At 64.0% G+C, this 57,671-nt stretch carries 47 protein-coding genes (2 of these 47 only partly in view); 30 read left to right on the forward strand and 17 right to left on the reverse strand.

Going from position 1 to position 57,671, the window contains the following annotated elements; all coding sequences use genetic code 11:
- The 6 genes from KF757_08080 to KF757_08105 form a co-directional block, all read left to right on the forward strand.
- On the forward strand, positions 1 to 1,616 hold the 3' portion of the coding sequence (locus KF757_08080; protein MBX3322933.1) for an aminotransferase class I/II-fold pyridoxal phosphate-dependent enzyme. Its footprint begins 1,183 nt before the window's first position; only the last 1,616 of its 2,799 coding nucleotides appear in the window; its start codon lies beyond the left edge, outside the window; it ends in the stop codon at positions 1,614 to 1,616.
- Positions 1,613 to 3,142, forward strand: a complete 1,530-nt coding sequence (locus KF757_08085) for a hypothetical protein (protein MBX3322934.1) — start codon at positions 1,613 to 1,615, stop codon at positions 3,140 to 3,142. The genes KF757_08080 and KF757_08085 overlap by 4 nt, the downstream gene beginning before the upstream one ends.
- Positions 3,143 to 3,152: 10 nt before the next feature.
- Positions 3,153 to 4,136: a hypothetical protein gene (locus KF757_08090; protein ID MBX3322935.1), complete on the forward strand. Its 984-nt coding sequence runs from the start codon at positions 3,153 to 3,155 to the stop codon at positions 4,134 to 4,136.
- 836 nt (positions 4,137 to 4,972) lie between these two features.
- On the forward strand, positions 4,973 to 5,818 hold the full coding sequence (locus tag KF757_08095) for a hypothetical protein (GenBank protein ID MBX3322936.1): 846 nt from the start codon (positions 4,973 to 4,975) through the stop codon (positions 5,816 to 5,818).
- Positions 5,819 to 5,887: 69 nt separating this feature from the next.
- Positions 5,888 to 7,375, forward strand: a complete 1,488-nt coding sequence (locus KF757_08100) for a PQQ-binding-like beta-propeller repeat protein (protein MBX3322937.1) — start codon at positions 5,888 to 5,890, stop codon at positions 7,373 to 7,375.
- Positions 7,376 to 8,152, forward strand: coding sequence for a prepilin-type N-terminal cleavage/methylation domain-containing protein (locus KF757_08105; GenBank protein ID MBX3322938.1), 777 nt, complete (start codon positions 7,376 to 7,378; stop codon positions 8,150 to 8,152). It abuts the gene before it with no gap.
- Between the two features lie 5 nt (positions 8,153 to 8,157).
- Here KF757_08105 and lpxB read toward each other — a convergent pair whose 3' ends face one another.
- Entirely contained in the window at positions 8,158 to 9,363 is a 1,206-nt protein-coding gene (gene lpxB / locus KF757_08110; GenBank protein ID MBX3322939.1) for a lipid-A-disaccharide synthase, read from the reverse strand.
- A 135-nt stretch (positions 9,364 to 9,498) separates the two neighbouring features.
- Between lpxB and KF757_08115 the strand changes: the two genes are divergently transcribed.
- Genes KF757_08115 through KF757_08125 form a run of 3 tightly spaced genes read left to right on the forward strand, consistent with a single transcriptional unit; the run spans position 9,499 to position 12,165 of the window.
- Entirely contained in the window at positions 9,499 to 10,842 is a 1,344-nt protein-coding gene (locus tag KF757_08115; GenBank protein MBX3322940.1) for a UDP-glucose/GDP-mannose dehydrogenase family protein, read from the forward strand.
- A 3-nt stretch (positions 10,843 to 10,845) separates the two neighbouring features.
- On the forward strand, positions 10,846 to 11,619 hold the full coding sequence (locus tag KF757_08120) for a site-specific DNA-methyltransferase (GenBank protein ID MBX3322941.1): 774 nt from the start codon (positions 10,846 to 10,848) through the stop codon (positions 11,617 to 11,619).
- Positions 11,620 to 11,652: 33 nt separating this feature from the next.
- Complete coding sequence (locus KF757_08125) at positions 11,653 to 12,165, forward strand: hypothetical protein (protein ID MBX3322942.1); 513 nt, start codon at positions 11,653 to 11,655, stop codon at positions 12,163 to 12,165.
- Between the two features lie 171 nt (positions 12,166 to 12,336).
- On the opposite strand, the gene KF757_08130 is transcribed toward KF757_08125, so the two are convergent.
- Together KF757_08130 and KF757_08135 are read right to left on the reverse strand one after the other, a co-directional pair.
- Complete coding sequence (locus KF757_08130) at positions 12,337 to 14,820, reverse strand: serine/threonine protein kinase (GenBank protein MBX3322943.1); 2,484 nt, start codon at positions 14,818 to 14,820, stop codon at positions 12,337 to 12,339.
- Positions 14,813 to 15,409, reverse strand: coding sequence for a sigma-70 family RNA polymerase sigma factor (locus KF757_08135; GenBank protein ID MBX3322944.1), 597 nt, complete (start codon positions 15,407 to 15,409; stop codon positions 14,813 to 14,815). The genes KF757_08130 and KF757_08135 overlap by 8 nt, the downstream gene beginning before the upstream one ends.
- A gap of 24 nt (positions 15,410 to 15,433) precedes the next feature.
- On the opposite strand from KF757_08135, the gene KF757_08140 reads away from it, so the two are divergent.
- From KF757_08140 to KF757_08150, 3 genes are read left to right on the forward strand one after another with little or no spacing between them, the layout of a single operon-like run.
- On the forward strand, positions 15,434 to 17,086 hold the full coding sequence (locus KF757_08140; GenBank protein MBX3322945.1) for a hypothetical protein: 1,653 nt from the start codon (positions 15,434 to 15,436) through the stop codon (positions 17,084 to 17,086).
- Positions 17,087 to 17,140: 54 nt separating this feature from the next.
- On the forward strand, positions 17,141 to 18,073 hold the full coding sequence (locus KF757_08145; protein MBX3322946.1) for a matrixin family metalloprotease: 933 nt from the start codon (positions 17,141 to 17,143) through the stop codon (positions 18,071 to 18,073).
- A 21-nt stretch (positions 18,074 to 18,094) separates the two neighbouring features.
- On the forward strand, positions 18,095 to 18,508 hold the full coding sequence (locus tag KF757_08150; GenBank protein ID MBX3322947.1) for a hypothetical protein: 414 nt from the start codon (positions 18,095 to 18,097) through the stop codon (positions 18,506 to 18,508).
- 162 nt (positions 18,509 to 18,670) lie between these two features.
- Here KF757_08150 and KF757_08155 read toward each other — a convergent pair whose 3' ends face one another.
- From KF757_08155 to KF757_08190, 8 genes are all read right to left on the reverse strand, one after another.
- A complete protein-coding gene (locus tag KF757_08155; GenBank protein MBX3322948.1) occupies positions 18,671 to 20,185 on the reverse strand; it encodes a hypothetical protein in 1,515 nt (504 codons plus the stop codon).
- Positions 20,186 to 20,267: 82 nt separating this feature from the next.
- Positions 20,268 to 21,725 carry a hypothetical protein gene (locus KF757_08160; protein MBX3322949.1) on the reverse strand — a complete coding sequence of 486 codons (1,458 nt, stop codon included), beginning with the start codon at positions 21,723 to 21,725 and terminating at the stop codon, positions 20,268 to 20,270.
- An 82-nt stretch (positions 21,726 to 21,807) separates the two neighbouring features.
- Entirely contained in the window at positions 21,808 to 23,298 is a 1,491-nt protein-coding gene (locus KF757_08165) for a hypothetical protein (GenBank protein MBX3322950.1), read from the reverse strand.
- Between the two features lie 247 nt (positions 23,299 to 23,545).
- Positions 23,546 to 27,028, reverse strand: coding sequence for a VCBS repeat-containing protein (locus tag KF757_08170; GenBank protein ID MBX3322951.1), 3,483 nt, complete (start codon positions 27,026 to 27,028; stop codon positions 23,546 to 23,548).
- 425 nt (positions 27,029 to 27,453) lie between these two features.
- Positions 27,454 to 29,862: a hypothetical protein gene (locus tag KF757_08175; GenBank protein MBX3322952.1), complete on the reverse strand. Its 2,409-nt coding sequence runs from the start codon at positions 29,860 to 29,862 to the stop codon at positions 27,454 to 27,456.
- 18 nt (positions 29,863 to 29,880) lie between these two features.
- Positions 29,881 to 30,468, reverse strand: coding sequence for a hypothetical protein (locus KF757_08180; GenBank protein ID MBX3322953.1), 588 nt, complete (start codon positions 30,466 to 30,468; stop codon positions 29,881 to 29,883).
- Positions 30,469 to 30,624: 156 nt separating this feature from the next.
- On the reverse strand, positions 30,625 to 31,797 hold the full coding sequence (gene xylA / locus KF757_08185; protein ID MBX3322954.1) for a xylose isomerase: 1,173 nt from the start codon (positions 31,795 to 31,797) through the stop codon (positions 30,625 to 30,627).
- A 30-nt stretch (positions 31,798 to 31,827) separates the two neighbouring features.
- A complete protein-coding gene (locus KF757_08190; GenBank protein ID MBX3322955.1) occupies positions 31,828 to 32,772 on the reverse strand; it encodes a DUF481 domain-containing protein in 945 nt (314 codons plus the stop codon).
- A gap of 72 nt (positions 32,773 to 32,844) precedes the next feature.
- Between KF757_08190 and asnB the strand changes: the two genes are divergently transcribed.
- Positions 32,845 to 34,878 carry an asparagine synthase (glutamine-hydrolyzing) gene (gene asnB, locus KF757_08195; GenBank protein ID MBX3322956.1) on the forward strand — a complete coding sequence of 678 codons (2,034 nt, stop codon included), beginning with the start codon at positions 32,845 to 32,847 and terminating at the stop codon, positions 34,876 to 34,878.
- A gap of 92 nt (positions 34,879 to 34,970) precedes the next feature.
- Here the strand turns inward: asnB and rpsP are convergent, their stop codons facing one another.
- Positions 34,971 to 35,576, reverse strand: a complete 606-nt coding sequence (gene rpsP / locus KF757_08200) for a 30S ribosomal protein S16 (GenBank protein ID MBX3322957.1) — start codon at positions 35,574 to 35,576, stop codon at positions 34,971 to 34,973.
- Between the two features lie 267 nt (positions 35,577 to 35,843).
- Between rpsP and KF757_08205 the strand changes: the two genes are divergently transcribed.
- The gene (locus tag KF757_08205; protein MBX3322958.1) at positions 35,844 to 36,521 is read left to right on the forward strand and encodes a hypothetical protein; all 678 of its coding nucleotides are present in this window, start codon (positions 35,844 to 35,846) and stop codon (positions 36,519 to 36,521) included.
- Between the two features lie 38 nt (positions 36,522 to 36,559).
- Here KF757_08205 and KF757_08210 read toward each other — a convergent pair whose 3' ends face one another.
- Together KF757_08210 and KF757_08215 are read right to left on the reverse strand one after the other, a co-directional pair.
- Entirely contained in the window at positions 36,560 to 36,985 is a 426-nt protein-coding gene (locus tag KF757_08210) for a YraN family protein (protein MBX3322959.1), read from the reverse strand.
- Positions 36,982 to 38,226 (reverse strand): hypothetical protein, encoded by a 1,245-nt coding sequence (locus tag KF757_08215; protein ID MBX3322960.1) that lies wholly within the window; start codon positions 38,224 to 38,226, stop codon positions 36,982 to 36,984. Before KF757_08215 ends, KF757_08210 begins: the two co-directional genes overlap by 4 nt.
- Positions 38,227 to 38,351: 125 nt before the next feature.
- Between KF757_08215 and KF757_08220 the strand changes: the two genes are divergently transcribed.
- The 4 genes from KF757_08220 (at position 38,352) to sdhB (ending at position 42,643) form a co-directional block, all read left to right on the forward strand.
- Positions 38,352 to 38,777 carry a DUF1844 domain-containing protein gene (locus tag KF757_08220; GenBank protein MBX3322961.1) on the forward strand — a complete coding sequence of 142 codons (426 nt, stop codon included), beginning with the start codon at positions 38,352 to 38,354 and terminating at the stop codon, positions 38,775 to 38,777.
- A 113-nt stretch (positions 38,778 to 38,890) separates the two neighbouring features.
- Positions 38,891 to 39,724: a hypothetical protein gene (locus KF757_08225; GenBank protein ID MBX3322962.1), complete on the forward strand. Its 834-nt coding sequence runs from the start codon at positions 38,891 to 38,893 to the stop codon at positions 39,722 to 39,724.
- A 51-nt stretch (positions 39,725 to 39,775) separates the two neighbouring features.
- A complete protein-coding gene (locus tag KF757_08230; protein MBX3322963.1) occupies positions 39,776 to 41,770 on the forward strand; it encodes an FAD-binding protein in 1,995 nt (664 codons plus the stop codon).
- Between the two features lie 42 nt (positions 41,771 to 41,812).
- Positions 41,813 to 42,643 carry a succinate dehydrogenase iron-sulfur subunit gene (sdhB, locus tag KF757_08235; GenBank protein ID MBX3322964.1) on the forward strand — a complete coding sequence of 277 codons (831 nt, stop codon included), beginning with the start codon at positions 41,813 to 41,815 and terminating at the stop codon, positions 42,641 to 42,643.
- 29 nt (positions 42,644 to 42,672) lie between these two features.
- On the opposite strand, the gene KF757_08240 is transcribed toward sdhB, so the two are convergent.
- Positions 42,673 to 43,986: a hypothetical protein gene (locus tag KF757_08240; protein MBX3322965.1), complete on the reverse strand. Its 1,314-nt coding sequence runs from the start codon at positions 43,984 to 43,986 to the stop codon at positions 42,673 to 42,675.
- A 212-nt stretch (positions 43,987 to 44,198) separates the two neighbouring features.
- Between KF757_08240 and KF757_08245 the strand changes: the two genes are divergently transcribed.
- From KF757_08245 to KF757_08255, 3 genes are all read left to right on the forward strand, one after another.
- Entirely contained in the window at positions 44,199 to 45,053 is an 855-nt protein-coding gene (locus tag KF757_08245; GenBank protein ID MBX3322966.1) for a hypothetical protein, read from the forward strand.
- A 48-nt stretch (positions 45,054 to 45,101) separates the two neighbouring features.
- Positions 45,102 to 45,965, forward strand: coding sequence for a hypothetical protein (locus tag KF757_08250; GenBank protein ID MBX3322967.1), 864 nt, complete (start codon positions 45,102 to 45,104; stop codon positions 45,963 to 45,965).
- A gap of 171 nt (positions 45,966 to 46,136) precedes the next feature.
- The gene (locus KF757_08255) at positions 46,137 to 47,762 is read left to right on the forward strand and encodes a gamma-glutamyltransferase family protein (protein MBX3322968.1); all 1,626 of its coding nucleotides are present in this window, start codon (positions 46,137 to 46,139) and stop codon (positions 47,760 to 47,762) included.
- An 11-nt stretch (positions 47,763 to 47,773) separates the two neighbouring features.
- Here KF757_08255 and mscL read toward each other — a convergent pair whose 3' ends face one another.
- A complete protein-coding gene (gene mscL, locus KF757_08260; GenBank protein ID MBX3322969.1) occupies positions 47,774 to 48,238 on the reverse strand; it encodes a large conductance mechanosensitive channel protein MscL in 465 nt (154 codons plus the stop codon).
- Positions 48,239 to 48,305: 67 nt separating this feature from the next.
- On the reverse strand, positions 48,306 to 49,082 hold the full coding sequence (locus KF757_08265; protein MBX3322970.1) for a hypothetical protein: 777 nt from the start codon (positions 49,080 to 49,082) through the stop codon (positions 48,306 to 48,308).
- Between the two features lie 84 nt (positions 49,083 to 49,166).
- Between KF757_08265 and KF757_08270 the strand changes: the two genes are divergently transcribed.
- The 9 genes from KF757_08270 to KF757_08310 form a co-directional block, all read left to right on the forward strand.
- A complete protein-coding gene (locus tag KF757_08270; protein MBX3322971.1) occupies positions 49,167 to 49,649 on the forward strand; it encodes a GNAT family N-acetyltransferase in 483 nt (160 codons plus the stop codon).
- 18 nt (positions 49,650 to 49,667) lie between these two features.
- The gene (gene hpt / locus KF757_08275; protein MBX3322972.1) at positions 49,668 to 50,252 is read left to right on the forward strand and encodes a hypoxanthine phosphoribosyltransferase; all 585 of its coding nucleotides are present in this window, start codon (positions 49,668 to 49,670) and stop codon (positions 50,250 to 50,252) included.
- Between the two features lie 12 nt (positions 50,253 to 50,264).
- Complete coding sequence (locus KF757_08280; GenBank protein ID MBX3322973.1) at positions 50,265 to 50,813, forward strand: PH domain-containing protein; 549 nt, start codon at positions 50,265 to 50,267, stop codon at positions 50,811 to 50,813.
- Positions 50,810 to 51,457: a dephospho-CoA kinase gene (gene coaE, locus KF757_08285; protein ID MBX3322974.1), complete on the forward strand. Its 648-nt coding sequence runs from the start codon at positions 50,810 to 50,812 to the stop codon at positions 51,455 to 51,457. Before KF757_08280 ends, coaE begins: the two co-directional genes overlap by 4 nt.
- 757 nt (positions 51,458 to 52,214) lie before the next feature.
- The gene (gene rho, locus KF757_08290; protein ID MBX3322975.1) at positions 52,215 to 53,471 is read left to right on the forward strand and encodes a transcription termination factor Rho; all 1,257 of its coding nucleotides are present in this window, start codon (positions 52,215 to 52,217) and stop codon (positions 53,469 to 53,471) included.
- A gap of 132 nt (positions 53,472 to 53,603) precedes the next feature.
- On the forward strand, positions 53,604 to 53,873 hold the full coding sequence (locus KF757_08295) for a hypothetical protein (GenBank protein ID MBX3322976.1): 270 nt from the start codon (positions 53,604 to 53,606) through the stop codon (positions 53,871 to 53,873).
- Complete coding sequence (locus KF757_08300; protein MBX3322977.1) at positions 53,846 to 56,374, forward strand: hypothetical protein; 2,529 nt, start codon at positions 53,846 to 53,848, stop codon at positions 56,372 to 56,374. The genes KF757_08295 and KF757_08300 overlap by 28 nt, the downstream gene beginning before the upstream one ends.
- 1 nt (position 56,375) lies before the next feature.
- Positions 56,376 to 57,380, forward strand: coding sequence for a hypothetical protein (locus tag KF757_08305; GenBank protein MBX3322978.1), 1,005 nt, complete (start codon positions 56,376 to 56,378; stop codon positions 57,378 to 57,380).
- A 12-nt stretch (positions 57,381 to 57,392) separates the two neighbouring features.
- On the forward strand, positions 57,393 to 57,671 hold the start of the coding sequence (locus KF757_08310) for a DUF444 family protein (GenBank protein MBX3322979.1). It continues 840 nt past the right edge of the window; 279 of the gene's 1,119 nt are visible here — the first part of the coding sequence; the start codon lies at positions 57,393 to 57,395; its stop codon lies off the right edge, out of view.

The raw sequence follows: 57,671 nt of genomic DNA on the forward strand, positions 1-57,671 counted from the left end.
TGCAGGCGCTGGTGCGCCCGGGCGATATCGTGCTCATTGACCGGGATTGCCACAAATCGCACCATTACGCGATGGTTCTGGCCGGCGCACAGCCTGTGTATCTCGATTCGTATCCGCTTACGCAATACTCGATGTACGGCGGCGTGACACTCGATACGATCGAGCGCAACCTGCTGGCCCTGCGCGATGCAGGAAAACTCGATCGCGTGCGCATGCTGCTTCTGACCAACTGCACATTCGACGGCCTGACCTATGACCCTCAGCGTGTCATGCGGCGAGTGCTTGCGATCAAGCCGGACATGATTTTCCTCTGGGATGAAGCGTGGTTTGCGTTTGCATCGGCCAGCCCAGTCCTGCGCCGCCGAACGGCGATGCCCGCGGCCAAGGCATTGCGAGATGAGTTTCGCAGCGCCGCTTATCGCGAAGCGTATATGAAGCGCCCGATCGAGAAGGAGACCGACTCTCTTCTGGACGCAAGCATTGACCCGATGCCCGACCCTGAACGCGTTCGTGTGCGTGTCTATGCGACGCAATCGACACACAAGACGCTTACATCGCTCCGGCAGGGGTCGATGATTCATATCCACGATGAGGATTTTGAGCAGAAGTCTGCAGACTCGTTTCACGAGGCGTTCATGACGCACACCTCGACTTCGCCGAACTATCAGATAGTCGCATCGCTCGACGTGGGGCGACGTCAGTTCGAGATCGAAGGCTATGAACTCGTCGAACGCAGCATCGGATTGGCGATGACGCTGCGCGAGCGCATCTACGAGCACCCCGCGATTCGCCGCTATTTCTCTGTGCTGCGTCCGGCCGACATGATCCCGCCGCAGTTCCGACCATCGGGGCTCGAGTTTTACTACAACGTCGAACGCGGATGGGGCCCGATGGAGCGGGCCTGGCTCGAAGACGAGTTCACGCTCGATCCGACGCGCGTCACGGTGCATGTCGGTGCCAGCGGCCTGGATGGCAACACGTTCCGCAACCTGCTGCTCGATCAGTACGACATCCAGATCAACAAGACCTCTCGCAACACTGCTCTGTTCCTGACCAATATCGGCACCACACGCGGTGATGTGGCGCATCTGGTCGATGTGCTTGCACGCATTGCGCGCGACATCGACGAAGGTCTGCTTCTTGAGAGCGCCTCGGGCCTGGCGCTGCACACCGATCGCGTCGAGTCACTGCTCAGCGCGCCCGCTCTGCCACACTTCAGCCGTTTTCACGACGCATTTCGCACTCCCGGCTCGACGACACCCGAAGGCGATCTGCGACGCGCGTTTTTTCTTGCGTACGACGACGCCTGCTGCGAATGGCTCAGGCTTCGACCGGGCGGGGCGGTTCCTGATCCGTCGCGCGAGTATGTTTCGGCCGCGTTCGTCACGCCGTACCCGCCGGGCTTCCCGATTCTCGTCCCCGGACAGGTCATCACGCCCGACATCCTCGGATATCTTGCTGCGGTGGATGTCAAGGAAGTTCACGGCCTGAGTCCGCGTTACGGTCTGCGCGTCTTCGCCGAAGCCGCCCTGCGTCACGCGGCACGAAATCCTGTTCAGGCCGCGTATCCTCAGATTCGCTCTGTCACCGCTCAACCCGGAGAGCCTTCGTCATGACGCCCGATACCACACTCGCCCCGCAAACCAATCGCTACAGCCGCCCGCTGACTTCGGACCAGCCGGTGTCGCGTCAGGCCCGCGTGCTCGATGGGCTCTCCGACATCCGCCGCTACTTTCATCGCAACACCAGACCGATCTACTTCGTCAGTGCCACCGCTTTCAATCTGCTTGGCATGGACGAATGGATCCGCAACTTCACGTTCATCAACTCGATCGACAGTTTCGACGGTCAGCACCCCAACGTCTTCGTTCCGCCTCCGATCGAGCACGAGCCGTTCACGTCGATCGAGGACATCAACAACTATCTTCTGTCGCACCCTGCGGTGGCCGAACTGGTGGGCGATCGTGGCGCGGGCGGCAAGGCCCTCTTTCTGATGTTTGACGAAATGACCGAGCACCTGTGCCGAAGTCTGGGGCTCGAGGTCGCCTTCCCGCCAGCCGCGCTGCGCTCGAAAGTCGATGACAAGATGGAAACCACGCGCATCGGCAACCGTGCCGGCGTGCAGTCAGTGCCCAATGTCCTTGGCCGTGTCGATTCGTACGCAGCCCTGCGCGAGCTGGCCCGGCCTCTGGGCGACGATCTGGTCATTCAGACCGCCTATGGCGATTCGGGCCAGACGACCTTCTTCGTCTCGAACGAAGCCGACTTCAAGAAATACGCCGATCAGATCATCAGTGCGCCCGAGGTCAAGGTGATGAAGCGCATCCGCTGCCGCGGCGCCGCGCTCGAAGCCTGCGCTACACGTCATGGCACGATCGTCGGCCCGCTCATGACCGAACTGGTCGGCTTTCCCGAACTCACGCCTTATCGCGGCGGGTGGTGCGGCAACGAGGTCTTCGCCGGTGCTTTCGACGCGGGGATCCGCGCGCGGGCCCGCGAGGCTGCGTTCTCATTTGGCGAAGAACTGCGCGCGATGGGCTACAAGGGATACTTCGAGCTCGACTTTCTGGTCGATCTCGACTCGGGCGAGGTGTATCTTGGTGAGTGCAATCCGCGCATCACGGGCGCCAGTTCGATGACCAATCTCGCGGCCTTTGCGCACGCCGACGCCCCTCTCGTGCTCTTTCACCTCCTCGAGTGGATGGGGGTCGAGTACAACCTCGACGTCGACAGTCTCAACGCGCGCTGGGCCGACCCTGACAACATCGATTCCTGGAGCCAGCTTGTCATCAAGTTCACCGACGATCAGATCGACCGCATCACGCACGCCCCGCCCAGCGGTCTGTGGGAGCTGGTCCCCGGCGGCGGTATCCGCTACGTCCGCCCGCAGACCCATCGCCGCACTGTGCAGTACGAGAACCGCGCGTTCTTCCTGCGCATCAGCGGCGCAGGCGACTATCGCTACAAAGGTGCCGAGCTGGGCATTCTTGTGAGTCCCGGCCGCTTCATGGATGACGAGTTCAACCTGACCGAGCGTGCCAAGGCCTGGATCGACGGCATCCGCAGCCAGTACGCGGGCGCCCCGCTGGTGCCGGAGGCTCCCGAGCCTTCGCTCGATCCGCACGACTTCAAACTGCTCTGACGCGGCCCGCATGATGCAGCTCGAAACCACCTTCCGCGCGATCGACGAGCCTCAGCCGGGCGAAGCGCTCGCGGCGATCTACAGCGAGTATGCTCCGGCGTATCGACGCTGGTTTATGCGCGAGGGCGAAGCGGCCCGCCCCGCGCTGGCTCAGTCGCGCCAGATGCTGCGCGACCACATGCCCGAGTTGGCCATCCTGCACGAGGATCTGTGCGATCTGGTGGGCGCCGGCCACCTCGACGCGCGCCTGCTCGCGCTGTACCGTCCGCCTCCCATGGTGCGAGGCTGCTCGCAGGCCGCGGTCGTGCGCGACGGACGCGCTGCGCTCGTGCGCAACTACGACCACGCCCCGCACCTGTGCGACGCGGTGATTCTTCGAGCCCGCTGGCTTGGCGTGGGAACGATCGTCTCGACCGATTGCCTCTGGGGGGCGCTCGATGGCGTGAGCGACGCGGGGCTGGCCGTGGCGCTGGCCTTTGGTGGCGACCGCGCCACCGGCGATGGCTTTGCCGCTTCGCTGGTCGTGCGTTACCTGCTCCAGACCTGCGACAGCGTCGCGGCCGCGAGCGCGGCGCTGTCTCGGCTGCCGGTCGCGATGCCCTACACGTTCGCGCTGCTCGACGCTGCGGGCCGCGGCGCGACGGTGCATGTCGGCCCGGGCCGCGCAGCGCGCGTTACCGACACTCCGGTTTCGACCAATCATCAGGACGCGGTCGCGTGGCCCGCGTACGAGCGCTTCGTCGAGAGTTGCGCTCGCCACGAGTATCTGTCCGCGCTGCTGCACAACCCCGAGTCGAGCCTCGAAGCGATCATCGCCCGCTTTCTCGATCCTCCGTTGTTTCGCACGCAGTGGTCGCGTGGCTCGGGGACGCTGTACACGCTCGTCTGCGAGCCCTCGGCGGGCACGGCGCGCTATGTGTGGCCCCAGTGCGAGCGCTCTTACGGCTTTGCGGCCTTTGCGCCCGAAGCGTTCACGGTGACCTACCGCGCATGAGAAAGGGAGCGCAGCCGCACCATTTCGACTGCACTCCCCAATGGCTCTCCACGGGTTGCGCATCCGCTTTTTTGCCTCGATGAGGCGAAGGCGCACAATGCCCGATCGCCTTCTCGCCTCACAGGGGCGAATGCCCGGCGCGGTGGCCATGGCTCTGCATGTCCACCATCAACGACCCGGACCGCCCACCGCATACCCCCCCGCCTTTCCTGGTGCCTCGTGCCCAGTGCCTAGTGCCTCCCTCCCACCCCTACCCCAGACAATCTCTCCACACCCCTTGACACACGGCCAAGATCGTGTACGCTGAGCGTGTCGTTGGTGCCCGCGCGGGAGCGGGCAGGCCTCGTGCTGGTGCAGCGGGCTCCGAATACAGATAACGGAGTCACTGGGCCAGGGCGGGGAGTAGGGAAGTGTGGTCAGAATCCACCGCGGACGCGCCGCCGTAGAGGGCGAAGATGCGAGCCACGCTGGGCTGATCGGGAACGGAGTGATTCGGGCGGGCAAGAGCTCGCACCGGGCGGGCAAGGGCTCGCGGCACACCGGGACCGATCTCAGTCAGCGTTCGAGCGAGAGGCTCCGGGTCATGCCCGGCTCGGTCGAGGTCACTGTCCAGAGATTGGACGGGAAGGCCGGTTTTCGCAGAGCCCTGAGCCGGAAGACCTGCCATCGACATGCATGGTGCGGCCCTCGCGCTTGGGGCCCGGCTGCTGTCGGTGCGCGCTTCTCCCCGCGTCCGAAGTACCCGGATCAGCCCGCGAGTCGCCGTCAGACACTGGCGGGAGAGCGTTCAGCGCGAAACAGAACGCTGCGGGGCCATCGGCCCGGATGGGTTTGTTGTGAAAGAACATGGTGTTTTTGTGTGTGCTGCCTCGGCCGCGATCGCTCTGGCCGCCGGGGGTGCTTCGGCTGGACACTGGGCCAGCGCCGTCATCGACTATGACCCCGGCACGGACCCCGCCTTCGGCTACACCGACCCCGCTGCGGCGCTCGGGGCCGCCAGCCGCATGAGCGGGGCCTCGTTCGGCTTCCCCAGCGTCGTCAGCCCCTTCAGCCCGCCCTTCGAGACCGATCAGATCGTCTCGATCGGCCACGGCGGCAGCATCACGCTGCGCATGGGTCGCAAAATCCGCGATGCGGCGCATCACGCCTTCGGTGTGGATTTCATCGTCTTCGCCAACGCGGGCTTCATCGACGTCGGCTATCCATCCGGACTCGTCGGCAACGCGCCCACACTGTTTGGCGTTGGGGCCAGCGTGCTCATCGAGGCCAGCAACGACAACCTGCACTGGTTCACAGTCGAGATGCGGCGGCTGGACCTCTTCCCGACGCTGGGCTACCTCGACAGCGGGCCCTTTGACGCCTTGCCGGGCAGCATCGAGAGCGACTTTCGCGTCGCGATGGACCCGTCGCTTAGCCTGAGCGATGTCGCGGGACTCAGTTACGCCGAACTGATCGCCCTCTACGGCACCTCGGGCGGCGGCATCGGGCTTGATCTGGCCTCCTCGGGCCTGAGCGAAGCACGATATCTGCGCTTCACGCACGGCGGCGATTCGTTCGAGCCGTTCGAGATCGATGCGGTGTCGGTGGTTCCTGCGCCGGGTGGGTTGGCGGCGCTCATGGTGGGCGCCGGGCTGGCGCTACGGAGGAGCAGAAGCAGCGCCAAGGAGAGAGGCTGCTTCTGAGACAGATCGCCCGGGCCGATCGAAAGGTCGGCTCCGGGTGTTGTGAGAAACAACGTGACAACGCGATGCATGAGTAGCACCCGCGCGCTGGCAGCCAGCGCGCTCGCGGCCGCGCTGTGCCCCGGGGCGAGCGCGCAGGACTGGACGCATCACGCGCGCGGGCCCGAGCGCGTCGCCGCGATCGATCTTGCGCTGGCCGGGGCCATCGGCTCGCCCACCTGGGTGCGCAGCACGACCGCGCAGGGCGCGGCCATCGAGTTCGTCGGCCAGGCTTCGCTCGTTGCGGCGGCCGATGTGATCGTCGCGACCGGTTGGATCGGCAACGACTTCTTCGCCATCGCGATCGAGAGCGCCGACGGCAACGTGCGCTGGATGGCGCCGATGCCCCAGCCGGTCGCCGATTCATGGTCAGCCCCCGCGATCGACACATCGCGCGCGACGGCGATCGTCGCCAGCGGCCGCGCGATCAAGGCTCTGTCGCTGGCCGACGGCGCCACAGTCTGGGAAATCGGCACAATGAGCGACATCGTCAACGCCGCGCCGCTCATCGTCGAGAACGCAGGCAGCGCGGCACGCGCGTTCATGACCGATTTCGGTTTCGGCGCTCAGCCTGGACGACTCTACGCGATCAATCTCGATGCCTTCGATGCAATCAGCAACCCATTCGCGCCCGGTGACCTCGTCTGGAGCCGCGCGATCGGCCCGCTCTCGGGCGCGACGCCCGCGCTGCATGAACATCGCGTGCTCATCGCCACCAGTGACGGCCGCGTGCTGGCCTTTGACGCCACCGCGGTCGCGGATCACGCGCCGCTGTTCGAAGCCATCAACCCGACGGGCCTCGGCTTCTTCGGGGGGATCAGCGTGCGCGACGGCTTTGCCTACGCGGCCAGCTACGCCTTCTTCGGCGGACTCTCGTCGGCCAACATGATCAAGATCGACGCGGCGACGGGCACCGTCATCTGGTCAGTGCCCAGCAACCGCACCGACGCGACGCCCGTGCCGCTGGCCGATGGACGCATTCTGCTCTCGGCGGGCATCGCAGGCTTCGGGTCGCAGCCGTCGCTGTCGCTGTATGTCGATCATGGCGCAAGCGTCAGCCGCGCATGGGATACGCATCTGGCCGGTGGGCCCGCGGCTGGATTCTGGACCTTCACGCCGGTCGCGCTCGAAACCATGAATCAAGCGCTCGCGCCCGCGCCGCCCGCTGCCAACGATCCGCTGGGCCCCATGCCGCGCACGCTGCGACTGGATCTCGCGAAACATCCGACCGACGCGGGGTTCGTGGTCGAGACTATCGAGGGCGCGGCGATCTCGGCGGCCACAGCAAGCGGGCAGTTCTTCGGCGTCGGCGCCGGAGGCGTCGCGGCCTTCGCCGCAGCACTGGTCAACTGCCCCGGAGACTTCAACGGCAACGGCACCATCGACATCTTCGACGCCATCGCGTTCCTGGCGGCCTTCTCGGCCCGCGACCCGGCGGCCGACCTCAACGGCGACGGACTCTTCGACTTTTTCGACGTACAATTGTTTCTGGCCCAGTACGCAGCAGGGTGTTCATAGATGATGCGACGCGGATTCTCTCTGATCGAACTTCTCGTGGTCATCGCGATCATCGCGGTGCTGCTGGCCATTCTCGTCCCCGCGCTGTCGAGCGTGCGCTCGACAGCCCGCACGGTCATGTGCCTGTCCAACCTGCGTCAGCTGGGCGTGGCGTGGAGTGTTTACGCCGACGATTTTCAGTCTTACGCGATGCCCGCGGCCGATGCGCCACCCGCCGGGCACGAGTCGGACACCGTGTACTGGTTCGGCGCGGTGGGCAACATCTCGGGCACGGTCGAAGCCGAGCGCGGGTTTCTCGCGCCATACCTCGAAGCGACGCTGCACGACCTGAGCGTGTTCGAATGCCCCAATCAGCCGTGGGGCACATACGCCGCGCAGACCGCGCCCGGCACCATCACGACAACCTACGGCTACAACGGCTACTACCTGAGCCCTTCAAAGACACCCGGCTGGTCGATGCAGATCGGCCATCGCCCGTGGCGGAGGACGTGGGAGATCCGCCAGCCCGCCGAACTGCTGATCTTTGCCGATACGCTCCTGCCCGGCAGCCCGCCGCGCAACAGCGCGCTGCTCGACCCGCCGATGCTGTATCAGGCCCGCCGCGGATGGGTGACCAACTCCTTCCCCACGACAGCCTTTCGCCACGCCGGGGCCGTTGCAACACTTTCGGCCGACGTGAGCGGGAAGGTCGAGCAGGGCGACAAGGAACAGATGACCCACGGCATCATCGGTTCACTCGACATGCGGCGCTATGTGCCCGACTGGATGAACTGGTAGGTCACTTAATCGGCCCGCGCGACGACTACTGGTTCGGGTGTCAGACTCGAAGCCTGCGTCAGTCCCGCGACGCGCGCAATGACCTCGGCGGCAGCCGATGCCGCGTTGTGGCCCTCGAACGCCGCGGACACTTCACGCAGCGCGCGCTTCTGAGTCTCGACAAGTTCGGGCCGTTCGAGCAGCCCCACGGCTTCATTGACAATGTCATCGGGCCCGCCGAAGTGCGGCACCAGCTCGGGCACAATGCGGCGGCCAGCGATGAGATTGGGCAGGCTGAAGTAAGGCGTCTTGACGAGCCACCGCCCGATGAGGTTGTACATCAGGCGACTTGATTTGTACACAATCACCATGGGCTTGTACTGCCGCGCGACCTGGAGCGTCACCGTGCCCGAGACCACCAGACACAGATCGGCCCAGCGGATCGCCGCGTCTGTCTGGCCGCTCACGACACTGAGTTTCGCCGGCCACGGCGCGCCGCCCGCCATGCCGTAGACAACGCTCTCGGTCTCGGGCCGCGCCACCGCGACGACCCCCGCCATGCCGGGGTGTTCGGATGCGATGCGCCCGAACGCCGCGAGCAGCAGCGGAAAGTTGGCCTCGATCTCGGCGGGCCGCGAACCGGGCAGCAGGGCGATCTTGGGCGTCCCTTCGCTCCACCGCGCGATCGCCGCATCGAGCGCGGCCAGATCGAGCGGATGGTCATACAACGGATGGCCCACGAAGCGCGCCCGCACGTTGTGCTTGCGGAACCACGCTTCCTCGAAGGGCAGCAGGCAGCAGACGAAACTGGTCAGCCGCCGCAACTTGTTGACCCGCCAGCTCGCCCACGCCCAGACCTGCGGCGCGACCAGGTGCACGACCTTGGCGCCCGACGCGCGGGCCATCGCGCAGATCGGGAAGTTGGCCGCCGGTGAATCGACCGGCACATGCACATCGATCGGATGCTCGGCCAGCCATGCCTTGATGCGCTTGTTGATGCGGCGGTGCTCAAGAATCTTGCCCAGGCCGGGCACACCCATCACCGCATCGCGACCGGTTTGCTCAACCACGCTCGCGCCCGCAGCGGCCATCTTCGGCCCGCCCCACGCAAACACCTCGGTCTGCGGATGGCGGGCGAGCAACTCGGCGATCACGGCCGAAGCGTGGTCATCGCCCGACGGCTCAAAGCCGGTAAAGAGAATGCGCACAGGCCTGTCACGCAAGCCGGACATGAGGCGAATCGTAGGTGTGGTCGCAACGCCGGCCATGGATGGGATCGGGCGATTGGGCGCCACATATCATGGCCGCGGGCTTGAACGTCAAACTTCACCTAGACTTTCGACCACCCCACAGGGAGAACCGCGCGGATGCGACTCACGATGGTCGGAACTGGGTACGTCGGGCTTGTGACAGGCACCTGCTTTGCCAACACCGGCAACGACGTCACATGCCTCGACCTCGATCGCGGCAAGATCGAGCGCCTCGCCAGCGGCCACTGCCCGATCTACGAGCCGGGCCTGCCCGAACTGATCCGCAAGAACATCGACGCCGGGCGACTGCACTTCACCGCCGACCCGCGACAGGCCTATGAGGGTGCCGACATCATCTTCATCTGCGTCGGCACGCCCACCGGCACGAATGGTCGCACCGATCTCGGGGCCATCCAGCGGGCCGCCGACGACATCGCCCTCGTCCTGCTCGACCGGCCGCGCGACGCGCCCGCTCCCGTCATCGTCGTCAAGAGCACAGTCCCCGTCGGCACGACGCACATGGTGCGCGACCGCATCCGCGCCAAAGTCGGGCCGAATCTTGCCTTCAACGTCGCCAACAACCCCGAGTTCCTCAAGGAGGGCGATGCCGTCAGCGACTTCAACCGCCCCGACCGCGTCGTCATTGGCGTTGAAGATGAACGCACCGGCGAAGTCTTTCGCGATCTCTACGATCCGTTCGTCCGCAACGGCCACCCGATCTATGTCATGGACATTCTCTCGAGCGAAATGGTCAAGTACGCTTCCAACAACTTCCTGGCGACCAAGATCAGTTTCATCAACGAAATGGCCAACCTGTGCGAAGCCTTCGGCGCCAACATCAATCGCGTGCGAGAAGGCATGTGCGCCGACAAACGCATCGGTCACCAGTTCCTCTATCCGGGCCTCGGCTACGGCGGCTCGTGCTTCCCCAAGGACACGCTGGCCTGCGTGGCGATGGGCGAAGAGTCGGGCACACCCGTCGATGTCTCGCGCGCGGTCCACTCGACCAACCAGCGCCAGCGCGAACGCTTCTTTGGCAAGATCACCGCTCACTTCGGCTCCTCGCTCGCGGGCAAGCGCCTCGCCTTCTGGGGCCTGGCCTTCAAGCCGCGCACCGACGACGTCCGCGAGGCCCCGGCTCTGACACTGGTGCGCATGGCGACCGCCGCGGGCGCGACCGCCACCGGCTTTGACCCCGTCGCCGGCGACAACGCCAAGGCCGAGCTCGGCTCCCTGCTCGAACTGCACGGCGATATGTATCAGGCCGCCAGCGGCGCCGACGCGCTGGTCATCTCCACCGACTGGGACGAGTTCAAAAGCCCCGACTTTGCACGCCTGGCTTCGGTCATGCGCACACGCGTGATCTTCGACGGCCGCAATCTCTACCGCCGCCAGCACCTGGGCACCCTCGGCTTCCATTATTATTCCGTTGGGCGCGCCACCGTCACGCCCAGGGATTGAGCCGTGGCCCCGCGCACGCCCATCGCACCCGGAACCATCACACAGACCGACTGGCTCGAGGGAGTACCGCAGATTGCTCCGGCGACGGTCGATCTTGTCTACGCCGATCCTCCCTTCGCCACCGGAAAGACCCAGCGCGGCCGCAGCGGCGCGTACGACGATGTGTGGCCTTCGCTCGACGCCTGGGCCCTCTGGCTGCGCGAGCGCCTCATCGCGACTCGGCCTCTGCTCAAGAACACCGGCTCGATCCTGTTGCACGTCGATTGGCGCACCAGCCACCGCGCCCGCGTGGTGCTCGATGAGATCTTCGGCCCAGAATCCTTCGTCAATCACCTCGTCTGGGTCTATGGCCTGGGCGGTTCGTCGCCACGCCGCTTTGCCCGCAAGCACGACGACATTCTCTTCTACGCGGCTCAGCCCGACCAGCATTACTTCCAGCCTCCGCGCGTCCCCGCCACCAGCCGCCGCCTCCGCGGGCAGACCAAGAAGGCCACCGATGTCATCGACCTCCCCGCTGCCGATGTTCTGCGCGTGCCAACGATCAACAACATGGCTCTCGAACGCACCGGCTACCCGACGCAAAAGCCGCTGGCGCTGCTGACCCTGCTCATCGAGGCCTGCTGCCCGCCCGACGGGCTCGTGCTCGATCCCTGCTGCGGCTCGGGCACGACGCTCGCAGCCGCCCGACAGACCGGGCGCCGCTGGATCGGGCTCGACCGCAGCGACCAGGCCGTCGCCATCGCACGCCAGCGCTGCGCCGATACGGCCAGCCCCTGACCGCCCGACTTGCAGACCCTACGATCCGCCCGCATGTGGTCGCGACTGCTCAATCTGTACCAGCGCAAGCGCATCGTCAACATCAATGTCAATGTTGTCGTGGCCGGGTTTCTTGCGATCATCATCGCCAAGTATCCCGTCCTGCTCGCGACGCAGTGGATCGGCAGCGAGCACAAGCTCGTCAACGCCTTCGTCGCCGCCGCCATCGACGCCGTCGCCGATGTCATCATCTATTTCATTCTCCACTGGCTGGCCAATCACTGTCGTCAGCCCAAAGGCCGCCCCGTCGGACCGGGCCGCAGTTTCTGGCGCGACGCTTCACTCATCCAGTTCGAGCGTCTGATGCTCACACCGGCCTTCTATGTCATCGCGATCGGGGGCATGTGGGGGCTCCAGCACGCAGGGATCCAGCCGAGTTGGTCGTTCGTGTATTCCTTCGGCGCCGCGATCCTCCTCACCCGCATCATCCACACTTTCTGGGGCCTGCGTACCGGCCGCTTCCGCGATGTGCTGTCCGAGACCGCACAACATCCGCCAAAGACCTGAGCGAGCTTCATTGCGGCAATCGGCGCGTGCATCGGCGGGGAGGCCTGCATCATAATTTCACCCAAGTCTGTCTTCCCCCGTTACCGAAGTCTGCTTTGAGACTTCGGGATGCGTTGCGGGGTCACCCTCCTTGCCTCGGCCCACTACTGGTTGACCCACTCATGAGCATGCTCATCGGCCCAATCGCTCGCTCCAGGAGTCGGCCTCACGCCCGTGGATCTCAGAGACCTCGGCGTCACCAATCATCCTCGCCGCTTGTGCCGCTGCCCGATGCGACAAGATCCGGTACTCGATCCATTGAGCCTCCGAACCCTCGCGCTCAGGCATGCTCATCGCAGCCTCGATGCGTTCGAGCATGTCCTGGACAGTCCGCATCGCCGAAGGCGGGTCATTCAGCGCCAGATCGATCCGGGCCAGCAGGTGCATGCCCATCAGCGTGCGCAACGTCGGGGTGGTGAAATGTCGCTCCCGATGCTGATGATGAGCAGCAACCAAAAGCCTTGCTTCTTCGTGTCCGCCGTGTTCATGAAGAAACTTGCCCAGAAACAGGCGCGAGGCGTTCGTCTCCTGATGGTCTTGTCCCAGCGTGCCCAGCGATGTCTCGAGGGCCTCACGCAGCAGCATCTCCGCCTGGGCGATGTGTCCCTGCGGACGCAGGAAACGACTCGCCAGCGTGCGCAGCGAGCGCACCAGTGTATCGTGCGACCCGTCGAGCATCGACAGCACACCGATCGTCTCGCGCAGCCTCTGCTCGCCATCGGCCAGTCGCCCCGTAGCGCCCAGCGCCGCTGCCTCGTTGAACATCGCGACCGCAGTCTGAATGTGCTCCGGCCCCAGCGTGCGATGCAGCCCGTCGCAAGCCTCGGCCAGCAGCGGCAACGCGCCGGCCGATTGACCCATGCGGTGCAGGGTGTTGCCCTGCTGATTCAGCGCGATGAACACCATCGACTCGTGGACCGGCCCGGCCAGCAGCGCCTCGACATGCAGTTGCTCAAATGCTGCCACCGCAGGCTCGAAGCGCGACATCTCCTTCTCGCACTCGCCCACGGCCCATAGCAGATCGAGTCTGTCTGCGTGACCCGGCGGCAGTGTCTCCATCGAGCGATCGAACGCGGCACGCATATGCGGCCCAGCGTGCGAGAACAACCCGAGATCCATGTACGCCCGGCCGACGATGCGCCGCACCTGTGCGCGAATGTCGGGCTCATCAGCCAGCGCACCCGTCTCAAGCCTCGACGATGCCTCTTCGAGAACGTCAAGCATTCGGACGTTGAGACCGTTGGGGCTCATGGATGCCACGCGAGAAAGCATCTCCTGCAGAAAGAACTGTGCCGCCTGCGACGATGCCCGCTCTCGCTCGGCCTCCTGCGCGCGGCTCGTGGCCAGACGGCCGGCCTCGAGCAGTCGCCCCTGCTGCACCCCCAGCACCATGGTCGTGCCGATCAGCACACACGCAAGCGTGACCCCGCTGGCCATCAGCACCCGGTTGCGGTCGGCCCACCGCGTCAGGCCATACACAGGCCCCGGCTTCCTCGCGACAATGGGCACCTTGTCAAGGTGCCGTCTGATATCGGCCGCCAGCTCAAGGGCCGATCCGTAGCGTGCTCCGCGCTGGCTTGCCATGGCGCACGTGATGATGGCATCCAGATCCCCTCGCAGCTGCCGCGACAAGCCCGCAGGAGAGCAGCGCCTCGCCTCGGCACGCCGCTGCAACGCATCCGATTGCTCACCCTGCTCACGCAGCACCAGCACCGAAGCCCGTTCGTGCCTCAGCGCTGCATCATCGGCTTCATGTGCCCCGGCACGCCGCGCCAGCACCCCGCTCAGAAGGTAATGCATCACTGCACCCAGCGCATACACATCGACCCTCGGGTCGATGTCCGCGTCGCCGCATACCTGCTCAGGACTCATGAACTCGGGCGTGCCGAGCACCTGCCCGTCGCGCGTGGGCCAGGCCTCGGGCACGCACTGCGCGTCGATCAGACGCGCGATGCCGAAGTCGATGATGCGCACTCGCCCGTCACCGTCAACGAGCATGTTGGTGGGCTTGAGGTCGCGGTGGATCACGCCGCGTGTGTGCGAGTGGTGCACCGCTTCGCAGGCCGACACGATCAACTTCAGCCGCTCGCGCACACTCAGTCGATGCAGATCGCAGTAGGTGTGCAGCGCACAGCCCTCAATGAACTCCATCACGAAATATGGTCGGCCACGGCGCGTCGAACCCGCATCGAGCACGCGCGCAAGCCCCGGATGATCGAGTCGCGCCAGTGACTGCATTTCGCCCGCGAAACGCTTGAGCATCATGTCGCTTCCGTCACACCACCGCAAAAACTTGATCGCCACCGTCCGCTGCACCGGCCTGTCCTGCTCGGCACTCCACACGATGCCCCAGGAGCCCTGCCCGATCTGTTCCATCAGCCGGTAACGCCCGCCGACGATCGCGCCCGCCTTCAACTCAACCCCCGCCGCAATCCGCAGCGGTGGCAACAGAAAATCCTCCGTCACACCGCGATCGGCCTCGATTAACTGCTCAACCTCGGTCCGCAATGCCGCATCGCCGTTGCACGCACTTGACAAAAACGCATCACGCTCATCGTGATCGATTTCGACTGCCCTCGAAAACAGCATCGCAATCCGCTCACAACGTTCAGACATGGCCCGTCCGTTCAATCTCGCGCCGCAGCCACGCCGCCGCCAGACGCCAGTCACGCTTCACCGTCGAAAGCCCCAGACCCGTCGCTGCGGCGATCTCTTCGAGGCTCAGCCCCCCGAAGCTGCGCAGCATCACAATCTCGGCCTGGCGCGGAAACTCGCCCGCGAAACGCGTCAGCACCATATCGATGAGCAGGATCTCATCATCAGGATCTTGCCCTTTGGAATCGGTCAGATCCGCCGTCTTTAGTTCAAGGCGCTGCATACCCCCGCCGTGTTTAACCGCGCTCTTGCGGCGCGCCTGATCGACCAGGATATCACGCATCGCGCGGGCCGCGGCGCCGAAGAAGTGCCCGCGCCCGTTCCAGCCAGAGTCCTGCTCACGGACGAGCCGCATGAACGCCTCGTGTACGAGCGCCGTGGGGCCCAGCGTCTGACCCGGCGGTAGCCGACTGAGTTTCGACGCCGCCAGCCGCCGCAGTTCCTCATAAACCTGCGGGAGCAGATCAGCCGCCAACTGCCCGTCTCCATCGAAACAGGAACTACGTCCCGGGTTGGAATCCGCTTCAGACACGCCTGTCCATTGTGACATCCTGACCGCGATCATGCAAGCCCCTTGTCCAGTTCCAGCACCGATCGGTACCCCAACGCACACCATCAGTCCGTTATTTCGCAGCACAGTGGACCGCGCAGGCCGAAGATTTCGGATGACTTCCTGTCCGGAGCCGAGCGCTGGCCCGTCGTCGAGGCCAGGCCGCTTCGCGCCTATGTGCAGGAGCCCGCCATGAACCATCTCGCACGCCTCGCGCTGTTCTTCTCGCTCGCCGTCGCCGCCGTGCTGCCCGCCCGCGCCAGTGACACCGCTTTCACCTATCAGGGCGCTCTCAAGAACTCGGGTGTGCTGGTCTCGGGCACCTACGCCATGACCTTCCGCCTCTACGCCGCCGCGCAGGGCGGCTCGCCTCTGGCCACGCAGTCCCTTCCGGCCGTTGTCGTCACGCAGGGTCTGTTTGCGGTCGATCTTGACTTTGGCACGCTGGCCCTGGCCAGCACCGATCGATGGCTCGAAGTGCAGGTCGGCGCCACCACCCTTACGCCACGTCACAAACTCACCGCCACGCCGCGCTCAGGTGCAACACGCGGTATCTATGTCGATGATCAGGGGCGCGTTGGGCTGGGCGGCACATTTGCCAGCGAACTGCTGACCCTGCGAAGTACCGACGCCAACATCCTTCTGCTCAGTCAGCAGAACCCCGCCGGGCCGCACATCACGCTGCGCAACCCGTCGGGCTCAAACAACACCACCCACGGGGAGATCCGCTTCGATGACGGCTCGCTCGTCGCGTCGCTGCGCTACAGCAAGCCGCTGGTCGGTTCGCCGGGGCTGTTTGTCTCAGGCCCGAACAGCACGCATATGAAGATCCTCGACAACGGGCGCATCGGGCTGGGCGGCGAACTCGAGCCGCTCGCCCTCCTGCATCTGCAAGGCGCAAGTAACCTCGGCGCGTCGGCCCTGACCAATGAAGACCTCATCATCGAATCGCAAGATGCCATCCTCGGGCTGTACAGCAGCCCCGGCGGTTCGCTCGGTTCAGGGATCGCGCTTGGCGAAGTCTCAGGCGGGACCTTCAACGACAAGTGGACGATCGTGCGCGGAACGACGGGGGTGGGTAGCGCATTGCATTTTGTCTACGGGTCCAACCCGAATTATGCCCAGAACGTGACGCGTTTCACGCTGGGCGCCAGCGGCCACGTCATCGTCCCAGCGGGCGGGCGGGTTGGTGTCGGCACAGCCGATCCGCAGGTGCCGCTGCACGTCGCGGGCATCGCGCGCGTCAGCGTGCTCGAAGTCACCGGTGCCGATCTGGCCGAGCGCTTTCCCACTGCCCACGACTCGCCCATCGAGCCGGGCACGGTGATGGAGATTGATCCCGATCGGCCCGGGCATCTGCGCGTCTCGACCGGGCCGCGCTCCACGCGCGTGGCCGGTGTCGTCAGCGGCGCGGGCGGGCTCGCCGCGGGCACCATCATGGGCAACCTGCCCGGCCTCGAAGAGGCCCCCGCAATCGCCCTGTCTGGCCGCGTCTGGGTGCTGTGCGACGCGACCGAGGCACCCATCGCCATCGGCGATCTGCTGACTACCGCGACAACGCCCGGTCACGCCATGCGCGCTGGTCTGCCCGCCCCCGGCGCGATCCTCGGCAAAGCCATGACCGCGCTGCCCTGCGGACAGACTGGCCTTGTGCTCGTACTCGTCTCGCTGCAATAGCACCCGCGTCCACTGCACCCGGTCGCAATGCACCCTGACCCGGAGGACTGACACATGCTGACACTGGTTTCAACGCTCGCGGCACTTGGCCTGGGCGCTGTCCCGCCCGAACCCATCGTCTGGTACACCTGCCCCGTCGAGCCTGCCGGTCCGGTCCAGCGCGGCGGGGGGATGATCAACGACGGCTGGGATGGACCGGGGGCCAACGCGACCACCCTCTACTGGCACATCGAGAACTACTCGAATGATCTGCCCGCAGCCCAGCAGCGCGATGCGTACATCTTCGTGCTCGCGACCTGGGCCAGCGTCGTGCAGATCCACTTCGTCGAGATCGCCGCGCCCAACTGGAACCGGTCCATCGACTTCCGCTGGGCCACGGGCGACCACTGCGCGATCGAGGCTGCCGAGTGCGGCGTGGCCGAGTGCGCCTTCGATGGACCGGGCGGAACGGTGGCCCACGCAGGCTTCCCGCCCGGCGCGGCCTCGGTCTGCGTCAATCCCATGTCCGAGTCCTTCGCGGGCAACGTCCACTTCGATGATGCCGAACTCTACGAACAGGATGTCGGAAACCCCGGCGTCAGCCTCATGCTCGTCGCGGCCCACGAAGTCGGGCACAGCCTCGGGCTGATTCATGACGAAGGACCCGGTGGGCCGCACATCATGCGCCCGACCGTCTCGAGCGCCGATGGCATGCAGGCACCGAGCGCCTCAGACATCGCCCATCTCCAGCAGGGCTACGCCGCCGGCATCGGCAGCGTGACCACCCTCGAAGATTCGGGTCTGTGGGTCAACTCCGCATGGCCAGGCGCGTCGAACGGCCTCGCGGGCAACCCGTTTCGCACGGTTAGCGCCGCTGTCGCCGCCCTCCCGCCTCAGAACGACGGGATCACCATCCATGTCCTCGGCGGCTCGTACCCAGGAAGCCTGACCATCGCCGTGCCCTGCACCATCACCGCCGAGTTCGGCACCGCCCGGATCGGCCACTGAACGAACCGAAAGGACCGCCCTATGCGTTTCGCGCTCGCCCTGTGTAGTGCCACTGTGCTTGCCCTGACCGCCACCACCGCCGCTGCTCAACCCTTCCTCATCGACTACGCAAGCATCGACGCCGGTGCCTCACGCCTCACAGGTGGCTCCTTCGAACTCATCGGCTCGATCGGCCAGCCCGATGCCAGCACCGCAGCGCTCGCAGGTGGCATGTACACCCTCGACACCGGTTTTCTGGCTGTTATCCGATTTGAAGCGTCCTGCAATCCCGCCGATCTCGCCGTGCCCTATGGCACCCTCGACTTCTTCGATGTGCAGTTGTTCCTCAACTTCTACTCCAATGGGAACCTACTGGCCGACCTGAACGGCGATGGGCTCCTCGACTTCTTCGATGTGCAGGCATTCCTCAATCACTACGCAGCCGGTTGCCCGTGACGAGACTCCAAGTCAATGAGACGCCCAGATTAACCAGCCTCGCTGATCGAATCAAGTCGCACAAATCGCGCCCACACCATGGCGCATGCCCCCCATGCCACACATACCCAATACGAATGTTTCATCCACCTGACAGGTTGATCGCAGAAGACTCCGCAAGGTTCAAGGACACCCCGCCGCATAGAGATTGAGAAACGCCTGAACATCAAAGAAGTCCAGCGTGCCATCGCCCGTGAAGTCGGCTGCAAAGTTACCCGCAGCGTACAGGCTCAGGAACAACTGCACATCAAAGAAGTCGAGGGTGCCATCGCCGTTGATGTCCGCCAGACACGGCGGCGGCGACACCGCGCAACCCTGCCACTTGGCAGCGCCGTTCGCCGTCAGGCCGCCGACTGTTAAAAAGCTGCCTCCGACGAACAGGGCCGGGCCAGATCCGTCATCGTGGGGCGTCAGGTCAAAGACAGTTGGACAACATGTACCGGCGATGCCCATGCCGCCCGGGCTGGCCAGCCCTGACCACGCGCTGCCATTCCACCGTGCGATGCCATTGACCACCACCCCTCCGGCCGTCGTGTACTGGCCCCCGACGTACAGGGCTGAGCCGGACCCGTCATCGAAGACAGAGAGTGCTTCGACGTTTAAGAAACCTGAAGGGCCCGTTCCTGTGCCGCTCGGACCGGCCAGTGCCGACCACGAACTCCCATTCCACTTGGCGACACGGTTGACCGTCACGCCACCGGCCGTGGCGAACCCGCCCCCTGCGTAAAGCGCAGGCCCTGAACCATCATCGAAGACTGTCAGGCTCTTGACAGTTTGAGGGTTTCCGCCGACACCAACCCCGCTCGGACCCGCCAGCGCCGACCACGAACTCCCGTTCCACTTGGCGATATTGTTGACCGTCACGCCCCCGGCAGTGATGAACGAGCCTCCGGCGTACAGCGCGGGCCCCGCGCCGTCGTCGAAAGATGTCAAAGCCCAGATCGTGCCATTGGTGCCCGTTGCCGGACCCGACCATGTACTGCCATCCCAGCGAGCGATGGTGGTGGCCGGATATCCTGCGATGCTGGTAAAGTTGCCCCCGACGTACAGGGCTGGACCCGAGCCATCGTCAAAGACCGCAAAGGCACGGACATCTCCCGTTCCTGCGGGGCCAACTCCCACACCGCCCGGACCCGACAGAGCCGACCATGTGGTGCCATCCCAACGAGCGATGCCATTGACCGTCATTCCCCCAATACTGCTGAAGAAGCCCGATGCATACAGGGCCGGTCCAGAACCATCGTTGAACGCGATGAGATTCGTCACGGAGCCTGAGCCGAACATGATGAGGCCGCCCGGGCCAGCAAGCGCCGACCAGGCGCTGCCATCCCAGCGTGCAACGTCGCTGACCGTGACGCCCCCGGCAGTTTCCATCCATCCCGCTGCATACAGAGCAGGCCCGCCTCCTTTGCCGTCGTCATAAACCGCCTGGGAATAGATCAGCGGGACATTGGCCCAGTTGTTCACACCCACGCCATTCGGACCGGCCAGCACCTGCCAGTGCGGCTGGCATGTATCCCCCGCCCGGGCCGTCGGCACACCAAACGCCGTGCCCAGCACGCACGCCAAAACCACCGACTTCAGCACCTCAGCCCGATTCGACGACACCAACGCACTCGCCATTTTCGCACCACGCATGTCAGAAACCTCCAAAAGTGATGTAGCCCACGCCGATCAACTCCTGCTCCGTCCCCCGATCACCACAACGCCACAACCCCGCTCAAGGACACCCCGCCGCATAGAGGTTGAGAAACGCCTGCACATCGAAGAAATCAAGCGTGCCATCGCCCGTGAAATCGGTTGCAAGGTTACCCGCAGCGTACAGGCTCAGGAACAACTGCACATCAAAGAAGTCGAGGGTGCCATCGCCGTTGATGTCCGCCAGACACGGCGGCGGCGTCACCGCACAGCCCTGCCACTTCGAGATATTGAAAACTGTTGTGTCTCCAATTTGCCAGTGGTATCCACCGGCAAACAACGCTGGCCCGTCCCTGGTGCCATCATCAAACACAGTCAAGGCATGAATCTGGTCGCTCACACCCACACTGCCGGGGCTTGCCAGTGCCGACCACACGCTCCCGTCCCAGCGCGCGATGTTGTTGACTGTCACCCCGCCAGCGGTGCTGAATGCGCCCCCCGCATAGAGCGCCGGACCTGAACCATCATCGAATGAACCCAGAGCGGTCACGAGGGGGCCGTCGATGCCCACGCCACCGGGGCCTGACAATGCCGACCAGACACTGCCGTCCCAGCGTGCGATGTTGTTGACCGTCATGCCTCCAGCGTTGGCAAAGTTGCCCGACGCATAGAGCGCGGGGCCTGAGCCGTCGTCGAAAACTTCCAGGGCCAAGACCCAGCCGCCAACTCCAAGTCCGTTCGGGCCTGCAGGAGTGGACATGCTGCTGCCGTCCCAGCGGACAAGGCCGTTGGTGTTTCCGATGTACAATGCCGGGCCGGAGCCGTCGTCAAACACCGCCAGAGCATTGCATTGAGAGCCGTGACCCACTCCGCCAGCGTGAACCAGCGCCGACCACGCGCTGCCGTCCCACTTGGCAATGCGGTTGACCGTCACTCCACCCGCCGTGGTAAAACCGCCCGCAGCATAGAGCGCGGGCCCCGATCCGTCGTCGAACTCGGCCAGAGAAAAGACCCAGCCATTCACGCCTGTGCCGCTCGGGCCTGACAGTGCCGACCATGCGCTGCCGTTCCAGCGCGCGATGTTATTGACCGTGACTCCTCCTGCGGCAGAGTAAGTGCCTCCGGCGTACAGCGCCGGCCCCGAGCCGTCGTCGAACACCGCCGTGCTCCACACCGAGCCGAGACTCGTGATGCCCACACCATTCGGGCCTGACAGCGTCGACCATCCGCTCCCATTCCAGCGCGCGATGCGATTGACCGTCAATCCGCCTCCATCGCAGCAGCCCGCGAACCAGAACTCGCCCCCCGCATAGAGCGCAGGTCCCGTGCCGTCGTCATACACGCTCATCGTCGTGACACGGTTGTTCACACCCACACCGCCCGGCGCTTCCAGAGCCCTCCAGTGCGGCTGGCATGTATCCCCAGCCCTTGCCGTCGGAACCCCAAACGCCGTGCCCAGCACGCCCGCCAAAACCACCGACCTCAGCACCTCAGCCCGATTCGACGACACCAACGCACTCGCCAATTTCGCACCACGCATGTCAGAAACCTCCAAAAGTGATGTAACCCAGGCCGATCAACTCCTGCTCCGTCCCCCGATCACCACAACGCCACAGCCCCGCTCACGGACACCCCGCCGCGTAGAGATTGAGAAACGCCTGAACATCAAAGAAGTCCAGCGTGCCATCGCCTGTGAAGTCCGCGGCGAGGTTGCCACTCGCGTACAGGCTCAAGAACATCTGCACATCGAAGAAGTCGAGGACGCCATCGCCGTTGATGTCCGCCAGACACGGCGGCGGCGTCACCGCACAGCCCTGCCACTTGGCGATCCCGTTCGCCGTCACGCCGCCAGCGGTGGTGAAGTCGCCCCCGGCGTACAGCGCCGGACCCGCCCCAATACCGTGATCGAACGCCATCAGCGCAAGGACCCCACCGGGACTCATCACCCCCGTGCCACCCGGGCCGGTCAGGGTCGACCACGTCGAACCGTCCCAGCGGGCAACCCGGTTCACCGTCAGGCCGCCAGCGGTGTCGAAGTATCCCCCGGCGTACAGAGCTGGCCCAGTGCCGTCGTCGAACACCCTCAGGGCACTGATCTGGCCGTTCACCCCCGTGCCACCCGGAACGGTCAGCGGCGACCACACCGAACCATCCCAGCGGGCAATCCGGTTCACCGTCACGCCGCCAGCGGTGATGAATATGCCACCAGCGTACAGCGCGGACCCCGTGCCGTCATCAAACACCGCCATGGCATTGACCCAGCTACCCACCCCCGTGCCGCCCGAACCGGTCAGCGCCGACCACGCCGAACCGTCCCAGCGCGCGATCCGGTTCACCGTCACGCCACCCGCTGTGGTAAAAACACCACCTGCGTACAGCGCTGGCCCGCCCCCGGAGCCATCGTCGAACACCGTCAGGCTCCAGACTGTGCCGTTCACACCCGTTCCGCCCGGGCCGGTCAGTCCCGACCACGCCGAGCCGTTCCAACGGGCGATCCGGTTCACCGTCACGCCTCCAGCGCTGGTAAAGTTGCCCCCGACGTACAGCGCAGGCCCCGAGCCGTCGTCGAACACCGTCAGGGCAGCGACCGTGAAGTCCACCCCCGTGCCGCCAGGACCGGTCAGGGCCGACCACGCCGAACCGTCCCACCGAGCAATGTTGTTCACCGTCACGCCACCGGCGGTGGTGAAGTCGCTCCCCCCGGCGTATAGCGCCGGCCCCGTGCCGTCGTCGAAGACCGTCAGCGCCCAAACAGTTGGAAGAAATTCTCCCGCGATTCCCGACCCGAGCGGGGACCATGACGCGCCGTCCCAGCGGGCGATCCCGTTCACCGTCACACCACCGGCGGTGCTGAAGAAGCCTCCGGCATACAGCGCCGCCCCCCCGCCGTCGTCGAACACTGCCAGAGCACGGACGAAACTGCTGCCGGACGGGTCACTCACCCCGGTGCCGCCTGGCCCGGTCAGAGCCGACCACCGAGGTTCGCACTCATCCCCCGCCCTTGCCGTCGGCACGCCAAACGCCGTGCCCAGCACGCACGCCAAGACCACCGACTTCAGCACCCCAGCCCGATTCGACGACACCAACGCACTCGCCATTTTCGCACCACGCATGCAGGAAGCCTCCAGTAGGAACGGACCCCACGAACGAACCCCCAGCCGCACCGTGACCAGGGCCGGCCCATCATACAGGAAAATGCCCGGTCCGCAACCCCCAATCCTGATTTTCATACTTCAGCCCCAGCCGCCTCGGGCATGAGCATGCTCTGAGTCCCTGCTTCATTGACGGTGCAGCATCCTGCAGCCCACCACCGATCAACTCCTGCTCCGTCCCCCAATCACCACAACGCCACAGCCCCGCTCACGGACACCCCGCCGCATAGAGATTGAGAAACGCCTGCACATCGAAGAAGTCCAGCGTGCCATCGCCCGTGAAGTCGGCTGCAAGGTTGCCCGCAGCGTACAGGCTCAAGAACATCTGCACATCGAAGAAGTCGAGAATGCTGTCGCCGGTCAGATCGGCCAGGCACACCGGCGGCGGCGGCGTGCACTGGTTCAGCAGCACGCTGACCGAACTGGCCCCGTGGTTCGTGACGACCAGATCGCGTTTTCCGTTGCCATCGAGATCGCCGATCGCCACGAATGATGGATCGCTGCCCGTCAAGAAACTCTCCTTCGGCTCGAAGGTGCCATCACCCACGCCCAGCAGCACACCAACGGAGTTTGAGCCCCAGTTGCTGACGGCCAGATCGGGAATCCCGTCGCCGTCGAGGTCGCCGATCGCCACCGACCTCGGACTGTTGCCGGTGGGCACATGCTGCCAGGGTGCAAATGTTCCGTTGCCGTTGCCCAGCCGCACGCTCACGACATTCATGCTTCCGATGGCGGTGACCAGATCGGGAATCCCGTCGCCATTGAGATCACCGACGGCCACCTGCAAGGGCGGACCGCCGACCGCGAAGTTCTGCCTGGGCATGAAGGTCCCGTCACCGAGGCCCAGCAGCACACTGACGTTGCTGGCATTGAGATTCGCCGTGACCAAATCGGGAATCCCATCGCCATTGAGGTCGGCGATCACGACGGACCATGGGTTGTTGCCGGTTGCGAAGTCCTGCCGCGTGATGAATGTCCCGTCGCCATGGCCCATCAGCACGCCGACGGAGTTTGACAACCGACTCGCGACGACCAGATCTGGAATCCCATCGCTGTCGAGGTCGCCGATCGCCACCGATCGCGGGCCGGGACCGGTCGCGTGGATCTGCCGCTCCTGAAATGTCCCGTCGCCGTTGCCCAGCAGCACGCTGACCGTGCCGGGTCCGTCGTTGGCCACCGCGAGATCGGAAATCCCATCGCTATTGAGGTCACCGATTGCCACGGACCACGGACTGCCGCCAGCGATCAGGTCCTGTCGCGGCCCGAAGGTCCCGTCGCCAAGGCCCAGCAGGACACTGACCGAAGAAGCGTTGGAGTTGGCCACCGCCAGATCGGGAATCCCGTCGCCGTTGACATCGCCGATCGCCACCGATCGTGGCCGGCTGCCCACAGCGAAGCGCTGATCGCTCTCGAAGCCCAACCCGACCGGGCAGGACGGCCCCGAGTTGCCGCACCGGTTGAGCAGCACGCTTACGGTGCTCCCCGGCTGAGCGGTTGTGCCCGGATTGCCGACGACGAGGTCAAGCTGTCCATTACCGTCGAGGTCGCTGATCGCCACAGAGTCAGGATTGAAACCGGTGGCGTACTGCCTGCGCAGTCCGAATGTGCCGTCACCGTTACCGAGGATCACGAGGACCGAGTCAGAGCCAGCGTTGACCACTGCCAGGTCAGCCTTCCCGTCGCCGTCGAGGTCGGCGATGGCCACAGAGCGAGGAAAGAGGCCCGTGCGAAGATCCTGACTGGGCATGAACGTCCCATTCCCCACGCCCGACAAGACGCTGACCGTGTTCACGGACCCGTTTGCCGTGACCAGATCGGGAATCCCGTCGCCATTGATATCACCGATCGCCAGATGCGAAGGCGGGCCACCGACCGAAACATCCTGCCGCGGCATGAACGTCCCGTCGCCATGGCCCAGCAGCACGCTGACCGAGTGCATGTTGGTATTCGCGCTGACCAGATCGGGAATCCCATCGCTGTTGACATCACCGATCACGACGGACTGAGGCCGCAAAGCGGTCGCGAAGTCCTGTCTGGGCATGAAGGTGCCATCTCCCAACCCCAGCAGCACGCTGACCGAGTTTGAGGTGGCGTTGGCCACAACAAGATCAGGCGTCCCGTCGCTGTTGACATCCCCGATCGCAACAGACATGGGCAGACTGCCCACCACATATTCCTGATGGGGCCAGAACCTCCCGTCACCAAGCCCCAGCAGCACGCTGACGGTGTTTGAGGTTCTGTTGACCACGGCAAGGTCCGCGATGCCGTCGCCGTCGAGATCTCCGACCGCCACATAGTTTGGATTCTGACCCGTGCCGAACTGCTGCTTCGGGCCGAATGTCCCGTCACCAAGACCCAGCAGCACGCTCACCGTGCTCCCGGGCGATGGACTTGTCCCATCGTTGGCCACGACCAGATCGGGCACGCCGTCACCATTGAAATCGCCGGCCGCGACGAAGCGGGCCACAGCCCCGGCCTCGAACTGCTCATCAGCAGCATACAAACTCGCCCGGCAGAAGATGCCGCAGCGATTGAGCAGCACGCCGACCGTGGAGTTCGAATTCACGAACGCAAGATCGGGTTTACCATCGCCGTCAAGATCACCGATCACAAGTCCGCCGGGGCCACTGACGGCCGCGAACACCTGACTGGTCCCGAAGGTGCCATCGCCATGGCCACGCAGCACGCGCACAGTTCGGGTGCTGGTGGCGTTATTCGCAACCGCAAGATCAGGAATCCCGTCACCGTCGAAATCACCGATCACCACGGAGTTTGGAGCTGCGCCCGCAGCGTAGTTCTGGCGGGTACCAAAGGTGCCATCTCCTTGACCAGGCAGGATGCTCACCGTATCGCCGTCCAGATTGGCAACCGCAAGATCGGGAATGCCATTGCCATTGAGATCACCGATCGCAATAGAGTTGGGCCAGAGGTCTGTAAAATATGTTCCTCCCGCACGGAAGGTCCCGTCGCCATTGCCCAGTCGCACACTGACGGATTTATGTTCGCGGTTCGCGATGACAAAGTCTGCAATGCCGTCACCATCGAGATCGGCGATCACGATCGCATAAGGAAACATGAAGACGTTGACCTCGTGGTGCTGCCCGAAGCTTCCATCCCCATCGCCCAGCAGCACGCTGACGCTGTCAGACGCCATATTGGTCACGGCCAGGTCAGGAATCCCGTCGCCATTGAGATCAGCGATCGCCACAGAATCAGGAATCACGCCGGTGGCATAGGGCTGGCGGACTCCAAATCTGCCGTCGCCATCGCCCAGCAGCACGCTCACGGTATCCGAGTCTTCGTTCGTCACGACGATGTCGAGTATGCCATTGCCGTTGAGGTCCCCGAGCGCCACGGAGACCGGACGCAGGCCGGCGCCAAAGTCCCAGCGCGGCAGGTAGGTGCCATCACCCACGCCCAGCAGCACACTCACTGTCGCCGAGTGCAGGTTTGCGACGACCAGATCCGGGATGCCGTCACCATCGAGATCACCGATTGCTACAGACTTCGGAGTATTGCCGGTGCCGAACTGCCGCTCCTGCCCGAACAGATCGGCCACATCACACTGGCCCGCCCCGGCCCCCATCGCCGCGATGCCCACGAACGCCGCCGCCAGCACACTTCGGAGGTTGATCAAGACGGGGTTGTTCAAGACAAGATTGAAACGCGTGTTGCTGAAGGTCGCTTTCATTGAAATCCCTTCTCCGGCACTTGCGGAGGAAGACCGACCGGGCCGCTCGCTTTCTGCACGCGGGTACGGACGCTCAGACTGGAAACATGGGCCCTACCGCCAGCGCAGCATGGCTCCACACCGCCTCTGCGCGCACGGGCGAAAATCTCGCAACAGTGTGAAAAATATTTCTGAACGCTCAGGCCCGCGCCCACCAGGTACCGGGTGTCCTAGCCACGGCTTTGTGTGGCGAGGATACCGCTGAGGGCCGGGTACCCTCGCGAATGCCTGGGTGGCAGCCACTTCTCACGACACGAACCACCGATCTTGGCCATGCAAAGCAAGAACCGCGCCCGCCCACTCCGCACGCCGGAAATCAGCCCCGGCAACACACCCAAACCCGAAAAAACCGCGTCAAGATGGGCAAGCAGCAAGGCCCGCAGCCCTCACGGACACCCCGCCGCATAGAGATTGAGAAACGCCTGAACATCAAAGAAGTCAAGCGTGCCATCGCCCGTGAAGTCGGCTGCAAGATTGCCCGCAGCGTACAGGCTCAGGAACAACTGCACGTCGAAGAAGTCGAGGATGCCGTCGCCATTGAGATCGGCGGGGCACAGCGCGGGCGGGGGCGGGAAGTTCTGATCGATCCACGTCCGGGCCGAATGGGTCAGCTCATCCGCCGGATACGAGACCGCCGGTGCTGCGGGCCCGCGCGCGGCCTTAGTTGCAAGCCTGATGTTCGCCCAATCGTTCCAGGCGTAAAGTGGTTGGCCCGGTGAGGGGGTCGTGGGAAGAGAAAAATCCGGCGGAGGGTTCGCGTGGTAGTTGAGGTCTTGCGCGACGGAGGTGCTGAAGATGCCGTCGAGCATTCCGCTCCCGCTGGTGTCGCCGTAGTCCACCAGCGAGCCATTCAGCCGGACATGGGACAGACCACGAACTATATCACCGTCACCAAGATCAACATTGAACCCGAACGGCATCCAGAAGTCACGGTAGATGCCCGCGGGCAAGCCGATTCCCACCGTCTCATCGAGAGTGGACTCATGGAGGTCTCGAAGCGATTCGTTGCCGGCGCGCGAGTAATCGAGTGTCCAGAATGCCGAGTTCCACGCAAAACGATAACTCATGACATAGTTCATGATGCTCGGGTAGTTGGGTTTTCCGTCGATTCCATCGTTGCCGCCGTGATCGAGTCCCAGGTTGTGTCCGAGTTCGTGCATGAACACCGCGGCCTGCGTCTCGTCGTCGGTCACCCCGCCGAGAAAGATCACAAAGTTGTCGCCCCCGATTTCGCCGCAGCCGGCGATGTCATCAGGCCCGGCACCATCCGCGACGATGCAGTAGCGGTAGACCATTGCTTTGGCACCCAGCATGGCTGTCGCATTCGGGTCGCTCCGTTCGCTGTCCGTCCCGAATCCTTCGTTGCTGTTGCGGAATGCGAAGAAATCCACAGGCCAGCAGTGTTTAGGCGGAAGGGTCTGCCAGACGCTGACGCGAGGAAGGTTTGTTCCGTCGCGAAGGATGTGCAGCGTAATCCCGTCGGGGCCGACCGGGTTGGCCACCGGTGCGTTCGCGAAGGCATCAATGACCAGATTGGCCGCCGCCTGGGTGAATGACATTCCAGCCATCGCGTCAACTTCGACGAAGAGGTCCTTGCGCATCGGGTCGGCACCGGGCAGTGGATAGCGCTGGCAGTTGCCGTTCGCGTCCACATACGGCACGCCGTTGCATTCCCAGTCATCGGGAATGCCGTCGCCGTCGGTATCTATTGGATTACTCCACCGAAACGCGCGGGTCTGTCCGGCCGCGTTTGTAGCGGACCCTACGACCACCGATCCGTCCGCTGAAACACCATACGCTCGAGAGAAAGAGCCCCCCAAAGTGCCGAGGTTCTGCATTCCTCCGCCCTCAGTCCAGCGAAAGGCTCGTTGGCCGAAAGCGGAGTCAGAGTATCCAACCACCACAGATCCGTCCCCCGAGACACCATCTGCCCCTGAACCAAATCCCCCCTCTAACGTGCCGAGATCCTGCATTCCTCCGCCGGCTGTCCAGCGAAAGGCTCTATACGAGTACCCAACCACCACGGATCCGTCCGCCGACACGCCATATGCGCCCGAGAGCAAGCTTCCCAACGTGCCCAGGTCCTGCATGCCTCCGCCCACCGTCCAGCGGACGGGGCGGTAGTCGAGTACATGAATGTCCGCTGAGCCCCTCCACCATTGCCCGACGACAATATATCCATCCGCTGAGACAGCGAACGCCTCCGTGCGTTCGCCTCCATTAATCTCAGGTGCGCCCAAGTTCTCCATTCCCCCGCCAGCTGTCCAGCGGAAGGCGCGGATCTGATTCCACACGGTCACGGAGCTTCCGACCACGACAGATCCGTCCGCCGACACGCCATATGCACGCGCCCATGAGCCCCCCAACGTGCCCAGGTCCTGCATGCCCCCGCCCGATGTCCATCGAAAGGCACGATGGCCCAACTCTGAGTCCGAGTACCCCACCACCACAGCTCCGTCCGCAGAGACACCAAAGGCGAATGAGTTGGAACCCCCCATTGTGCCGAGGTCCTGCATGCCTTCATCCGCCGTCCAGCGAAACGCGTGTTGGGTGCCAGACACGGTAGCCGAATACCCAACCACCACGGAGCCGTCAGCCGAGATGCCGCGCGCGTTTGAGTTGGATCCGCCCAGTGTGCCGAGGTCCTGCAACTCGCTGCATGGCTGAGCTGCTGCAGTGCCCGGCAGTCCACCAAGGACTATGAACGCGACGATCGCAGTACCGCGCCAGAGGCGATGGATCCATGCCACGCTGCCGCTCACGTCTGACGTTGGTACCTGCTTCGTGCTTGTCATGATTCCTGCTCCTGTTCGTCATACCCTCAGCGTGCTTGCCCGTCCTTGTTCAGCATCACCGGTGCCCCATGACGGGTTCTCTGCTCCCCTAATCTTACTAACGCCAAGCAGCAACGCCGCGAGCACCGCCCAGAACAACCCTGCCAGCCCGCAACCAGCCCTCAGCCGGTATACCGGAACACACCCGATGCCACGCCGCATAGTGAAGATTTCCTGGGGTGCGTTTGACCCGGGCCGGCAGCCGGACCGGTTTCGCGGAACCGGCTTCCAGCCGCTTGAAGTCCCACCGAGAACCCGCCCCCGCCGCCGGCGGGATGAGCATGGCTCAACCAGTCGCTTCGCAACGTCCATCGCGGTTCTCGGGGGCAAAAAGGCCCATTCGCGCGATTCCTGCGCGAGACTGGACGAGCCGAGCGCGACGTTTTGCTCGCCGAGCGCGACGTTTTGCTCTCCAACCGCGACGTTTTGCTCGCCGAGCGCGACGTTGCGCTCTCCGAGCGCGACGTTTTGCTCTCCGAGCGCGACGTTTTGTTCTCCGAGCGCGACGTTTTGCTCGCCGAGCGCGACGTTGCGCTCTCCAGTCGCGCCATTGGAGAGCGCCGTCACGGCACTCGAGCCTTCCCGCACGCGGCCTGATGGTGCTGCCACCCCCCCTCCTGGAGCGGGCACGTCCGCATGCTCGACCCCGCCCCCAGCGCCGCCCCGACCCGTGCCTTCACCCCCGGCACCCCTGCCGCCCCGGGCCCCCGGACCGCCTCCGTCTCACACCCCCAGCAGGATCTCCATCGTCCGCTGGTCGAGCCGCTCATACGGCAGCGGCCGCGCCGCGAGTCTGGCCCGATCGAACGTCATGGCCGCCAGCGTCGCCGCGTGGCTCGGAGAAAAGTCGCACAGCGCATCGAGATCGGCGCTGCGCCGGTTGATCTGCCGCAGCAGCGACTTGATCTGGCTGTCAGCGTTCCACTGCCTGGCCTTCTCGCGCAGGATCAGGTACGTCCGCATCGAGCCGCGGGCAAACTCGATCACGTCGGCCCGATCGCTGGTGCGATACGCGTGGCTGTCGAAGTGGCGAAAGCCGTCCCACTTGCAATCTTCGAGCAGCTTGACCAGAAAGAACGCGCTCTTGATGTCGGCCGAGCCGAAACGGAAGTCCTGGTCGTAGCGCCCGAACTGTTGATCATTGAGATCGATGTGAAAGAGTTTGCCCGCCGCCAGCGCGGCCGCGACCGCGTGCGTGAAGTTCAGCCCCGCCATGTGCTCGTGCGCCACCTCGGGGTTCACGCCGACCATCTCCGCATGCCTGAGCGTCGGGATCAGCGCCAGGTACGCGTGCGTCGTCGGGAAATACATGTGCCCGCGCGGCTCGTTGGGCTTGGCCTCGAGCGCGAAGCGATAGTCGTAGCCCTTGTCGATCGAGTACGCGCACAGAAAGTCGAGCGCGGAGCGAAAACGCCCCTCGGCCTCGATCGGGTCCTTGGCTGCGTCCGTCTCGACGCCCTCGCGCCCGCCCCAGAAGACATAGATCTTCGCGCCAAACTCGGCCCCCAGATCCATCGCCGCCATCGTCTTGGCCAGCGCATAGGCCCGCACCTCGGCGTCGTTGCTCGTGAACGCGCCATCCTTGAAGACCGGATCGGAAAACAGGTTCGTCGTCGCCATGCAGACGCGCAGTTTCGTGCGCTTGAGCGCAGCGGCGAAGTCGGCCTTGATCGTGGCCGCCTCGTCGGGGCCCGCGTCGATCGGCACCAGGTCATTGTCGTGAAAGTTCACGCCGCACACGCCGCCGACCTCGCCGAGCAGATCGACAATCTCGGCCGGCGCGAGCGCAGGCCGCGTCGCCTCGCCGAATGGATCGCGCCCCGCGTGGCCGACGGTCCAGAGGCCGAACGTGAACTTGTCTTTGGGTTTCGGATCGTCAATCGTGGTGGTGGGCATCGGTGCGGGCCTCCAGTGCGGCCCGAAACCTTAGAACGACCAGCCGAGATTGACAAAGTAATCGACATCGCTCTCGTGGGCATTGCCCCCGGGCTTCGAGTCGTACCGGTTGGCCACGCCCACCCGCAGGTACAACTCGGCCGCCGGGTCGATGCGCACTTCCCACGACGCATCGCTGTTGAGGCGGAACGTCCCCGGCTCCGCCGTATCGGGCAGATACTCGACCCCCGCCCGCAGCGTCTGGCGAGGCGAAAGCGTGTGCGACAGATCCGCCGCAAGAAACCCCTCGCTGCGCACCTCGTCATCGGCAACCCCGATCCGCCGCGACGCGCCAAACCCTCCGCGTCCGAGCAGCGACGTCTTCTCCGTGCCGATCAGTTCGAACCCCACGCCGCCAAACCCCGAAACCCGCGCGTCCCAGTCCTGGAACTCGTCGAGCTCGTAGCGCGCGGTGACGAAGTACCGCCACTTGTCGTGCTTGAGCGTCAGCCAGTCCTGCCGGGCATCGAGCACCAACTGGTTCTGCCGCGTCTGCCCGTTCTCGCTCGTCAGGCGATAGGCTCCCTTGAGAACTGTTTCGTGGGCAGACGTCCGGCGGACCGTATTGAATGAAAGCCGAAGCGACTGGCGACTCGAGTTGCCCTCGGTCCCATTGAGCCCGAACTCGACCGAACTCTTCCACTCCTTGAGAAACCGTGGCAATCGCTGCCCATCCGCGAGCGGGGCATCGGCCGCCGGTGCTTCACCACGGGCGTCCTGCCGGGGTGCCTCGAGCGCAGGCTCGGAGACTGCTTCAGCGGCAGCCCCGAGCGAGGACTCGAGCGAAGCCTCGAGCGAAGCCCTGGCCTCGGCCAGCTCACGCTCGAGCGCTTCGATCCGCGCCTTGAGTTCTTCGACCGTGTCGGTCGCTTCAGCCGCGGCGCACGTCGCGAAGATGGCAAGGGCGGTCATCCACGCCGCCCGAAACTTGACCATGCAGCCTCCAAATCACTCGACCGGGTTCGACCAGGCGTGTGGCACGCACAGGATCTCGCTACGCTGCACTCCATGTGCGGCCTTGCCGGCATCATCCGTCTCCATCCTCCGGGGAACTCCCCCCCCGCTTGGATCTCCATTCCCGAGCCGTGGCTCGATGTCCTTGATGCGTCGAACGTCCATCGCGGGCCCGACGGGGCCGGGCGCTTTCGAGACCGGATGGTGCTCGACAACGGCTCGACCCTCGACGCCGCACTGGTGCATCGACGCTTGAGCATCATCGACCATTCCGGCGGTCGCCAGCCAATGGTTCTGGCACGAAACCAAACTTCGGATCTGGCGCTGACAACGCACCCCGATCGAGTCCTCGCCGACCCGATCGGCAACCGTCCCGAAGGCATCGCTTCCTTTGATGCCGGAGACCACGAGGGGATCGACCGGGCGGACCTGACCGCCGTCGTCTTCAACGGCTGCATCTACAACCACCGAACACTGCGGGCCCAACTCGAAGCGCTCGGCTGCCGCTTCCAGACCGACCACTCCGACACGGAAGTTCTTGTCCACGGCCTTCGACAATGGGGGCCACAGTGCTTCGAGCGGTGCGAAGGCATGTACGCCGTCGCCGCCTGGAGGCACGGGCAACTGATCCTGGCACGCGATGCGTTCGGGGAAAAGCCGCTCTACTGGTGCTGCCAGAGTGGAGTGCTTGCGTTTGCGAGCACAGCAACGGCACTCGCCCGGCTGATGTGCCTCCACCCCGGCGGGCTGAATATCCGCGAAGAAGGCATGGTCGGATGGCTCGCCGATGGATACCGGCTCGGGCACATGGGGCTGATGGATATTCAGGAGGTCATGCCGGGACAGGTGCTCGTCTTTGACAGCCCGCGAGCAGATCCGACACGCCACCGATCGCAGCAACTGAACGCCACACCCCGCCCGGACACTCTGCCCCGGACTGGATCGGCCCTGCTCGACCATATCGAAACCGAGATCGAGCGGGCGGTGGCGATGCGACTCGAAGCCGATGTGCCACTGGCATGCTTCCTGTCGGGCGGGGTCGATTCATCGATCATCGCGATGATGGCCCGGCGACATGTCGATCGGCTCGAAACCGTGTGCGTGCGCATGCCCGCTGCAGAGTTCGACGAGTCGGCCCACGCCCGGCTTGTAGCGCAGACGATTGGCTCAGCACACATCGAGGTCGAAGTCTGCCCGTCACCAGCGCACGATCTCGTGAACCTCATCGGGCAACTCGGGCTTCCGTTTGCCGATTCCTCGCTTTTGCCCGCGCACTGGGCCAGCAGTGCCATCGCGGGCGGCGTCGCGCTGGGCGGCGATGGCGGCGACGAAATGTTTCTCGGGTACGAGAGGCAGTGGGCTTCACGCTATCTCGGCAAGCCGTGGTCGCTGATGAGTCGCATCCTCAGCCCCGCAGCCCTCGCAGTGCTCGATCGCTCGAATCCGCGGTCGCGCGCCGACAAGGCAGCACGACTTCTCGCCGCTTCACGCTGCGGCTCATACCGCGAACTTGTCGCAATCATGCAGAGAGCGGACGTGAACGCGCTCCTGCGCCGCAGCGTAACAATGGATTCGGTTGATGAGCCATGCACAGAGCCCAAGGGCGCCCAGCATTTTGACCTGAATGTGTACTTGCCCGGCGACCTCATGCGCAAGACCGATACTGCCAGCATGGCGTGCCCGATCGAGGTGCGCAGCCCGTATCTCGATCGAACCCTCGCTGCAAGCGTGCTGCCTCTGTCCGCCGGCGTGCTGGGCGGACCATCGGGCCGCGAACGCAAGGGATTGCTGCGGGCCATTGCACGACGACACCTGCCTGCTGAGGTCATCGATCGCCCGAAGCAAGGGTTCGCCATCCCGATCGGCGCGTGGTTCAGGTCCGACTTCGGCTCCATGCGTCAGTGCCTGTACGACCACTTGGACAGGCCCGAACCCTTTGGCGGGCTCGACTCAGGACTGATCGATCGCGGATGTGTGCAGCGATGGCTGCGCGAGCACGATCATCGCCGCCGCGACCACAGCCAGAGACTCTTTGCCCTCCTGTCGCTGAGCGTGTGGTGCAAACAGGTGACACACTGGCGGACGTGATCGCTCCGTAAAAAAACCAACCCCCGGAGAGGTTGGTGTGAACAATCTTCAAGTATGTCGAGGACTCGGTCTGAGTGAGCCTTAGATCGCGATCAGCCTTCGCTGGGCTCGCTCGCTGGAGCAGCAGCGGCGGCAGCAGCGGCAGCGGCTGCTTCCTCGGCCTTCTTCCTGGTCTGGAAGTCCTCTTCCATGCTGCGGGCCGAAGCCAGAGCACTTTCAGCATCGTTGGCAGCAGCGTCGGCAGCTTCGACCTTTGCAGCAGCCACGGCTGCCTGAACAGCCTTGAACGCGTCGGCGACCTTCTTCTTCGGACCCGAAAGATCCGCGCCGGCCGTACCGGCAAGTTTGCCCATTTCCGCCACGGCTGCCTCAGCTCGCTTGAGCGAGCTCTTGGCCACCACACGCGACTTGGCAGCCGCACGACGCTTCTCCCAGTCCGCACGGCGCTTGGCGGGCAGAAGGTCGAGGCGACCGAGCATGTCTTCGACCGTCTCGCTGGGCTGGGCGCCCATGGCGAGCCAGTGCTGAACACGCTCGGCATTGAGTTCGACCTGCTTTGACGGATCGGGTTCGATCGGGTTGTACCACCCGAGACTCTCGATGACCACGCCGTTGCGGCGGGTACGCTGATCGATGGCACAAATACGGAAGAAGGGGCGATGTGTACGCCCGAAACGCTGCATGCGAATCCGGACCATGTGGTCCTCCTGAGTTGTGCGCCATGACCCGCGGGCAGACATGACGCCGGCCACGCTTCCGCTTCTGCGGAGAGCCGATCGGACCAGCGTGACCATCACGCCGGACCCAGATCACCGGGATGGGATTGTTGACCTGATCCGTCCACCAATCCACCGGCCTCGAACGAAAGGTCCATTTCTTTCTGGTTCGGGCACCCGCCGGGGTAACTCACAACCCGTCCGGGACGCTTCCTATGATGCCCAGCCCGAAAGGACCGGCCGATCCTGATGAGTTCAACCCGCGCCACAGATCCGAGTCTTGTCAGTTCCATCCCGCCACCCGGCGAGGAATCCGGCGAGGCTGGGCTTGCCAGGAACCCCTCGCGTCGCCGTGAAGAAAAGCCAAGGAAGCGACGCACACTCTTTGAGCGCATCGAAGCGTTCGTGAGCCGGCTGTCGTCTCGCAACAACTTCTGGCACCGCGTCTGCTCGATGATCTGGCTGCCGTATGCCTTTCGCAGCGGTATTCGGATGCGACGGCTCGACGACAAGACGTTTTCCGCAACCCTGCCGTTCACGAGGTTCAACAAGAACTGGTACAACGCCATGGCCGGAGCGGCGCTGCTTGGCAACTCCGAGATCGCAGGGGGCATGTACGTCTTTGGAGTCTGCGGCGGAGACTACACCGTTGTCTGCAAGCACCTCGAGTATCGGTTTCTTCGCCCGTGCTTCGGACCGGCGGAATATCGCATTACACCGCGCGAGGACATCCAGTCTCTTCTCGACGCGGGTGGAGAGTTCAACATCACTATCGACCTGGATGTGGTACAGACACTTCCGGTCTTGCGCAAACGCGAGAAGCGCAAAGGCAAGACTCTGCCGAAGTTCGGCGAGAAGCGCGTCGGGCGAAGCTCGGCCACCTTTCACGTCACGCCCAAGTCGCACCAGAAATCCAAAGGACGTTGAGCGTTTCGGACTCGACTCGCGATCTGAGCGCGATGCGATCACCGGTCCTGAACAGCGTTGACGTGGTGTCGGATGTGCGGCTCGGGCTGTCCCTGTATGTAATCAATCGCGATGACGTCAATACGCATCGGCCGCTTGAACCAGGCATTGGACCGGCGCATCGTCTTCGCGATGGCCAGTAGCCGGGCACGTTTGCGCGCGTTGATCGCAACCTCAGGCGCATGGCGATCGAGCGCGGCCTGCTCGCGCCTTCGCGTCTTGACCTCCACAAGAACAATGCCATTTGTGCGGGGGTCTTCACACAGAAGGTCAGCTTCTCCGGCTGTTACACGCAGGTTCTGACCAAGCACGCGATACCCCTGAGACCGCATGTACTGTGCAGCCAGAACTTCACCCGCTCGCCCGAGCGCGCCAGAGTCCGGACCAGCACGACCGAGCCTGCGCAAGAGCGCAAACACGTTCATGGTGTGCGACCCGCCGACGGCGAACCGTACCGGCGATCGGCAATAATGAACAACTGGTCACGCATGTCTGTGAGCGAGGTGAAACTCGCTCGCTGCTGAAGCCGACTCAAAAATCGTTCGAGTTCACGCGAGCGGCGCTCGGTGAAAAGTTGCTGCTGAATGACGAGTTGAGCGTCGTACAGTGAAATGGACTGTGTGGTGATCTCCACGAGCTTGAGCCACGCCGTGCTGCTGCCAAGTTCGAACGCGTCGGAGTGTGAACCGGGCGAGAGAGTGCGTGCAACGCTGTTGAGCACGTCACTGCCAAAGAACGCGGCATCGGCAAACTCGCCCTCGAACTCGAAGCGATCAATGCCTCCGGTCTCGGGTTTGTAGTTCGATTCGGACGCATCGGCAACAACATCAAACGATTCGCCACGCGCCAAGGAGTCGCGGACAAACGCAACCCCCTCGGCTGAGGAATTTGGAACACGAATCAGTCGAAACACCGCTGTCGGAGGCGGATTGAACGTCTTTCTATCGCGCTGGTATCGCTGCTCGATGTCACGCCACGAGACATTGACGCGGTTGTTGATCTCACGCATGATGGTTGCACGAATCAGTGTTTCCTGCTCGCGCGAGCGAATGAACTCGTCTTCGGTCATGCCCTGTTCTTCAGCAAGGCGCTTTTGCGCAAGGCTTCGGCTGCCCGCAGCACCGCTCGCCAGATCGGCCCGCGCATTGGCAAGAAAATAGCGCAATCCCTGCTTCTGCTCGGGAGTCAGGCGAGCAAGGGCTTCGGCACGCAACAGTTCGTCAGTCACGATGTCCTGGAGCCTTCGCTCGATCTCCGTCATGGCCCACGGGACCCATTGCCCACGCGGACGACGCTCGGCTTCGGCAGCAAGACGAGCAGCCATCGGTTCGAGAAACTCATTGGCATAGATCGGCTTGCCATTGACGTCTCCGACCTTCGCCTCGACGAGCACCGCGCTCTCGATCGCCTGTGCCGAACCCAACTCGATCTGAGGCGGGCCGGCACGCACCGTGACCATTTCCGACGCCGACCGCTCCTGGCCGCCCCTCGAATCGACTGCAACCGCAGCACTGGGGGCGACATCATCCGGAACATTCCTCGAAAACTCCGCAACTTCAACGAATCGCACTTCGCGTGATGGCGCAAACTCATGCGCACTTCGACAGGAACTCAGCACCGTCACGGCCAATACGGCGGCTCCGACACTCGCCAGTGCTCGACTCATTCGACGACCCGTGTGATCCATAGTGCTCTCTTTGCGTCTCATGCAGAACCTTTGAATCAATCGCGGACGACTCTGTCACGCTACCATTGGCTTTCCATCAACGCCTTGTGTAAGGATACCCCAAAATGTCCGACGACCAGACCCCGAAAATCATTGTGGATGATGACTGGAAGTCCCAAGCCCGGGCGGAGAAGGAAAAACTCAAGACCCAAGTTGAGTCGACTGACGATGCCGACGCTGGATTTCCCGAAAAGGTGTCCTTTCCCCACCTGCTCGAACTGCTCGTCACACAAACGCTCATGTACCTCGGTGCATTTCCAGACCCCACGACCGGGAAGGCCATGATTGCTCTGGATGCAGCAAAATTTCATATCGACCTCCTCGGGGTGGTCGAAGAAAGAACCAGAGGAAACCTGTCCGAAGAGGAAGAACGCCAACTCAAGGGCGTGCTTCACGAACTGCGGGTTCAGTTTGTCGAGATCTCGAAGGCGATCGCCAAGGCTGCCAAGGATGGTACTCTGCGATCGAACGATCCAACCGCCAAGGCCTGACTTGCTAGGCCTGCAAGCGCATTGTGCTGGAGAACATGCACGTGGGAAGTGAACAGAGTTTCTTGCAACGGCATCATTTCTTGCTGCGTCGGCTACATTCACTGACTGGAATCGTGCCCATTGGCGCGTTTCTGATCATCCACCTCACAACCAACTCATCTGTCCTTTGGGGTGCTCTCAACAGCAGAGCGACCTCTGCGAGCCCCACCGGTCGCGGTATCGAGACTTTTCAGCACGAGGTCTCGTTCATCAATGGCCTGCCTCTGCTGCTGCTGACCGAGATTTTCGTGCTCTGGCTTCCGATCGCGTTTCACTCGATCCTCGGACTGGTCTATGCACTGGGGGGTTCAAACAACGTTGCACGCTACGCCTATCAGGACAACCGCCGATACGTGTTGCAGCGGCTGACGGGGTATGTCGGGTTCGTGTTTATTCTGTATCACGTGGCGACGCTGCGATGGGGCTGGCACTGGCTGACTCCATCGGGTACCGCGTGGAGCCATCATTTTGCTGCTTCGACACTCGCTGCTGCGCTGCGTGGCGATGAAGGTCGATGGACCTTGGGCGGCGTGATCGTGTCGCTCGGGTATTTCGCCGGAGTCACGGCACTGGTGTTTCACTTCGCCAACGGACTCTGGACCGCTGCCATCACTTGGGGTCTGACGATCTCGACACGAGCCCAGCGTCAATGGGGCGTGGTGTGCTCGGCACTCGGTGCCGGGCTGATGCTGGCTGGGTGGTCGGCACTGTTCGGGTTTCTCTTTCTGGTCGATCATGGCGAGGCCCAACGCATCGAGCAACGCATGATTGTCGAAAAATACGGGCAGGAATACTTCGATCATCTGATGGACAAAGTCTCGAAACGAGACACGCAGGAGCAGGAAGCGCTTCTTCGGCAGGCGGCAAGCGCGCCGTATCCGGGGCCCGCCCCACGACTGCCCGAGTAATGCCGGGGACGAATATCCCTTCGAAGTCTCACCCGTCAGGAGTTTTGAAACGTGTCCAATACGAACCAGCGTGTGATTGTCGTCGGTGGCGGGCTTGCGGGTCTGGCGGCTGCCATTCGTGTCGCCGAGGCCGACGTTCCTGTCGATCTGTTCAGCATGGTGCCTGTCAAGCGCAGTCACTCGGTTTGTGCGCAGGGCGGAATCAATGCGTGCAATGAAGTCGCTCGGCAGCAGGGCTACAGCGAGTATCAGCACTTCGACGAAACTATTTACGGCGGAGACTACCTCGCCGATCAGGGGCCTGTGCTCGAAATGGCCAACTGGGCACCGCGCATCATCGATCTGCTCGATCGCATGGGCGTGCCGTTCAACCGCACGATCGAAGGTCGCCGCGACCTGAGGCTGTTCGGCGGCTCGCTGTTCAAACGCACCCACTTTTCCGGTGCCACCACTGGGCAACAACTGCTGTACGCCCTCGATGAACAGACGCGGCGCTACACCGCTGCCGGCAAGATCAACATGTGGGAGTTCTGGGAGTTTCTCTGGCCCATCACGATCGGCGAAGGTGAAGACCGCCGCTGCGTGGGCATTGTCGCACAGGACATGCGAACAATGCAGATCCGCAGCTTCCGCGCCGACGCTGTGATCATGGCAACGGGCGGCTGCGGACTGGTATTCGGCAAGTCAACCAACAGCATCATCTGCACAGGCGGTGCTGCCAGCCGCTGCTATCAGGCGGGTGCGTGGTACGCCAATGGAGAGATGATCCAGGTCCATCCGACGGCTATTCCCGGTGCCGACAAGTGCCGACTGATGAGCGAATCGGCACGCGGCGAAGGCGGGCGTGTCTGGGTGCCGCGCACCAAGGGCGACACACGCGACCCGCGACAGATCCCCGAAAGCGAACGCTGGTATTTCCTCGAAGAGCGCTATCCCGCCTATGGCAATCTCGTCCCGCGCGACATCGCGACGCGCGAGATCTTCGATGTGTGCGTCAACGATGGCATGGGTGTCGATGGACAGAATCAGGTGTACCTCGATCTCACGCACAAGGATCCCGAGTATCTCACGCGCAAACTCGGCGGCATCATGGAGATCTACGAAAAGTTCGTCGGGGTTGATCCTCGCTTCAGCCCGATGAAGATCTTTCCTGCGGTGCACTATTCCATGGGCGGGCTGTGGACACAGTTCACACCCGGGTCGTACCGCCCCGCCCAGCCGGCGGGCGAGCACAAGCCGGGCATGACGCCCCCGGTGGGAACAGAGGTCGGGCTAGGCATGGCGTATGGCGCACCCAACAACATGATGACCAACATCTCGGGGCTGTATGCCTTTGGCGAGGTGAACTTCGCCTTCCATGGCGCGACGCGCCTCGGTGCCAACGCACTGCTCTCGTGCATCTTCGACGGTCTGTTCAGTGGCGTCTCGGTGGTCAACTCACTCTCGCAGGGACCGGCCGGCGACGCACCAGCCGAGGGCCTCGATGCCAAGGTCTTTGCCGATGCGGCTGCACGCGAGCAGGCCAAACATGATGCGCTGATCGCCTCGGTCACGCAGGGCGATCCCGACGAAACCTTCAATCCCTACGTCATCGCACGCCAGCTCGGCGATGAGATGACGGCGGCCTCCACGGTTGTCAAGACCGGCCCCCGCCTTGAACAGTGCCTCCGCACGCTGTCCGAACTGCGACAGCGTTACGCGCGGGTCCGCCTAGGCGACAGTGCGGGATGGACCAATCAATCGCTGAGTTTCACCCGCGCACTGGGCGACATGCTCATTCTGGCCGAGTCGATCGCCCTTACGGGGCTCAAGCGGCGTGAGAGTCGCGGGTCGCACAAACGCCTCGACTTTCCTGACCGCGACGATGCGCAGTTCCTGTGCGCCAGTGTGGCCGAGTACGACCCCGCCAGCGGCGAGCACCGCGTGTTCTACAGGCCGGTCCAGACGGACCTTGTGCGACCGCGCGCCCGCACCTATGGCAAGACAGACGACGCAGCGGGTGCTCCTGCTGCCAAAGCCTCGCCCGCCGCGCTGGCCTCGACCTGATCCCGTTGCATCGTGTCCGCTTTTTCTTTGCGAGATGAATCCATGAGCACCGCACCGCACCACCACGCTGCTTCCCGCACGCCTGCCAAGGCCGGGCGCACGGTCCGTTTCCGCATCAAGCGTTGTGACGGCCCTGGCCAGCCAAGCCGATGGGAAGAGTTTGATCTCTCGATCCCTCCGGGGGCCAACGTCATCTCGTGCCTGCAGCAGATTGCCGCCAGCCCGGTGACGATCGAAGGCCGGCGCACGACGCCGGTCGTGTGGGATTCGGGCTGTCTCGAAGAAGTCTGCGGCGCCTGCACGATGGTGATCAACGGCAAGGTCCGCCAGAGCTGCTCGTGCATCATCGATGCGCTTGCCCCTGCCGATGGGGACGTCATCACGCTCGAACCGATGAGCAAGTTTCCGGTCGTGCGCGATCTCTGGGTCGATCGGTCGCGGCTCTTTACTGACTTGCAGCGTGCCCGAGCCTGGGTGCCGATCGATGGCACCTACGCGCTGGGCGACGGCCCGCGCGAATCGCCCGAACAGCAGCAGCAGCGCTACGTCATGAGCACCTGCATGTCGTGCGGCTGCTGCCTCGAGGCCTGCCCGCAGTACCATCTCCAGCCCGATCCCGAAACGGCGGACGGCTTTGTCGGGGCGGCGGTCATCAATCAGGTCCGGCTGTTCAACGAGCACGCCACGGGCGCGGTCCTTGCGACCGAGCGCCTCGACCTGATGCTCGAACCGGGCGGCATCGCCGACTGCGGCAACAGCCAGAACTGCGTCAAGGTCTGCCCCAAGGAGATCCCGCTCACCGAATCAATCGCGGCGATCGGTCGGGCTGCGACGATCCACGGCTTCAAGCGGTTCTTCACCGCCCGCCGCTGAGCGTGCCGCTTTGCCCTGTGCTCCCTGGCCTACTTCTTCGTCTTTTCCTCGAGCTTGATCGGCGGGCGCCATTCTGTGGCGCCGGGGATGCGGCGTCCCCACGTGTTGCCGTGCCGATCGCCAGATCCGGTGAGGAAGCGCACGAGCATGCGATGCACCATGTCCATGTTGGGCAGGATCCCGTGGAACCCGGCGACGCGCGACAGCGCCCGGTCGCCGATCTCCCAGTAGCCGTAGTCATCAGGCGTCACAACGACGAGGTTCGATTCGTCGAGGAACGCGGGAATCGCGCCCTCGAGGGGCACCGTGCCGTCGCCGCTCTGGCGTCGCTCGGCGGGGGTCGGCTTGTCCCACAGGTTGCGGCGATCCTTGCTCGACAGCGCGAACTCGGGCTTGCCGCGGTGGAGCCCCACTTTCAGGCTCACGCGCGTCACACTGTCAGCGCCGACGACACACAGATAGTCGTCGCTCGTCAGGCCCGCCTTGTCGAGTTTGAACTTCTCAAGGCGTTGGCGGTGCGCGCGTGCGGTCGCCAGCATCGCCGAAAAGAGCGTCATCGCCTGATCGCGGTGGTCCTTGCGGTACAGGCCGTGCTGCTTGACGTACTCGGCGAGAGTGTCCACGATGCTCGGTTGCCACAGATCCGGGTCATAGAGGCTCGTCGGCAGGCCGCTGCCGGCTTCAATTTCGATCCCGCGGCTCATCGACGGGATCAGGTGATACAGCGCGGGCGTCAGCCGGGCCGACTCGCGCTCGCGTGAGCTGGGCGGGCTGGCACCGAGGTCGCTCGTGCCTGTGATGACCTTGATCACGGCTTCAAAGGATCCCCGATACGGCGAGGCGAGCGTGGCGACCTTGCCCACGCGGGCTTTGCTGGCCAGCGTGTCGAGGCACCCCGCGATGATGAGGCCGCCCATCGAGTGCCCGACGAGGCTCACCTTCGGATCGGTATCGAAATCACTGGCCGCGTAGTGCCGCAGCAGGCGGGTGCGTTCGATCACTTCGTCGATGAACGCCGCCAGCTGGGCCTCGACGATCTCCAGCGGCTGGCGCCAGTCGTACGAGAACGGATACACGGGCACACTCTGGTCGGGGCGCGGCGAAAGGTTGTGGCGGAGTTCGGCGATCAGCTCCTTGTAGGCGATTTCGAAGACCTGGTCGCTGCGCACCCGCGCCGGCTGCGCCGCCTCGAAAGCCACGTTGTCCGGGTGCATGGCGATGCGGTCGTAGTCCTTGCGCAGAACGCTCCACACCGTCTCGGGCGGCAGCGGATAGTCGTCGCGGAGGTAGGTCGCGGTGATGCCGGGGACAACAATGACGGGATCGGGCGGGCGGCTGGCCATGGGTGCTCCTTGCGCGGGCGGCTGGTTGCGATGCGCCCGCTGCGCATCAGAGCGTACCACAGACCGGAGTGCTCACGCGCCGGCGCGCGGGCCGCCCGCGGTTCAAAACGCGGTGCGTGCAGGCTTGATCTGCATCTGGTACAGTGGCGGTCCGGCCCGAGCGGGGGCGATTGCGGCACGCGTCCGCGACGCCGGGCCGCTGGAAACACGCAATGCACGACGACCACGCCCAGAACGAATATTCCGCGCCACCGCCGCTGTCCGATGCGGACGCGATGGCCATCCTCGGCTGCATCGAGTGCGGCTACGCGCTGGCAGGGCTCGATGCGGCTGGCGTGTGCCCCGAATGCGGCGCGCCGATCGAACGCAGCCTGCGCGGCAACCGCCTTCTGTTCGCCCCGGCCGACTACATCCGCACGCTCCAGCGCGGCCTGGTGCTGGTGCTGAGCGGCCTGGCGGCTCTGCTGGTGATTGTGATCGCCTGGTTGATCGGCTTAATGGCGGTGACATTCGCCGGTTTGGGCACAGGGATGCGCTGGCTGACGGGAGATCTGCTCTTTGCGGCGTGCGGGCTGCTTTTTTTTGCGGCGATGCTCATCGTGCTCGCGGGGTGCTGGTTGCTCTCGATGCCGCATCCCGGCTTTGTCGGGCGTGATGAGGCCGCGGGGGCGCGGCGGTGGCTGCGCATCGGGGCAGCGGGAATCCTGCTGACATTGCTGATGGTGGCGGCGATGATGATGCCCGTGATGCAGGCGCTGCCGCAGCCCGATTTGGTGATGCTGCTGGTTAGCGGGCTGTGGCTGGTGTTCTTTTTCATCGCGCTGGTCGCCTCGATCCTGCTGGTGCGACACCTGGGCCCGCTGGCCGACAACCGCATCATCGCGCGCCGCGCGACCCTGTATGTGTGGCTGTGCCCGCTGCTGTCGATCGTCGGCGGCCTGTTCTGCGGTCTGGCCCCGCTGATCGCGCTGGTGCTGTACTGGAACCTGCTCGACCTGCTACGCAAAGAACTCAAGCGCATCAGGCGTCAGCAGGCCATCGTGGCTGCCGGGGGGCTCATTCCATAACACGCGGCGCTGCGCTGCGGGGCGCGGCAGGGTATATTGAAGTACACAATGCACGACGACCACGCCCAGCACGAACTTCCCCCCGCACCGCCGCTGCCCGCCGTCCTCTCTCTCGACGACGCTGTGTGCGTGACCTGTTCCTACCGCCTGGCGGGGCTCGACGCGGCGGGGCTGTGCCCCGAGTGCGGCACGCCGGTAGCGCGCAGCCTCATGGGCAACCATCTCAGGTTCGCTTCGCCGCAGTATCTGCGCTGGCTGCACACAGGCCTGCTGATGATCATCATCTCCTTTGCCGGGCAGCTGGCGATCATGGCCTTGAGTCTGGTCGTCGGGCTGGGGATGGTGATCGCCAGCGGGATGGGGGGCGTGGGCACGCCGGCGATGATGGTCTTCACCTTCGTCTCGGCGCTGCTGGGGACGCTGGTGAGCCTGCTGGGCCTGTACGGGTGGTGGCTCTTCTCGACGCCGGACCCCGGCTTTGTCGGGCGTAATGACGGCGGGCAGGCGCGCCGGCTCGTGCGCGTCAGCGTCGTGCTGCTGGCCGTGATGTCGGTGGCCCAGGTCTTCACCGCCACGCCCGCCGCCGCTGCGCGGCCGCTGGTCATGATCGCCTCGATGGGCATGGGCGTGATCGGGCTGGCGATCACGGCCCTGTGGTTTTTCGCCGCGATCCTCTATATCCGCTGGCTGGCTCCGCGCGCGAGCAACACGGCGGTCGCGCTGCGCACCCGCCTGTATATCTGGCTGCTGCCGGTGCTGACGACGGTGGGCGCGCTCCTGTGCGGGCTGGGTCCGCTGATCGCGCTGATCCTGTTCTGGATCATGCTCGACGCGCTGCGGCGCGATCTCAAGCACATCCGCGCCGAGGCCGACCGGCTGGCGGCTGCACCCGGACCCGCGGTCGAAGCGTGAAGCGGCCACTGCGTCGCGTCGCGGCGCTGCTGAGCCGGATGCCGGGTGCCGTGGCCATGGCACCCAGCCCCCGGTTGTAAGTACTGGCCAACCCAAGGAGCCCCGAACACCAGTGAGGGGATGGCCTCCGACCCCGATGATCCCCCCGCCCCCTTTCGCTACACTGTCTTCATGGACATGGATTACACCTATCACTACCCGTCGCAGCGCGCCCCGGTCATGGCCCGCAACATCGTCACCACCAGCCACCCGCTCGCGGCCCAGGCGGGGTTGAGCATGCTCGACAAGGGCGGCACCGCGGCCGACGCGGCCGTCGCCACCGCCATGGCGCTGACCGTCCTCGAACCGACGTCCAACGGCATCGGAAGTGACGCCTTCGCCCTCGTCTGGGCGGGCGGAGGATTGCATGGCCTGAGCGCCAACGGTCGCGCGCCAGCGGGCCTCGACCGCAGCAGGTACGCCGCCAGCGGCGACATTCCCACCCTCGGCTGGGACGGCGTGATCGTGCCCGGGGCCGTGAGCGGCTGGGTCGCGCTGGCGCGCGAGTTCGGCCGCCTCCCGCTGACCACCCTGGCCGAACCGGCCATCCGCTACGCCCGCGAAGGCAGCCTCGTACCGCCCGAGATCGCCTACTACTGGAACCGGGCCGCCGACATCTACGGCCGCGCGCGCCGCCAGCACGAAGCGCTGCTTGCCCCGTGGTTCGAGACCTTCACCTCCGGCGGCAAAGCCCCACGCGTCGGCAGCGTGGCAAGACTCCCCGATCATGCAACGACCCTCGAAGCCATCGCGGCCACCGATGGCCAAGCCTTCTATCGCGGCGATCTGGCCGAAAAGATCGACGCCGCCGCGCGCGCGGGCGGCAGCAGCCTGCGCTCCAGCGACCTGGCAGCACACCAGCCGGACTGGGTCCGCCCGATCAGCATCAACTACAAAGGCTGGAAACTCCACGAGATCCCGCCCAGCGGCCAGGGCATCGCAGCGCTGATGGCCCTCGGGATCGTGCGGCTCTTTGACCTGGCCATGCTCGACCCCGACAGCCCGAACGCCCTGCACATCGTCATCGAGGCCATGAAACTCGCCTTCGCCGACGCCCACCAGCACATCGCCGACCCCGATTTCATGCAGGTCCGCCCCGCCGATTTGCTCGATGAAACCTACCTCGCCTCGCGCGCCCGCCTCATCGACCCCAACCGCGCCCAGGACTTCGGGCACGGCGAGCCGAAGACCGGAGGCACCGTCCTGCTCGCCGCCGCCGACGCCGAAGGCATGATGGTCTCGTTCATCCAGAGCAACTACACCGGCTTCGGCTCGGGTGTCGTCGTCCCCGGCACCGGCATCGCCCTGCACAACCGCGGGTGCAACTTCAGCCTCGAAGCCGGGCACGTCAACGAGGTCGGGCCGGGCAAGCGCCCCTACCACACCATCATCCCCGGCTTCGTGACCCGCACCCGCGCCGACGGCAGCGACGAGCCGCTCATGGCCTTTGGCGTCATGGGCGGGTTCATGCAGCCCCAGGGACACGTGCAGGTGCTCCTGCGCATGGCAGACCACCGCATGAACCCCCAGAGCGCCCTCGATGCCCCGCGCTGGCAGGTCGAGAAGGGCCTGCGCGTAACCATCGAACCGGGGTTCGACGCCGGGGTCTATGAGGGCCTGCGCGCCCTCGGCCACGACCTGCACATCCACGACAAACCCAATGCCGCCTTCGGACGCGGCCAGAGCATCGTCCGCGTGGACGGCGGATACATCGCCGGGTGCGACCCCCGCTGTGACGGACAGGCTGTCGGATTCTGATCACGGCCCGCTCAGGCCTTCTTGAGTGAGTCGCGGATCTCGCGCAGCAGGACCACATCCTCGGGCGGAGCAGCCGGCGCGGCCGCGGCCTGCTCCTTCTCGAAGCGACGCTTGGCCGCGTTCATCATGCGGATCATCATGAAGATGATGAACGCCAGAATGATGAAGTTGATCATCACCGTGATGAAACTGCCATAGGCCATCACCGGCCCGAGTGCCTTGGCATCGGCCAGCGGCAGCGGCGCCCCGCTGTTGGCGGCCGAATACGCCTCGACGCCCGAGCGCACCGTGTCGTTGAGCGGAAAATACAGATTCGTGAAGTCCGCCTTGCCGACAATGCCCACCACCGGCATCACCACGTCGTCGATCAGCGCCTTGACGATGCCGCCAAAGGCCGCGCCGATGATGATCCCCACCGCCATGTCCATCACATTGCCGCGAAGCGCAAACTCGCGAAACTCTCTGACGATACCCATGATGAAGGCTCCTGTGTGTGCTGGTGCTGAACTGACCGACACGGGCGAGCAGAATCGCCCGCGCCGCTCAGTGTAGCGAGGCATCGCCGCGCGTGCGATCATCCACCGCCACCAGTCGCGCTGCGGCCGCCGGCATGTTGGCATACTGGCACCGGCGCACACCGAGATACACAAGGATCTCGAACCACAGCAGACCAAGCAAGGCCCCGACCAGCGGCATGATCAGCGGGCCGAGCAGCAGGAGTTCGTACGTCGCAGGCGGCCACGTCTGAGCCAGATGACGCATCGCAAACCCGGCATAGAACGACGCCCCCACCAGCAGCGAGCCCGCCACCCAACCGGCCGAAGCATGCGCCACGATCGTGGACGCAACCCCCGCGCTGATGCGACGCCCGCGCGCCCGACCCCAGAGCATGATCCCGCGACGCTCCACCGCTGTCGCCGCCGCCAACCCCAACCACGCCAGAGGCATCAGCCACACCACAACAAAGGCTGCCAGACCAGGAGGATCGAACTTCGGATCCGGATGAAACGAGATCAGCGCCGCTGTACAGACCACCAGTGCCGCAATCGAAAAGTGAACCCACTTGAGAACAACCACGGAGTTCGCATCAATCCGCACCACCTCAAACATCCGCCTCGGCTGCACCAGCGCCATCAGCAGCGTCTTGAAGTACCCGAACCGCTCGCCCCGCTGCCATGGCGTGCCGCGCCTGGCGTCCGGATGGCTTGTCTCGATCAAAAGGCCGCACTCCGGGCACACGCTGCCGCGTGACAGACCATTGAGCACGTACCCGCAGCGGCTGCACAGGAAGTCATCATCAGCAAACGGACGAGGCTTCATCAACGGGCCTCCTGCCCCGCACGGGCGTTGATACACTGTACAACACTGCGGGGATTCGCAACACCACGACTGAGGGTTCCGACTTTGGTTCACATCCAGCGCATCAGCCTCGATCACCCCCTCTACGCCCAGGAGTGCGATCTGCGCGATCAGGTGCTCCTCAAGCCCATCGGGTACGACATGGCCCGCTTCCGAAGCGAGTACGCCGGCATGGAGGAAGCCTTCACGCACTTCGTGGCCGTCGTCGATCACGCCGCAGGCCCCTGCGTCATCGGGTGTGCCCTGCTGCGCCCCCACTATCCCACCCCCCGGCAGGGAAAAGTCATGCAGGTCGCCGTCGATCCGCAGCGCCAAGGCGAAGGGATCGGCCGCCAGCTCATCATCGCCATCGAATCGCACGCCTTCGGGCAGCTGGGCCTCGAAGAAGTCTTCTGCCACGCGCAGCTGTCGGCCATCGGGTTCTACGAAAGGCTCGGCTGGGCCGTCGTGAGCGAGGTCTTCGAGGAAGCGGGCATCGACCACCGTAAACTTGCGCTGCACAACAGCATTCAGGACACCGCCCCATGAACACGTCAGCGAGCCCCCATGTTCATTGAGATCGAACAGGTCCTCATTGATCGGCACCGCATCGCCCGGCGCGTGCGCGAGATGGCCGGCGCGATCGCGACCGATCTGGCAGCCATTACCGCCCGCGAAAAGAGCAGCGTCGAGGGCCGCGTCGTGTTCGTGCCGATCATGACGGGGGCGATGATCTTCGCCGCCGACCTCGTGCGCGAGATGCCGATCAAACTCAGCCTCGAACTGGTCGCCATCTCGAGCTATCCGGGGCAGTCCGTCGTCTCGCGCGGGGCGCGCCTGGCCAGCGAACTCCCGCGCGATCTGGCGGGCAAGCATGTGGTCGTCATCGATGACATCCTCGACTCCGGGCAGACGCTCGACCTCGTGCGCAAGGCGATCCTCGCGCAGAATGCCGCCAGCGTCCGCCTCTGCGTTCTGCTGCGCAAAAACGTCCAGCGCGTCGTCGAAGTCGAACCGGATTACGTCGGGTTCGAGATCCCCGACGCCTTCGTCGTCGGCTACGGCCTCGATTACGACGGCTACTACCGAAACTACCCGGAGATCGGTACGCTCAACCCCCTGGCCATCGCCCAGCACCCTCCTGTGACATGATTCCCACGTGACATGACTCCACATGGAGAGACAGTTCGCGCCAAGGCTTCGCGTCGCACCGGTCGCAGCGTCGTGCCCGCCGGCGAGAGCATCCTGCTCGACCAGAGGCCCAGCGCGTGGCTCATCGTCTTTCGTGCAGCCCCATACATCGGACTGGTCGCAGCCTGCCTGCTCTTCGCCGTTCCGCTCTCCTCAGCCGCGTCGACGCTCACGCCGCGCCCGATCGACCTCGCATCGATGCTCGTCATCCCGGCAACAGTGATGTGCATCGTGATTCTCGTGGTTGCTGTGCTCGACTGGCTGCTCCGCAGATACATCCTCACAGACCGTCGAGCAATCTCCGTGCGAGGCATCCTGCATCAGACCGTCGCCGATGTTCCCCTTAAGCAGATTCAGAACATCGGCCTGTCGCGTCCGCTCGCTGCACGACTGGTCGGCATCGGACACATCGGCCTTGCTACCGCAGGTTCCGACGGCTGGGATCTGACCTGGACGCACACACGCCGCCCGCACGCACTGATCGCGCAGGTCCGCAAGGCAATGGACCAGACCAAGGCATGACGCACAGCAAGCACAGCCAATTCGTGATCATCGGCATCGCTGGAGGCGTGGGTGCCGGCAAGAGCACCGTGGCACAAATGCTCGGCGACCTCGGATGTGTCGTCATCGACTCGGACGCAGCCGCCAAAGACGCACTGCAGCGCGCCGACGTCATCGCCACGCTCCGCGCATGGTGGACAGACGCGATTCTCACTCCGACCGGACAAGTTGATCGACGCGCCGTAGCCAGCATCGTCTTTCGCAATCCAGCCGAGCGGACACGACTCGAAGCGCTCATTCACCCCCTCATCGCGCAGGATCGCGCCAGGACGATCGAGGCTGCCGTACGCGCAGGACTCCCCGGTGCGGTCATCGACGCGCCGCTGCTCTACGAAGCCGGCGTCGATCGCGAATGTGATGTCGTTCTGTTCGTCGATTCCCCTCAGGATCATCGCCTCGACCGCGTCCGTAAATCCCGAGGCTGGACCGAGGAGGATCTGCGTCTGCGAGAAATTGCTCAACTCCCCCTTGATGTCAAGCGGGATCGAGCCGATTATCATGTAGTCAACTCGGGCGACCCGGAGGTACTCCGGGAGCAGGTGACCCGAGTTTTCAAAGAGATCACAGCACATCGCTGCATCCCAACGGACCCACCGGGCCCCTGAAGCCCGTTGCTCATGGAACACAGTCGGCCTGCCACGCGGCACCCGCCTCATTCGCGTGGGTCGGTCGCTCCAAAACGCTTTCGGTGCAGGCTCTCAACGCCGCACTCTCATTCAAGGTATACCCCCCTTTTCGACTCACACACGAGTTCCCTGCGATCCACATTCAAAATGGCTCGGGCGGAACATTCATCACGGGCCACATTCGCCTCCCGGCGATGTTCATAGCCCAAATCAAGGACCGAACATGACCAAGACAATCCCGGCTGCCGACGGCGAGGCCGACGCCAAAAAACCACGTACTCGCGCTCGCAAGCCCAAAGCCGAAGATGCCGGCGCAATCCAGGAGCCCGTCGCGCCAGCCCCCAAGCCCGCACCGGAGGCAAAGCCCGAACCTCGCCCAGAGCCCACGAGGAGTGAAAAAGTGACAACCGAAGGCCAACGTCCTGAGGAATCTCGCTCCGCACCACAAGGTGACTCATCCGGATATCGCCAACGGGAATATGACTCGGGCGGCGGACAAGGCCGCGATATGAACGGCGGTCGTACAGGCAAGAACCGCCGCAAGCGCAAGAAACGCAAAGGTGGCGGAGGAATGCCCGGTTCCGGGGGTGGCGGTGGAGGCGGTGGTGGCGGCGGCGGGCATTACCACTACAGCCCGGCCTACGACCACCTCCCCAGCGATGAGGAACTCGAACGCGAAGCCGCCGAACTCGAAAAGATCGCTGCCAAGGTCGGGCCGCTGTCCGAAGAACACCATCTGACGATCACCGAACTTCAGCGCATGGAGATTGACGAGATCTTCAAAGTTGCTGAGGATGAAGGCCTCGAAGACTACCACCAGACACCCAAGCAGGATCTGATCTTCAAGATTCTCAAGGCCCGGGCAGCACGGCTCGGGATCATGTTCGGCGAAGGCACGCTCGAAATCATGCCCGACGGGTTCGGATTCCTCCGCAGCCCCGAGCAGTCATACCTGCCCGGACCGGACGACATTTACGTCAGCCCCAGCCAGATTCGACGCTTTGGGTTGCGCAAGGGCATGACCGTGCGGGGTGCAATCCGTCCGCCGAAGGAAAGCGAGCGGTACTTCGCACTTCTCAAGGTCGAAACCGTCAACGGCCGCAACCCGGCCAAGATTCACGACATCGTGAACTTCGAAGACCTGACCCCGCTGCATCCCGAAGAGCGCTTTGTGATGGAAACCACGCCCGATGAGATCGAAATGCGAATCGTCGATCTTGTCGCTCCGGTCGGGAAAGGACAGCGTGCACTCATCGTCGCCCCGCCTCGCACCGGCAAGACTGTCCTGCTCCAGAAGATGACGCGCGCGATCACCAAGAACTACCCCAAAGTCAGAATAATCGTGCTTCTGGTCGACGAAAGACCCGAAGAAGTCACGGACTTTCGTCGGCACACCGCTCCCGAAGTCGAAGTTGTGGCATCGACTTTCGACGAGCAATCCAGTCGCCACGTCGCAGTGGCCGAGGTCGTCATCGAGAAGGCCAAGCGCATGGTCGAGTTTGGTGACGATGTCGTGATCCTGCTCGATTCCATCACGCGCCTGGCGCGGGCGTACAACTCCGAGATGCCGCACTCGGGCAAGATCATGACCGGCGGCCTCGACTCCAACGCCCTTCAACGCCCCAAGAAGTTCTTCGGCGCTGCCCGCGCGATCGAACGTGGCGGTTCGCTGACCATTATCGGCACCGCACTGGTTGATACCGGGTCGAAGATGGACGAAGTCATCTTCGAGGAGTTCAAAGGCACCGGTAACTCGGAGTTGCACCTTGATCGCCGCCTGGTTGAGAAGCGCATTTACCCGGCCATCGATGTCGCGGCTTCGGGTACGCGTCGCGAAGAACTCCTCATGGACCCGAAGGAACTCGAACTGGTCTATCGCCTGCGCAAGGTGCTGGCCGACATGAACGTGGTCGAGGCCATGGAACTGCTCAAGGCAAGGATGAAGAAGGTCAAGACCAACGCAGAGTTCCTGATGACTATGGCCATGGGATAACCCCCCCCTGTTTCAGGAGATCATGCACATCCACGCGACTTGTGGTATATTCGGCTTCCAGACGGGCACCATGGGCCCGCAGGAGGCAGTGTGGTACTCTCGCATCGGGTTCTCTTCCGATGGATTGTGCCCGTGTTCGCGGCGGGTTGGTCTGGTGCGCTCATCCTTGCCGGGATGTGGGTGATTCTTGAGGCCGCGACCCGTTGGCCGATCTTGTACGTACCACTGGTCGCGGGCGGGACATCGCTGCTCTCGGCCGGCAACGTCGTCTTTCTCGCGGGGGTGGCGGATCGCCTGTTCCCCAACGCCCGCCTTGCGATTGTCGAATGGCTGGAGATCATCTCGTGCCTCATGTTCCTTCTCAGCTTCCTCGTGTGTCTCGTTATGCTGGCTTTCGCCTGATTGCAACGGTCGGAGCCGTCCTCTGCCTCACGACGCCGTCGCACGCGCAATCGCCACCGACCATCGCACCCGAGATGCACGCCTCGCGGGCAATGCAGCAGCACGCCATGCTCGAGTTGCGGATGCAATCCAAACCCACGCCCGACGACTTTCGCATCGCCATGCTCACGCTCGAACTGGCACGCGACCTGACGCCCAACGATGCTGAACTGGCGCGATCAATTGCGGCTGCAGCCTGGTCAACCGGGCGGGCCGACCTGCTCATCGAAGCAACGCGAAACCTTGTCAAACTCGATCCATCGGATACCGTCGCACAACTCCGACTCATCACCGCCACCATCGCGCAGCTCCAGACCGCCGAAGCCAGACTGTCGGCCTATGAGCGGTTCCTCGGCCCGGCAGGGGCATCGCTGGATCCATCCATCCGAAGCCGCCTGGCAATCGATGCAGCCCTCCTGTATCGCGAGCGAGGCGAGGACGAACGGTTTGTCGATACACTCAATCGTGCCATCGCGCTCGACGGGACCAACAAGGCGGCTGCCCAACTCGCGCTGACGTTCTACACAAATCAAACCGTAGATCCAATCGGCGCCTTCGAACTGCAACTCAACCTTCTTTACGCCGACCCGCTGGATCCGAATGTGCATCAATCGCTTGCGAACGCACTGGCTCTCGAAGGCGCGATGAACGAGTCGCTGCGGTTCCACAACCACGTCATTCGCCTGGCAACGCTCGAAGGACGCTTTGGCGAAGCGCTTGAAATGGAATCGCTCGCGCTGGCGTGGCAGTTGCGGGGTGGCGAACCGCTGCTCGACGCACTCGAAGCAAGACTCGCACGGCAACGCCGCGAAGCCCAGGAGCAACGCGTCCTTGCCATAGAGAGAGACTTGCCGCTCGACAACCTTGTCGACCCCAAAGATGTCCGCCTCGATCCTGACAAGGACAAGCTTCGCATTTTGCTCGGGCTTGCGCTCGAGAAGCCAGAAATTGTACGCGCAGCAATGAGCGACTTGACGAACTCGATCTTCTTCGCTGCTCAGCGCCTCATGGATCCTGCCACTCGACCCGCAGGCATGTCCGAGGAACAAGGTCTCTCGCAACTGATCGGCATGCTGGTGGAACTTCAGTTGTATCGATTGTGGGCGAACCTCGATCGAGAGCAGGTCGATTCGGATCTTGATGTGCTGCGCGAGCGCGCGGTCGGCGATGTGGACACGCTGCTCGAACCTCTCAAGCCGTGGCTTCTGCTCCGCGACGGCAAGCCCGAAGAAGCCATCGAGTTCACCATGTCACGCCGCGGAGCCATCGGCAGGCTCGCAGAGATCGCAGCCGCGCTTGCGATGATCGAGCTCGACCGAAAGGCCGAAGCCTCAGAAATTCTCGTCGACGCATCGAGGCCACTGGCGCTGTCTTCGATCGGCGCATGGTGCCGACACATGGCTCTTGCGCTGGACTCGAAAGCGAAGATTCTCTCGCCTACAGGTCGAGCCCTGAGCACGCTCTCGAACGAAGTCCCGAGATTCATCGACGACATGATTGTCGACCCGAGCACGTTCATGTCGCTGCGCATCGAGACGGATCATCGCAGCCTCGGGCCGATCGATCCGTTCACGGTTCGTGTCAGGTTGCGCAATCTTGCAAGAATCCCGCTCGGCGTCGGTTCGGATCGCCCGCTCAACAGCCGCATCCTTCTCCAACCTCACCGCGACAACAACACAGCATACTTTGCGGGGATTCTGTTCCCTGAAGTCATCGAACTCGATCGCCGCCTTCGACTCAACTATCTTGAGTCCATTGAAGTCGAAGTGCCTGTCGATCTTGGTGCGACCGGATACGTTATGAGCCTCAACCTGCTCTTCAATCATCGCATGCGGTGGCGCGCATTGCAGGGATTTCGTATCGGCCGACTCGGATCATTCGTTCCAGGCCCGTTGTGTCTGAGCGACGAGACCTTCGCCGTCGAAAAACTCATGGCCCCAGAACGTGCGCTGCTCAGAGGCGTCGAGGTCGACATTCTGACCGTGCGCATTCGCACTGCAACCACTGCACAACTCCCCCACCTGGCCCAACTCGTCAGAAGCCTCATGCTCGGCTGGCCCGACCCGAATCAGCGAAGGCCCGACCCCCTCGCCCTTGTACTTGCCGAAACCGTCACGCTGCGCATGCGTGACGGCCAACCCATCGAACAACTTCTGCTCGCGTCGATCATGCCGCCCGAGCCGCTCGACCCCTCCATGACACGATTCGATCAGGTTGCGGTGTTTGTGCCGCAGCAGCCCGACTTTCGTGACCAGCCTCACGCTGCGCTGATCGAAGCGATGGTCCTTCTGACCCGAGTCCGCAACGCCGACGATCCGTTCATTGAGTTTGTCCAGACCAGTCCGGACCCGCGTCTGGTCGAACTTGCAGGGCTCGTGCGCGAGCGACTCGAACAATCTCGCCCGTGCATCGCGCGAGCGAAGCATCCGACCGAGTTTCTGCCTCGTGCCCTGAAGCAATAGCATGGACGAACCACGGAAGGGCCTGAAGATCCTGCACGACGAGCAGACCATTCCTTCAACCGAACAGAGAGCCGCAAGGGCGCGGCGCATTGTCGGCTTTGTAATAGGAATTCTGCTCGTGGCGGCCGCCGTCTGGGCGGTCGGCGGCGGCCAAGCCGCACTCGATGAACTCTCGACCCGCATTGCCGATGCGCCGATTCACCTCAAGGTGCTCACAGTCGCGCTGCCGATCCTGAACTGGACGCTGATATCCATCTCATTCTGGCTTTTGTCGCGGCGGTTCGGAGTCGTCCGGATCGGTGAAATGCACGCCTTGATCGGGAGCGCATGGCTCCTGAACTACCTCCCGATGAGGCCCGGCATGATCGGGAGAATCGCCTATCACAAGTCAATCAACAGCATTCGTGTTACCGATTCCATTCGCATCACCATCACCAGCGTTGTGCTGACTGCCGTGGCCGTCTGTACGCTGCTTTGCTTGAGTCTCATCGCACTCGACCTGCGCTCCGAGATTGCCTGGTTCGTGCTCGCCGCGCCGGGGATTGGCCTTCTCGTCATCGGAGGCACCATTGCTGTGCGCACCCGATCGGTGTTCTCTCCGGCCGCTGCGATCACACTCGCAACGGCAACGCGGTTCTTCGATATTCTGACGTGGGTCGCACGCTATGCCGTCGTCTTTGCTCTGATCGGTGAACCACTGACCATCGCGCAGGCGGCGCTCGTCACAGCTGTCAGTCAGGTCGCGATGATGATCCCGCTGGCAGGCAATGGGCTGGGTATTCGTGAATGGGGAATTGGGTTGACTGTTCCTCTGGCGTCGGGTGCGGCTTCAAGTGTCGGACTGACTGCGGACCTGCTGAACAGGGCAGCCGAACTCATTGTGGCGGTTCCAGTAGGGCTTGCGTCGGCGGGAATCCTGCTTTATGCGCACCAAAAGCGAACTCGCGAACAGAAAGACCTCCAGTTGAGTCCCGATCCGGCCGATCCATCCATGCGTACTGATTGACAGAGCAGCGTCATGGTCAGCAAGATTGAACAGGACCACCAACGATTCCGGCAAATTGTGCGCGGTCGTATCCGCAAGGATCTACGCCGATTCCTGACACGAGACGAACTCATCGGCCGCGAAGGCAAGCGGGCGGTATCGATCCCGATCCACGACATCGACATCCCCACTTTTCGGTATGGCGATAACTCTTCGGGCGTGGGGATGGGTGAGGGCGAGGAAGGCGACGCTGTCGGGCAACAACCAGGCGAAGGCCAGAACGCCGGTGGCGAAGAAGAGGGTCGTCACCTG

The sequence above is a fragment of the Phycisphaeraceae bacterium genome, assembly GCA_019636795.1.
Classification (GTDB): domain Bacteria; phylum Planctomycetota; class Phycisphaerae; order Phycisphaerales; family UBA1924; genus JAHBWW01.

Coding starts and splice junctions, on each gene's coding strand:
- KF757_08085 (MBX3322934.1), top strand. CDS start 1,613: ATGACGCCCGATACCACACTCGCCCCGCAAACCAATCGCTACAGCCGC.
- KF757_08090 (MBX3322935.1), top strand. CDS start 3,153: ATGATGCAGCTCGAAACCACCTTCCGCGCGATCGACGAGCCTCAGCCG.
- KF757_08100 (MBX3322937.1), top strand. CDS start 5,888: ATGAGTAGCACCCGCGCGCTGGCAGCCAGCGCGCTCGCGGCCGCGCTG.
- KF757_08105 (MBX3322938.1), top strand. CDS start 7,376: ATGATGCGACGCGGATTCTCTCTGATCGAACTTCTCGTGGTCATCGCG.
- lpxB (MBX3322939.1), bottom strand. CDS start 9,363: ATGTCCGGCTTGCGTGACAGGCCTGTGCGCATTCTCTTTACCGGCTTT.
- KF757_08115 (MBX3322940.1), top strand. CDS start 9,499: ATGCGACTCACGATGGTCGGAACTGGGTACGTCGGGCTTGTGACAGGC.
- KF757_08125 (MBX3322942.1), top strand. CDS start 11,653: ATGTGGTCGCGACTGCTCAATCTGTACCAGCGCAAGCGCATCGTCAAC.
- KF757_08130 (MBX3322943.1), bottom strand. CDS start 14,820: ATGTCTGAACGTTGTGAGCGGATTGCGATGCTGTTTTCGAGGGCAGTC.
- KF757_08135 (MBX3322944.1), bottom strand. CDS start 15,409: ATGTCACAATGGACAGGCGTGTCTGAAGCGGATTCCAACCCGGGACGT.
- KF757_08145 (MBX3322946.1), top strand. CDS start 17,141: ATGCTGACACTGGTTTCAACGCTCGCGGCACTTGGCCTGGGCGCTGTC.
- KF757_08150 (MBX3322947.1), top strand. CDS start 18,095: ATGCGTTTCGCGCTCGCCCTGTGTAGTGCCACTGTGCTTGCCCTGACC.
- KF757_08155 (MBX3322948.1), bottom strand. CDS start 20,185: ATGCGTGGTGCGAAAATGGCGAGTGCGTTGGTGTCGTCGAATCGGGCT.
- KF757_08160 (MBX3322949.1), bottom strand. CDS start 21,725: ATGCGTGGTGCGAAATTGGCGAGTGCGTTGGTGTCGTCGAATCGGGCT.
- KF757_08165 (MBX3322950.1), bottom strand. CDS start 23,298: ATGCGTGGTGCGAAAATGGCGAGTGCGTTGGTGTCGTCGAATCGGGCT.
- KF757_08170 (MBX3322951.1), bottom strand. CDS start 27,028: ATGAAAGCGACCTTCAGCAACACGCGTTTCAATCTTGTCTTGAACAAC.
- KF757_08175 (MBX3322952.1), bottom strand. CDS start 29,862: ATGACAAGCACGAAGCAGGTACCAACGTCAGACGTGAGCGGCAGCGTG.
- xylA (MBX3322954.1), bottom strand. CDS start 31,797: ATGCCCACCACCACGATTGACGATCCGAAACCCAAAGACAAGTTCACG.
- KF757_08190 (MBX3322955.1), bottom strand. CDS start 32,772: ATGGTCAAGTTTCGGGCGGCGTGGATGACCGCCCTTGCCATCTTCGCG.
- asnB (MBX3322956.1), top strand. CDS start 32,845: ATGTGCGGCCTTGCCGGCATCATCCGTCTCCATCCTCCGGGGAACTCC.
- rpsP (MBX3322957.1), bottom strand. CDS start 35,576: ATGGTCCGGATTCGCATGCAGCGTTTCGGGCGTACACATCGCCCCTTC.
- KF757_08205 (MBX3322958.1), top strand. CDS start 35,844: ATGAGTTCAACCCGCGCCACAGATCCGAGTCTTGTCAGTTCCATCCCG.
- KF757_08210 (MBX3322959.1), bottom strand. CDS start 36,985: ATGAACGTGTTTGCGCTCTTGCGCAGGCTCGGTCGTGCTGGTCCGGAC.
- KF757_08215 (MBX3322960.1), bottom strand. CDS start 38,226: ATGAGTCGAGCACTGGCGAGTGTCGGAGCCGCCGTATTGGCCGTGACG.
- KF757_08220 (MBX3322961.1), top strand. CDS start 38,352: ATGTCCGACGACCAGACCCCGAAAATCATTGTGGATGATGACTGGAAG.
- sdhB (MBX3322964.1), top strand. CDS start 41,813: ATGAGCACCGCACCGCACCACCACGCTGCTTCCCGCACGCCTGCCAAG.
- KF757_08240 (MBX3322965.1), bottom strand. CDS start 43,986: ATGGCCAGCCGCCCGCCCGATCCCGTCATTGTTGTCCCCGGCATCACC.
- KF757_08245 (MBX3322966.1), top strand. CDS start 44,199: ATGCACGACGACCACGCCCAGAACGAATATTCCGCGCCACCGCCGCTG.
- KF757_08250 (MBX3322967.1), top strand. CDS start 45,102: ATGCACGACGACCACGCCCAGCACGAACTTCCCCCCGCACCGCCGCTG.
- KF757_08255 (MBX3322968.1), top strand. CDS start 46,137: ATGGACATGGATTACACCTATCACTACCCGTCGCAGCGCGCCCCGGTC.
- mscL (MBX3322969.1), bottom strand. CDS start 48,238: ATGGGTATCGTCAGAGAGTTTCGCGAGTTTGCGCTTCGCGGCAATGTG.
- KF757_08265 (MBX3322970.1), bottom strand. CDS start 49,082: ATGAAGCCTCGTCCGTTTGCTGATGATGACTTCCTGTGCAGCCGCTGC.
- hpt (MBX3322972.1), top strand. CDS start 49,668: ATGTTCATTGAGATCGAACAGGTCCTCATTGATCGGCACCGCATCGCC.
- KF757_08280 (MBX3322973.1), top strand. CDS start 50,265: ATGACTCCACATGGAGAGACAGTTCGCGCCAAGGCTTCGCGTCGCACC.
- coaE (MBX3322974.1), top strand. CDS start 50,810: ATGACGCACAGCAAGCACAGCCAATTCGTGATCATCGGCATCGCTGGA.
- KF757_08305 (MBX3322978.1), top strand. CDS start 56,376: ATGGACGAACCACGGAAGGGCCTGAAGATCCTGCACGACGAGCAGACC.